This window comes from Alteromonas sp. MMG017 (assembly GCF_018100795.1).
Taxonomy (GTDB): domain Bacteria; phylum Pseudomonadota; class Gammaproteobacteria; order Enterobacterales; family Alteromonadaceae; genus Alteromonas.
On the sequence record NZ_JAGJDY010000005.1, the window covers coordinates 230,685 to 288,355 of the forward strand.

48 protein-coding genes and 5 tRNA genes (2 of these 53 cut by a window edge) are annotated in these 57,671 nt (G+C 44.1%); 41 read left to right on the forward strand and 12 right to left on the reverse strand.

Annotated features, from left to right (window positions below):
* The 16 genes from sufB to der form a co-directional block, all read left to right on the forward strand.
* Positions 1-1,170, forward strand: the 3' portion of a protein-coding gene (gene sufB / locus J8L84_RS09890; protein ID WP_057790577.1) for a Fe-S cluster assembly protein SufB. Its footprint begins 267 nt before the window's first position; only the last 1,170 of its 1,437 coding nucleotides appear in the window; its start codon lies beyond the left edge, outside the window; it ends in the stop codon at positions 1,168-1,170.
* Positions 1,171-1,173: 3 nt separating this feature from the next.
* Entirely contained in the window at positions 1,174-1,935 is a 762-nt protein-coding gene (gene sufC / locus J8L84_RS09895; RefSeq protein ID WP_211070551.1) for a Fe-S cluster assembly ATPase SufC, read from the forward strand.
* Positions 1,932-3,188 (forward strand): Fe-S cluster assembly protein SufD, encoded by a 1,257-nt coding sequence (gene sufD / locus J8L84_RS09900; protein ID WP_057790581.1) that lies wholly within the window; start codon positions 1,932-1,934, stop codon positions 3,186-3,188. The genes sufC and sufD overlap by 4 nt, the downstream gene beginning before the upstream one ends.
* Positions 3,185-4,402 (forward strand): cysteine desulfurase, encoded by a 1,218-nt coding sequence (locus J8L84_RS09905; RefSeq protein ID WP_211070552.1) that lies wholly within the window; start codon positions 3,185-3,187, stop codon positions 4,400-4,402. Before sufD ends, J8L84_RS09905 begins: the two co-directional genes overlap by 4 nt.
* 9 nt (positions 4,403-4,411) lie before the next feature.
* The gene (locus tag J8L84_RS09910) at positions 4,412-4,768 is read left to right on the forward strand and encodes an iron-sulfur cluster assembly accessory protein (RefSeq protein WP_057790584.1); all 357 of its coding nucleotides are present in this window, start codon (positions 4,412-4,414) and stop codon (positions 4,766-4,768) included.
* 23 nt (positions 4,769-4,791) lie between these two features.
* Positions 4,792-5,325 (forward strand): putative Fe-S cluster assembly protein SufT, encoded by a 534-nt coding sequence (gene sufT, locus J8L84_RS09915; protein WP_211070553.1) that lies wholly within the window; start codon positions 4,792-4,794, stop codon positions 5,323-5,325.
* A gap of 16 nt (positions 5,326-5,341) precedes the next feature.
* Positions 5,342-5,752 (forward strand): SufE family protein, encoded by a 411-nt coding sequence (locus tag J8L84_RS09920; protein ID WP_211070554.1) that lies wholly within the window; start codon positions 5,342-5,344, stop codon positions 5,750-5,752.
* Between the two features lie 212 nt (positions 5,753-5,964).
* Entirely contained in the window at positions 5,965-6,396 is a 432-nt protein-coding gene (gene ndk, locus J8L84_RS09925) for a nucleoside-diphosphate kinase (protein WP_211070555.1), read from the forward strand.
* Between the two features lie 482 nt (positions 6,397-6,878).
* Positions 6,879-7,997 (forward strand): bifunctional tRNA (adenosine(37)-C2)-methyltransferase TrmG/ribosomal RNA large subunit methyltransferase RlmN, encoded by a 1,119-nt coding sequence (locus tag J8L84_RS09930; protein WP_211070556.1) that lies wholly within the window; start codon positions 6,879-6,881, stop codon positions 7,995-7,997.
* A gap of 24 nt (positions 7,998-8,021) precedes the next feature.
* On the forward strand, positions 8,022-9,050 hold the full coding sequence (pilW, locus tag J8L84_RS09935) for a type IV pilus biogenesis/stability protein PilW (protein WP_211070557.1): 1,029 nt from the start codon (positions 8,022-8,024) through the stop codon (positions 9,048-9,050).
* A gap of 8 nt (positions 9,051-9,058) precedes the next feature.
* Positions 9,059-10,114: a RodZ domain-containing protein gene (locus tag J8L84_RS09940; protein ID WP_211070558.1), complete on the forward strand. Its 1,056-nt coding sequence runs from the start codon at positions 9,059-9,061 to the stop codon at positions 10,112-10,114.
* Positions 10,115-10,122: 8 nt separating this feature from the next.
* The gene (gene ispG, locus J8L84_RS09945; RefSeq protein WP_013783286.1) at positions 10,123-11,241 is read left to right on the forward strand and encodes a flavodoxin-dependent (E)-4-hydroxy-3-methylbut-2-enyl-diphosphate synthase; all 1,119 of its coding nucleotides are present in this window, start codon (positions 10,123-10,125) and stop codon (positions 11,239-11,241) included.
* A gap of 77 nt (positions 11,242-11,318) precedes the next feature.
* Complete coding sequence (gene hisS, locus J8L84_RS09950; RefSeq protein ID WP_211070559.1) at positions 11,319-12,599, forward strand: histidine--tRNA ligase; 1,281 nt, start codon at positions 11,319-11,321, stop codon at positions 12,597-12,599.
* Between the two features lie 12 nt (positions 12,600-12,611).
* On the forward strand, positions 12,612-13,232 hold the full coding sequence (locus tag J8L84_RS09955; RefSeq protein WP_211070560.1) for a tetratricopeptide repeat protein: 621 nt from the start codon (positions 12,612-12,614) through the stop codon (positions 13,230-13,232).
* 31 nt (positions 13,233-13,263) lie between these two features.
* Positions 13,264-14,520: an outer membrane protein assembly factor BamB gene (gene bamB / locus J8L84_RS09960; protein ID WP_211070561.1), complete on the forward strand. Its 1,257-nt coding sequence runs from the start codon at positions 13,264-13,266 to the stop codon at positions 14,518-14,520.
* 163 nt (positions 14,521-14,683) lie between these two features.
* Positions 14,684-16,129 carry a ribosome biogenesis GTPase Der gene (der, locus tag J8L84_RS09965; protein ID WP_211070562.1) on the forward strand — a complete coding sequence of 482 codons (1,446 nt, stop codon included), beginning with the start codon at positions 14,684-14,686 and terminating at the stop codon, positions 16,127-16,129.
* A gap of 344 nt (positions 16,130-16,473) precedes the next feature.
* On the opposite strand, the gene J8L84_RS09970 is transcribed toward der, so the two are convergent.
* Positions 16,474-17,637, reverse strand: coding sequence for a hypothetical protein (locus J8L84_RS09970; RefSeq protein WP_211070563.1), 1,164 nt, complete (start codon positions 17,635-17,637; stop codon positions 16,474-16,476).
* 10 nt (positions 17,638-17,647) lie between these two features.
* Positions 17,648-19,003 (reverse strand): exodeoxyribonuclease VII large subunit, encoded by a 1,356-nt coding sequence (xseA, locus tag J8L84_RS09975; protein ID WP_211070564.1) that lies wholly within the window; start codon positions 19,001-19,003, stop codon positions 17,648-17,650.
* 100 nt (positions 19,004-19,103) lie between these two features.
* Here xseA and guaB point away from each other — a divergent pair, with 100 nt between their 5' ends.
* The 4 genes from guaB to J8L84_RS09995 all read left to right on the forward strand — a co-directional run bounded on the left by guaB (position 19,104) and on the right by J8L84_RS09995 (position 25,041).
* A complete protein-coding gene (gene guaB, locus J8L84_RS09980) occupies positions 19,104-20,573 on the forward strand; it encodes an IMP dehydrogenase (RefSeq protein WP_062087657.1) in 1,470 nt (489 codons plus the stop codon).
* Between the two features lie 95 nt (positions 20,574-20,668).
* The gene (gene guaA / locus J8L84_RS09985; RefSeq protein ID WP_211070565.1) at positions 20,669-22,246 is read left to right on the forward strand and encodes a glutamine-hydrolyzing GMP synthase; all 1,578 of its coding nucleotides are present in this window, start codon (positions 20,669-20,671) and stop codon (positions 22,244-22,246) included.
* Positions 22,247-22,412: 166 nt separating this feature from the next.
* Entirely contained in the window at positions 22,413-24,035 is a 1,623-nt protein-coding gene (locus J8L84_RS09990) for a methyl-accepting chemotaxis protein (protein ID WP_211070566.1), read from the forward strand.
* Positions 24,036-24,144: 109 nt separating this feature from the next.
* Positions 24,145-25,041: a histone deacetylase gene (locus J8L84_RS09995; protein ID WP_211070567.1), complete on the forward strand. Its 897-nt coding sequence runs from the start codon at positions 24,145-24,147 to the stop codon at positions 25,039-25,041.
* 41 nt (positions 25,042-25,082) lie between these two features.
* Here the strand turns inward: J8L84_RS09995 and J8L84_RS10000 are convergent, their stop codons facing one another.
* The 6 genes from J8L84_RS10000 to folD all read right to left on the reverse strand — a co-directional run bounded on the left by J8L84_RS10000 (position 25,083) and on the right by folD (position 31,078).
* Positions 25,083-26,027, reverse strand: coding sequence for a phospholipase A (locus J8L84_RS10000; protein WP_211070568.1), 945 nt, complete (start codon positions 26,025-26,027; stop codon positions 25,083-25,085).
* A 47-nt stretch (positions 26,028-26,074) separates the two neighbouring features.
* Complete coding sequence (locus J8L84_RS10005; protein WP_211070569.1) at positions 26,075-26,920, reverse strand: MBL fold metallo-hydrolase; 846 nt, start codon at positions 26,918-26,920, stop codon at positions 26,075-26,077.
* 100 nt (positions 26,921-27,020) lie between these two features.
* On the reverse strand, positions 27,021-28,685 hold the full coding sequence (locus tag J8L84_RS10010; protein WP_211070570.1) for a proline--tRNA ligase: 1,665 nt from the start codon (positions 28,683-28,685) through the stop codon (positions 27,021-27,023).
* An 85-nt stretch (positions 28,686-28,770) separates the two neighbouring features.
* A complete protein-coding gene (gene tsaA, locus J8L84_RS10015; RefSeq protein ID WP_211070571.1) occupies positions 28,771-29,493 on the reverse strand; it encodes a tRNA (N6-threonylcarbamoyladenosine(37)-N6)-methyltransferase TrmO in 723 nt (240 codons plus the stop codon).
* A gap of 157 nt (positions 29,494-29,650) precedes the next feature.
* Positions 29,651-30,214: a DUF1415 domain-containing protein gene (locus J8L84_RS10020; RefSeq protein ID WP_211070572.1), complete on the reverse strand. Its 564-nt coding sequence runs from the start codon at positions 30,212-30,214 to the stop codon at positions 29,651-29,653.
* Positions 30,215-30,223: 9 nt separating this feature from the next.
* Positions 30,224-31,078 carry a bifunctional methylenetetrahydrofolate dehydrogenase/methenyltetrahydrofolate cyclohydrolase FolD gene (gene folD, locus J8L84_RS10025; protein WP_211070573.1) on the reverse strand — a complete coding sequence of 285 codons (855 nt, stop codon included), beginning with the start codon at positions 31,076-31,078 and terminating at the stop codon, positions 30,224-30,226.
* Between the two features lie 387 nt (positions 31,079-31,465).
* Between folD and J8L84_RS10030 the strand changes: the two genes are divergently transcribed.
* From J8L84_RS10030 to dapE, 12 genes are all read left to right on the forward strand, one after another.
* A tRNA-Pro gene (locus tag J8L84_RS10030) sits at positions 31,466-31,542 on the forward strand.
* 25 nt (positions 31,543-31,567) lie between these two features.
* Positions 31,568-31,644: transfer RNA gene (locus J8L84_RS10035), tRNA-Arg, on the forward strand.
* 97 nt (positions 31,645-31,741) lie between these two features.
* Positions 31,742-31,817, forward strand: a tRNA-His gene (locus tag J8L84_RS10040).
* Positions 31,818-31,824: 7 nt separating this feature from the next.
* A tRNA-Leu gene (locus J8L84_RS10045) sits at positions 31,825-31,909 on the forward strand.
* 41 nt (positions 31,910-31,950) lie between these two features.
* Positions 31,951-32,027 (forward strand) — tRNA-Pro (locus J8L84_RS10050).
* A gap of 310 nt (positions 32,028-32,337) precedes the next feature.
* The gene (gene tig / locus J8L84_RS10055) at positions 32,338-33,642 is read left to right on the forward strand and encodes a trigger factor (protein ID WP_013783303.1); all 1,305 of its coding nucleotides are present in this window, start codon (positions 32,338-32,340) and stop codon (positions 33,640-33,642) included.
* Positions 33,643-33,740: 98 nt separating this feature from the next.
* The gene (gene clpP, locus J8L84_RS10060) at positions 33,741-34,370 is read left to right on the forward strand and encodes an ATP-dependent Clp endopeptidase proteolytic subunit ClpP (protein ID WP_013783304.1); all 630 of its coding nucleotides are present in this window, start codon (positions 33,741-33,743) and stop codon (positions 34,368-34,370) included.
* A gap of 78 nt (positions 34,371-34,448) precedes the next feature.
* Entirely contained in the window at positions 34,449-35,726 is a 1,278-nt protein-coding gene (gene clpX / locus J8L84_RS10065) for an ATP-dependent protease ATP-binding subunit ClpX (protein ID WP_211070574.1), read from the forward strand.
* 439 nt (positions 35,727-36,165) lie between these two features.
* Positions 36,166-38,520 (forward strand): endopeptidase La, encoded by a 2,355-nt coding sequence (gene lon, locus J8L84_RS10070; protein WP_211070575.1) that lies wholly within the window; start codon positions 36,166-36,168, stop codon positions 38,518-38,520.
* A gap of 303 nt (positions 38,521-38,823) precedes the next feature.
* A complete protein-coding gene (gene hupB / locus J8L84_RS10075; RefSeq protein ID WP_012518978.1) occupies positions 38,824-39,096 on the forward strand; it encodes a nucleoid-associated protein HU-beta in 273 nt (90 codons plus the stop codon).
* Positions 39,097-39,381: 285 nt separating this feature from the next.
* Complete coding sequence (locus J8L84_RS10080) at positions 39,382-41,274, forward strand: SurA N-terminal domain-containing protein (protein ID WP_211070576.1); 1,893 nt, start codon at positions 39,382-39,384, stop codon at positions 41,272-41,274.
* Positions 41,275-42,078: 804 nt separating this feature from the next.
* Positions 42,079-43,242, forward strand: a complete 1,164-nt coding sequence (gene dapE / locus J8L84_RS10085; protein WP_211070577.1) for a succinyl-diaminopimelate desuccinylase — start codon at positions 42,079-42,081, stop codon at positions 43,240-43,242.
* Positions 43,243-43,244: 2 nt separating this feature from the next.
* Here dapE and J8L84_RS10090 read toward each other — a convergent pair whose 3' ends face one another.
* From J8L84_RS10090 to J8L84_RS10100, 3 genes are all read right to left on the reverse strand, one after another.
* A complete protein-coding gene (locus J8L84_RS10090) occupies positions 43,245-44,999 on the reverse strand; it encodes a lysophospholipid acyltransferase family protein (RefSeq protein WP_211070578.1) in 1,755 nt (584 codons plus the stop codon).
* Positions 45,000-45,127: 128 nt separating this feature from the next.
* On the reverse strand, positions 45,128-45,928 hold the full coding sequence (locus J8L84_RS10095; protein ID WP_211070579.1) for a UDP-2,3-diacylglucosamine diphosphatase: 801 nt from the start codon (positions 45,926-45,928) through the stop codon (positions 45,128-45,130).
* A 114-nt stretch (positions 45,929-46,042) separates the two neighbouring features.
* Complete coding sequence (locus J8L84_RS10100) at positions 46,043-46,948, reverse strand: LysR family transcriptional regulator (protein ID WP_211070580.1); 906 nt, start codon at positions 46,946-46,948, stop codon at positions 46,043-46,045.
* Positions 46,949-47,034: 86 nt separating this feature from the next.
* Between J8L84_RS10100 and J8L84_RS10105 the strand changes: the two genes are divergently transcribed.
* The 5 genes from J8L84_RS10105 (at position 47,035) to J8L84_RS10125 (ending at position 51,679) form a co-directional block, all read left to right on the forward strand.
* Positions 47,035-47,865, forward strand: a complete 831-nt coding sequence (locus J8L84_RS10105) for a class II aldolase/adducin family protein (protein WP_348771830.1) — start codon at positions 47,035-47,037, stop codon at positions 47,863-47,865.
* 174 nt (positions 47,866-48,039) lie between these two features.
* Positions 48,040-48,951 (forward strand): bile acid:sodium symporter family protein, encoded by a 912-nt coding sequence (locus tag J8L84_RS10110; RefSeq protein ID WP_211070581.1) that lies wholly within the window; start codon positions 48,040-48,042, stop codon positions 48,949-48,951.
* 29 nt (positions 48,952-48,980) lie between these two features.
* Positions 48,981-49,850, forward strand: coding sequence for an SDR family oxidoreductase (locus J8L84_RS10115; protein ID WP_211070582.1), 870 nt, complete (start codon positions 48,981-48,983; stop codon positions 49,848-49,850).
* A gap of 3 nt (positions 49,851-49,853) precedes the next feature.
* On the forward strand, positions 49,854-50,930 hold the full coding sequence (locus tag J8L84_RS10120) for a phosphotransferase family protein (protein WP_211070583.1): 1,077 nt from the start codon (positions 49,854-49,856) through the stop codon (positions 50,928-50,930).
* Entirely contained in the window at positions 50,927-51,679 is a 753-nt protein-coding gene (locus J8L84_RS10125; RefSeq protein WP_211070584.1) for an SDR family oxidoreductase, read from the forward strand. Before J8L84_RS10120 ends, J8L84_RS10125 begins: the two co-directional genes overlap by 4 nt.
* A gap of 159 nt (positions 51,680-51,838) precedes the next feature.
* Here J8L84_RS10125 and rpsT read toward each other — a convergent pair whose 3' ends face one another.
* Positions 51,839-52,102: a 30S ribosomal protein S20 gene (gene rpsT / locus J8L84_RS10130; protein WP_013783316.1), complete on the reverse strand. Its 264-nt coding sequence runs from the start codon at positions 52,100-52,102 to the stop codon at positions 51,839-51,841.
* A gap of 129 nt (positions 52,103-52,231) precedes the next feature.
* On the opposite strand from rpsT, the gene J8L84_RS20585 reads away from it, so the two are divergent.
* The 4 genes from J8L84_RS20585 to ileS form a co-directional block, all read left to right on the forward strand.
* Positions 52,232-52,366: a hypothetical protein gene (locus J8L84_RS20585; RefSeq protein WP_282100424.1), complete on the forward strand. Its 135-nt coding sequence runs from the start codon at positions 52,232-52,234 to the stop codon at positions 52,364-52,366.
* 98 nt (positions 52,367-52,464) lie between these two features.
* Positions 52,465-54,021 carry a murein biosynthesis integral membrane protein MurJ gene (murJ, locus tag J8L84_RS10135; protein ID WP_211070585.1) on the forward strand — a complete coding sequence of 519 codons (1,557 nt, stop codon included), beginning with the start codon at positions 52,465-52,467 and terminating at the stop codon, positions 54,019-54,021.
* Positions 54,022-54,097: 76 nt separating this feature from the next.
* Positions 54,098-55,018, forward strand: coding sequence for a bifunctional riboflavin kinase/FAD synthetase (ribF, locus tag J8L84_RS10140; protein WP_211070586.1), 921 nt, complete (start codon positions 54,098-54,100; stop codon positions 55,016-55,018).
* 109 nt (positions 55,019-55,127) lie between these two features.
* Positions 55,128-57,671: the 5' portion of an isoleucine--tRNA ligase gene (gene ileS, locus J8L84_RS10145; RefSeq protein WP_211070587.1), read on the forward strand. The gene runs 276 nt beyond the window's last position; 2,544 of the gene's 2,820 nt are visible here — the first part of the coding sequence; its start codon is at positions 55,128-55,130; its stop codon lies off the right edge, out of view.

A 57,671-nucleotide genomic window follows, 5' to 3' on the forward strand; every position in this document is an offset into this window, starting at 1 on the left:
AAAGATAAGCCTCAGTCACTTGATGAAGTTGACCCTGAACTACTGCGCACCTACGAAAAGCTAGGTATTCCGTTGCATGAACAAGAAATGCTAGCGGGCGTTGCAGTAGATGCGGTATTCGACTCAGTATCAGTAGTGACCACTTTTCGCAGCAAGTTAGAAGAAGCGGGCGTTATCTTTTGCCCTATTTCAGAAGCGCTTGTGAAATACCCAGATTTAGTGAAAAAGTATATTGGCTCGGTAGTACCGCGCACCGATAACTACTTTGCTGCTTTGAACAGTGCCGTATTTACCGATGGGTCATTCGTTTATATTCCAAAAGGCACTCGTTGCCCCATGGAGCTTTCTACCTATTTCCGTATAAATGAAATGAACACAGGTCAGTTTGAGCGTACGTTAATTGTTGCCGAAGAAGGCAGTTATGTAAGCTACCTAGAAGGCTGTACTGCACCTCAGCGTGACGAAAATCAATTACACGCTGCTGTAGTTGAATTAGTTGCTATGGACGATGCCACTATTAAGTACTCAACCGTACAGAACTGGTACCCAGGTGATGAAAACGGTAAAGGCGGTATTTACAACTTTGTGACCAAGCGTGGTATTTGCCATAAAAACGCAAAAATATCTTGGACTCAGGTTGAAACGGGTTCAGCGGTGACGTGGAAATACCCAAGCTGCGTACTTAAAGGCGATAACAGTGTAGGTGAGTTTTACTCAGTGGCGTTAACCCGTGGTAGGCAGCAAGCCGACACAGGTACTAAGATGATTCATCTTGGAAAGAACACGCGCTCTACCATTATCTCTAAAGGTATTTCAGCGGGTAACAGTAACAACGCATATCGTGGTTTAGTGCAAATGGGCCCACGTGCCGATGGCGCACGTAATTTCACAGAATGTGACTCGCTATTAATTGGCGATAAATGTGGCGCACACACGTTCCCGTATATAGAAAGTAGAAATCCAAGTGCCATTGTTGAGCATGAAGCAACAACGTCGAAAGTTAGCGACGAGCAGTTGTTCTTGTGTAAACAACGTGGTTTAGACACAGAAAAAGCCGTATCTATGATTGTTAACGGTTTCTGTAAAGAAGTATTCAAAGAGCTGCCGATGGAATTCGCCGTAGAAGCCGGCAAGCTGCTCGAAATTAGTCTTGAAGGTTCAGTGGGGTAATCAATGCTTAGTATCAAGAATTTACATGCCAGCGTAGAAGAGAAAAACATCATTAAAGGGCTTAGCCTAGAAGTTAAGCCAGGTGAAGTACACGCTATCATGGGCCCTAACGGTGCCGGTAAGAGTACCCTTGGTTACGTACTTTCTGGCCGTGATGGCTACGAAGTGAGCGAAGGCGATGTAACACTGAACGGTAAAGACTTACTCGATTTAGAAGTTGAAGAACGTGCCCGCGAAGGTTTGTTCTTAGCGTTTCAATATCCAGTAGAAATTCCTGGTGTAAGCAATATGGAATTCATGAAAGAGTCTGTTAACGCTATGCGTGAACAACACGGCAAAGAGCCTCTTACTGCTGCTGAATTTCTAAAGAAAGCGAAAGAAGCCTGTAAGCAAGTTCAATTGCCGCTAGATTTCTTAAAGCGTGGTGTTAACGAAGGCTTCTCTGGTGGTGAGAAAAAGCGTAACGAAATCATGCAAATGATTTTGTTAGAGCCAAAGCTTTGTATTCTAGATGAGTCTGACTCAGGTCTAGACGTTGATGCACTTCAAGTGGTTGCCGATGGTGTTAACAGCCAACGTGACGGTGAGCGCAGCTTTATTGTAGTGACTCACTACCAGCGTTTGCTTGATTACATCAAACCTGACTTTGTACACATTCTTGCCGACGGTAAAATTGTGAAAAGTGGTGATGCATCACTGGCGCTAGAAGTAGAGAAAAGTGGTTATGCTTTCTTAGGTAAAGCATACGAGGAGGCTGAAGCATGAGTCAATGGCTAGAACAGGTCATTGATGGGGCAGCGCTAGATGATTATCTGGCGCCCGTGCGTCAGCAGGCCTTAACACAGTTAAAAAACGATGGATGGCCGAAACGCCGAAACGAAAGCTGGATCAATACACCACTTACGCCAGTTGAAAAGCGTAACGTTGCTATTGCTACTCAGGCTGATAGCGTACCTGTACCAAACATCGATAACCTAAACGCACTTGATATCGTGTTTGTTGATGGTGTGTTAGTGACGCAAATTAACACGCTAGACGTGCCAGAAGGCATGACAATTACATCGCTTAACGTTGACGATGCAAGCACGCAAGCAGCTATTGCCAGTGTATTCGGTCAAGTGAAGCCTACGCGCCATTTATTTGGCCGTGTTAACGATGCACTTTGCCAGCACGGTGTTTTCATCAATGTAGTAGACGGCGCAAAAGTTACCAAGCCTATTCGCATTGTGAACTTAGCCACTAAAAACGTGGATGCCCATACTCGCGTATTGGTTAAGCTAGGCAACGCATCAAGCGCGGTTATCATTGAACAAGGTTCAGGTGATACCGATAGCCTTACAACCGCATTCGCTGAATATGATATTGCCGATGATGCGCACTTAGAGCATTACCGTTTTGCCATGTTCACAGGCAGCGCTAAGCAACTAGGTGGTAGCCACTTTATGTTGCATAACCGCTCAACGCTAAATAGCACCCTAGTGGGCTATGGTAGTGAGTTGTCGCGCTTAGATGTGGATATGCATCATGCAGGTGAATTTGCGAACGCCAAAATGAACGCGATTTACTTATTGGCGGAAGGTGAGTTATTCGACTTACATTCAACCATTGAGCACGCTATGCCTAACGGTACTACGGAAGAAAACGCTCGGGGAATTGTGGGTGATAAAGCTCGTGCGGTATTCAATGGTCGTATTCACATTCACCGTGATGCACAGAAAACCTTGGCAGAGCTTAACAACCGTAACTTGTTGTTGTCTCGTCGTGGTGTTATCAACACAAAACCTGAACTAGAAATTTATGCCGACGACGTGCGCTGTGCGCATGGTGCAACAGTGGCAGAAATTGAAGGTGAAGCGCTTTATTATATGCTGACTCGCGGCGTACCGCGCAGCAAAGCTTTGGTGATGCTGAACTTTGGTTTCATTCAAGAGTTAATTAACGATATGCCAAACGCGGCTATTCGCGACTGGTTACTTCCCGTGCTAAGCGAACGCTTTGCACACATGGAGGTTAAATGAGCTTAGACGTTGCTGCGCTTCGCGCCCAGTTTCCAATCCTTGCTAAAACGGTAGATGGTAAGCCTTTGGTTTACTTAGACAATGCGGCCTCAACGCAAAAGCCGCAAGTGGTAATTGATGCCATTGTCGATTTCTATACGAACACCAATGCAAACGTGCATCGCGGTGCTCATCATTTGTCTGATGAAGCAACCCGTCGTTACGAAAACGCGCGCACTAGTGTAGCGGGCTTCATTAACGCCAGTGCGCGAGAAGAAGTGATTTGGACTAGCGGTACCACAGAAGCCATTAATATAGTGGCTAATGGGGTAGGGCAGTTACTTCGCGACGGCGACCAAGTCATGGTGACGGAATTAGAGCACCACGCGAACTTGGTTACTTGGCAGCAAGCGTGTCGACGTTCAGGCGCAACATTAAACATTGTGCCTGTATTCGACAACGGTGAGCTTGATATCGATGCATTCGATAGACTGCTAACACCCAACACTAAAATGGTAGCGTTTCCGCATGTATCTAATGCATTAGGTACGGTTAACCCCATTAAATTGCTGACTGAAAAAGCAAAAGCTGTAGGTGCCTGGGTATTAGTTGACGGCGCGCAGGGCATAGCCCATGGCGGTGTTGACGTGCAAGACATAGGCTGTGACTTTTACGCTTTTTCTGGGCACAAGCTGTTTGGGCCAACGGGTATTGGTGTTTTATGGGGCCGTAAGTCGGTGCTAGAAGCCTGGCCCGTGTGGCAAACCGGCGGCGAAATGATTAAAGACGTGTCTTATCATGAAGCGACATGGGGCGAATTACCAAATCGCCTAGAAGCGGGTACGCCTAATATTGCAGGCGCTATTGGTTTAGGTGCAGCAGTTGATTGGTTTAAAAACCTGGATATGGCCGCATTACATAACCATGAACAAGCATTATTAAGCTACGCCACTGAACAAGCACTTGCTCTAGACGGAATGCGTTTAATTGGCACAGCGCCTAACAAAGTCGGTGTATTAAGCTTTTTATTAGACGGCGCTCACCCTGCCGATGTTGGGTTTATTCTTGACAGACAAGGCGTAGCAATAAGAACGGGCGATAACTGTGCTCAGCCGCTGATGAAGCGCTTTGGTATTCCAGGCACTGCGCGTGCATCGTTCTCGATTTACAACACGCTTGAAGAAGTGGACAGCTTATTTGCTGCACTTAAAAAAGCGAAAATGATGTTGGCCTAAGGAGGCACTATGAGTGTTGAAACATTTGTTCCTAGCACAAAGCTTATTACCTTGAGCGACAGCGCCATTAAGCACTTTGAAAGCAAGCTCAAAGATAAACCGGGTCAGTTAATCCGCTTGTCTACTCGTGTAAGCGGCTGTACCGGTTATGCATACGAACTTGATTTTGCTGATAGCGCGAAAGACAGTGACGAAATTGTAGAAATTTCGCCTACTCTTCGTGTTGCGGTTTCAGAAGATGCTGCCGACCTAGTACGTAGTACAGAAATTGACTACGTGACTGAAGGCGTGAACGGCATTATTAAGTACAACAACCCAAATGTGGTTGATGAGTGTGGTTGTGGCGAAAGCTTCAACGTTGGCTAACTGCAATATTAAGAAGTTATAGCATGAAGCAGAAGATGGTGGTGACAGAACGAGAGTGTAAAGCACGTCTTGTTCCTGCAGGAAACCCTGCAACCATACCAGAAGGTGAGTTTGTTACGATCACGCAAGATTTAGGTGGAAACTACACCGTTACGTGGCGTGGCAATATGTACCGTATTGACGGTACCGATGCCGATGCTATTGGTCGGAAAGCCCAAGTGCTTAACTTCGCTGAGCCTGACGACGGTAAAGTGAGCGAACAGCAAGTATGGGATGCGCTTGAAACTATCTTCGACCCTGAAATACCCATTAACTTGGTGTCGCTGGGGCTTATCTATAAGGTTAGCGTTAATCAAGATAACGGTGAAGTTGATATAGATATGACCTTAACTGCGCCAGGTTGCGGCATGGGCCCGGTATTGGTGGGCGATGTTGAATATCGTGTAGCATTGGTTCCTTTCGTTACCGCTGTGAATGTAGAGTTAGTCTTTGACCCTGCATGGTCAAGAGAAATGATGAGCGAAGAAGCGCAGCTAGAAGCTGGCCTTTTCTTTTAATAACACAGGATTATCCATGGCATTACCCTCTACTGAAGAAATTATTGATGATTTAGCGTTTTTCGATGATTGGGAACAGCGCTATCAATATATTATCGATTTAGGTAAATCTGTACCTGGCTTGCCAGAAGAGAAGCGCACGCCAGATAGACTTGTAAAAGGTTGCCAAAGCAGTGTGTGGCTAGTTGAGTCGTACGACAATAATCAAATTACATTCGAAGTAGACAGTGACGCCGTGATTGTTCAAGGCTTATTAGCGTTAGTTTTGGCGGCTTACAATAATAAATCGCCGAAAGACATTCTTGAATTTGATATCAATGGCTATTTCGAAGCACTAGATTTGGAACGCCATATTACGCCTACTCGCGGTAATGGCCTTCGTGCAATAGTGGCGAAAATTCAGCATCTTGCTAAAGAAAACAGCTAGTTATATATAAATTGGCGTGGAGCGTTAGCACTAAATTAAGTGCTACAACTACTCCTTGCCTGACACGCGGTAATCGCTGTCATAATAGTGTCATCGTTATCACGTGTAGTAGAACGCCATGGGGTGTTGAAATCGCCGCTGGTCAAGCCGTTAATAATTGCCTATAATTCGCGGCCAAAAATTCATAAGACTTAATTTGTTTGGAGAGAACAATGGCTCTAGAGCGTACTTTTTCGATTATCAAGCCTGATGCGGTAGCTAAAAACGTTATCGGTGCAATTTACAACCGTTTCGAATCTGCAGGTCTTCGCATCGTGGCATCTAAGATGATCCACATGAGCAAAGAACAAGCTGAAGGTTTTTACGCAGAACATAAAGAACGTCCTTTTTTCGGCGCTCTAGTTGGTTTCATGACATCTGGCCCAGTTATGGTTCAGGTTCTTGAAGGCGAAAACGCTGTTGTTAAAAACCGTGAAATCATGGGTGCAACTAACCCAGCTGATGCTGCTGCCGGAACACTTCGTTCTGACTACGCTGCTTCAATTGATGAAAATGCATGTCACGGTTCTGATGCACCAGAATCAGCTGCACGTGAAATTGCTTACTTCTTCTCTGAAGAAGAGATTTGTCCTCGTACGCGTTAATCGCAAACGACCGAATCTAAAAAACGAGGCTTCGGCCTCGTTTTTTGTTTCTGTAAGTCTATTTTTTTAGCTTTATTGTCTGGCGTCTGGCATTGGTTCACTTCGTCAGGTAACAGCAACAATATAGCTTGTTACACCCTGTATTTAGTCTGTGGGTTACGCTTTTTCTAGTTGAACAAGTATGGTAAAATCCGCGCAAATTTTGAACGGCTTTGGTCTATGACTTTTGACCGTTTTGGGCGTAACGTTTTTCTTAGCAGCATATCTTCTGCTTACGTCCTACAAGTGAACGGCTTTTCACTACTTACTTTTTAAGTGTAATCCATTATTTAGGGGGCACCTGATAAAGGCTTCCGAGGCTTCATCTTAATAACGCAAGTAGATTTAGAGCAACATGGATTCGAACCTCCAAATGTCCGTTCGCGTCATCATATTAGCAGTACAAGGCAATAGCCTTGAATAGGTAAAAGGGTCATCATTTTATGGCAAAGACAAATTTGTTAAATCTTAATCGCGAAGGCTTGCGTAATTTCTTCAAAGAAAAAGGAGAAAAACCATTTCGTGCCGATCAGGTAATGAAGTGGATTTATCAGCAGGGTGAAAGCGATTTCGAGAAAATGAGCAACCTGAATAAAAACCTGCGCGCGATGTTAATAGAACACTGTGAAGTGAAAGCGCCAGAGATTGCCTATTTCCAAGAAGCCAGCGATGGCACCATTAAGTTCGCATTAGCCCTTGAAGGTGGTCAGGAAGTGGAAACGGTATGGATCCCAGAAGCCGACCGTGCAACGCTTTGTGTATCGTCACAAGTAGGCTGTGCCCTAGAATGTACATTCTGTTCTACTGCTCAACAAGGCTTTAACCGTAATTTGAGTGTCAGTGAAATTATCGGTCAAGTATGGCGTGTCGCTACCTTCCTTGGTTTATCAAAAGATACCAGCAAACGACCTATCACTAACGTAGTGATGATGGGTATGGGTGAGCCTTTGCTTAACCTTAAAAACGTAGTGCCAGCCATGAACATCATGCTAGATGACTTCGGGTTTGGCTTATCTAAGCGCCGCGTGACATTAAGTACCTCGGGTGTTGTACCTGCACTTGATATGCTTGGTGACCAAATCGATGTGGCCTTAGCGATTTCATTGCATGCGCCAAACGACGAGCTGCGTAATGAAATTGTACCGGTGAATAAAAAATACAACATTGAAGCCTTTTTGGCTGGCGTACGTCGTTATCTTGAAAAGTCGAAAGCTAACCAAGGCCGAGTGACGGTTGAATACGTTATGCTTTCGCACATTAACGACAGTACCGACCAAGCCCATGAATTAGCGAAAGTATTGAAAGATACACCGTGTAAAATAAACTTAATTCCGTTTAACCCTTATCCGGGTTCACCGTATCTTTGTTCAAGCAATTCTCGTATCGATAGATTCTCAAAAGTGCTTATGGATTATGGGTTTACCACCGTTGTACGTAAAACACGAGGCGACGATATCGATGCTGCTTGTGGGCAATTAGTGGGTGATGTAGTAGACAGAACTAAACGATTGTTAAAAAAACAGGTGAAGGGCGAAGCGATTTCGGTAAAAATAGCCCAATAATCATTAAGATATTAGGGTAATAACATGCGAATAGGATTGATAGCAGCTGTAGTCTTTTTAGCGGGGTGCGTAAGCAACTCGCAACCTGGAAGTTACAATAGTAACTTTGACCGCCAGGAAGCTGCTAAAACTCGTATGTCTTTAGGGTTAACCTACCTTAAAAACAATAATTATAAACAAGCTAAAGTGAACTTAGACCAAGCGCTAGAGTACGATCCACGTTCAGCTGAAGTCAATTACGCTATTGCGTACTATTACCAACTGGTAGGGGACGTGAAGCGAGCCGATGATCTCTATCAAACGGCAATGTCGTTAGCACCATACAACGGTGATATCGCAAACAGTTATGGTGCGTTCAAGTGCCAAGACGGTGATTACGATGGCGCTAAGGAGTACTTCCTTAAGGCCGTCAGTAATCAACAATATGCTAATTCCGCAGAAACTTATGAAAATCTGGCCTTATGTGCTCAAAGCCAAGGTAATACTGAAGATGCTATTACCTATTTTCAAAGTGCACTCAAACACCAGCCCTTACGTGCTAAAAGCTTATATTTACTGACAGAGCTTTATGTTGCCACCGAGCAGTGGACATCAGCGAAGTACATGTTAGACAAGTATCAACGTGTCGCTAAACCTTCTCCCGATTCTTTATGGCTGTCTTTTGAAATACACCAAGGAACAAACGACTGGGAAGGGGCAAAAGAAGTGGGGTATCAATTATCAACCTTATTTCCAGACAGCCCGTATACAGCTGACTATAAGAATATTCTTGCGCAGCATACTCCACAGGTTGAACGAAAAGTAAAAGGGGAAGATACTAGTGCTGATAAAGTATCTAACTCAGTACAGGCAGAAACAGAAACAAAAACGGGGTTGTCTTCCCAGCAAGCGCAATTCCACATAGTAAAGGCGAACGAAAACCTTTATCGTATTTCTCTAAAGCATAACATTAAAATTACCTCGCTGAAGGAGTGGAACAACATTGAAAATGCTGGCTCGATTTTTGCCGGTATGAAGCTTTGGTTAGTACCACACAACATGCAAGGGGAATAGGAAGTCGAATGGTGTCAGAACAACAAACGACTGAAGAAGCAGGTTTAGCACAAGAATCTACCGTGCCAAGCCCAGGTAAAATGCTTCGAGAGCGACGGGAATCGCTAGGGCTAACTCAGCAACAAATTGCTGATAAGCTTTTCTTGAAAGTCTCGCAAATCAACGCCTTAGAAGAAGATGCTGTGGATAAAACCACGTCCATTACTTTCACCAAAGGCTATGTAAGAAACTACGCAAAACAACTAGGGCTAAATGCCGAACAGGTTGTTGCCGCTTTTGAGCAATATCATACAAGTGTGGAACCACCGGCTAAACTGCAGAGTTTTTCTCGTCGTGTCGCTAAACAGACACACGATGATCGCTGGATGATGGTTACCTATATTATTTTGTTGCTGATAATCGGTGGCATTGTAGCGTGGTGGGTTCAACAACCTAGTGATGAAGCTATCGTTGAAGCGCCTAATCTTGATAAAATTAAAGAGGAAGCGGCAAACACCTCCATTCCTGAAGCAACTATTCGTACCAATTCGGGTGTGTTAAACAGCACAATTCCTGATTCGACTACTGAAACGGGAAGTTCCACGCTTCCTCAATCTAGCGATGGCAACTTCAACAGTAGTGGCAATAGCAGCTTTGCGCCTTCACCATCTAATAGTCAACGTAATAGCAGTAATGCAGACGATGAAAGCTTGCCACCATCTGCAGGTATTAACCAAAGTAATAATCTGACAGCATTAGTGAGCGACTCAGATTCCGGCGAAATCCGCTTAGGTAACCAGGTTGCGAGTAATTCATCAACCTCAGGTAATCAAAGTGGGGCAGTGCCTATATCGATGACATTTACCTTTGATGATGATTGTTGGGTGAACATAAAAGACGCAACCGGTGAGGCAATTGCTTACGGTGTTAAGCAATCTGGCCGCGTAATGGAAATTCAAGGTGTGCCTCCTGTTGCAGTTACACTCGGCAAACCGGATAATGTACGTATATCAGTTAATGGCGACCCCGTGGATATCACAGCCTTTCAAAATGGCCAGATTGCGCGATTCTCGCTTCCTATGTAGGTAATTAGATGTTTGCAGAAAGTCCTATCAAACGCAGAAAGTCCACGCGTATTAATGTAGGTAATATTCCTATTGGCGATGGCGCGCCCATTGCCGTTCAATCTATGACGAACACTCGTACCACTGACGTGGCTGCGACGGTTGATCAAATTAATCGTATTGTCGCCGTGGGTGGCGAGATTGTTCGCGTGTCCGTGCCTACCATGGACGCCGCTGAAGCATTCAAAGAAATTCGTAAGCAAGTTAGCACGCCTTTGGTCGCTGATATTCATTTCGATTATCGTATAGCGCTTAAAGTGGCCGAGTACGGTGTTGATTGTTTGCGAATTAACCCAGGAAATATCGGCAATATGGAGCGTGTACGTTCTGTTGTTGATTGTGCCAAAGACAAGAACATCCCCATTCGCATTGGCGTAAATGGTGGCTCTCTCGAAAAAGACTTACAAGAAAAGTATGGCGAACCTACGCCTGAAGCTTTGGTTGAATCGGCCATGCGACATGTAGACATACTCGATAAGCTCAACTTCGACCAGTTTAAAGTGAGTGTTAAAGCCTCTGATGTGTTTCTGGCGGTAGGTGCTTATCGACTATTAGCGCAACAAATCGATCAGCCACTTCATTTAGGTATTACTGAAGCTGGCGGTCAACGTGCAGGCGCAGTAAAAAGCTCTGTTGGTTTAGGTATGCTGTTGGCAGAGGGTATCGGCGATACTATTCGTATTTCACTGGCTGCCGATCCGGTTGAAGAAATTAAAGTGGGTTTCGACATTTTAAAGTCGCTGCGAATTCGCTCTCGTGGCATTAACTTTATCGCATGCCCAAGCTGTTCAAGACAAGAGTTCGACGTAATCGGTACGGTCAATGCGTTAGAACAACGTCTTGAAGATATTCTAACGCCTATGGACGTGTCTATTATCGGCTGTGTTGTAAATGGTCCCGGTGAAGCTGAAGTATCAGACTTAGGCTTAACGGGCGCCAGAAACATGAGTGGGTTATACGAAGATGGTAAACGCGTGAAAGAACGATTAGCCAACGATGACCTTATCGATAAGCTTGAGGCAAGAATTCGTGCCAAAGCAACCCGTATGAGCGAAGCCAACAAAATACAGGTATCGGTGAAAGACTAAGCCTGTACGATTGTTGTTTATCTTCAAAGCCCCTATAATGCGGGGCTTTTCACTATTTAGCAGTATGAGAATTTCACGTGGCTAAGACTATTCAGGCAATTCGCGGAATGAATGATTGCCTGCCGGAAGTATCCGGTACATGGCAGAAAGTAGAATCTGTACTCCGTCAAGTGGTGGCCAGTTATGGCTATCAAGAAATTCGCACGCCTATTGTAGAGAGCACTGACTTGTTCAAGCGCTCTATTGGCGAAGTGACCGACATTGTCGAAAAGGAAATGTATACCTTTGAAGACAGAAACGGTGACAGTTTAACCCTTCGCCCTGAAGGTACTGCCAGCACGGTGCGTGCTGGCAATGAGCATGGCTTGTTGTACAACCAACAGCAGCGCTTGTGGTACATGGGGCCAATGTTCCGCCATGAACGTCCCCAAAAAGGGCGTTATCGCCAGTTCCACCAGTTCGGTGTTGAAACCTACGGCCTTGATGGCCCAGATATCGATTTGGAAGTGATTTTATTAAGCGCTCGACTATGGAAAGCGTTTGGTATTGAAAAACACGTTACCTTGCAAATTAACTCTTTAGGTTCAAACGAAGCCCGTCAGGCCTATCGTGAAACCTTAATTGGTTATTTGAAAGAACGCGCAGATAAGCTAGATGAAGAATCGCTTCGCCGGTTAGAGTCAAACCCACTTCGCGTACTTGATAGCAAGAACCCCAATGTGCAAGCGGCCATTGCTGATGCACCCTCTTTGCTCGATCATTTAGATGAAGAGTCTAAAACCCATTTTGATAATTTATGCGAACGATTAACACAGGCAGGTATTGCCTTTGAAATTAACCCTCGCTTAGTGCGCGGGCTTGATTATTATAATCGCACTGTTTTTGAGTGGGTAACCGAAAGCTTAGGTTCACAAGGCACAGTTTGTGCGGGCGGCCGGTACGATGGATTGGTAGAACAGTTAGGCGGAAAAGCAACGCCTGCAGTAGGTTTTGCCATGGGTATGGAACGTTTAGTTCTTTTGCTTACCACGTTAAGTGAAGACGCACTAGATTCTAGCAGTGCTGATGTGTATGTTACCGCGATGGGTGATGATGCTCAGGCTTATGCCTTAGAAGTATCAGAACACCTTCGTGATACATTGCCGAATGTGCGGGTGATGATGCACTGTGGCGGCGGAAACTTTAAAAAACAACTAAAACGCGCTGACAAAACAGGGGCAAGTTTTGCCTTGTTGTTAGGGTCACAAGAAATGCAATCACGTGAAGTGGCGGTAAAGCCGTTACGTGATGGTCAAGAGCAACAGACAATCGCTTTTGATGCGTTGTCGAGCACTATTGCCGACCTGCTGAACGCATAATAAGAGGAAATCATGGAACAATTCGCAACAGAAGACCAACAAGTAGAAGCGATTAAACGCTTTTGGAAAGAGCACGGTACCGCCATTATTGTAGGTGCAGCATTGGGTTTAGGTGGCCTTTGGGGCTGGCGTTATTACTCTGATACGCAGATGGCAACCAAAGAAGCGGCATCAGTGGAATACCAAAATGCAGTTGAAACCTATGGCGAAGAAGGTAGTGCAGATAAAATTACCGCCTTTATTAATGCAAACGAAGATTCTGGCTACGCCAGTATTGCTAGCCTTTTGGCAGCAAAACAAGCGGTAGATGCTGGCGATTTTGACGCCGCGGCTTCACACCTAAACCGTGTGGTTACCTTTGCTGAAAATGAAGAATTAAAAGCGCTAGCTGCTATTCGGTTAACGCGAGTACAAATTGAAATGAACCAGCTAGACGCTGCGTTGTCTACGCTAGGCAATATTACGAACGAAGCATTTGCTGCTGAAGTATCTGAGCTGAAAGGCGATGTATATCAGCAACAAAGTAAATTTGATGATGCTCGTTTAGCCTACTCAGGTGCGCTTGAAAAAAATGCCAACAACCCGTTATTGCAAATGAAGTTAGACAACTTAGCCGTTGCTGCGGGCCAATAAGCTGGTACATAAAAATAAAGAGGTAAGCAATTTGTTTCACAATACGTGTGGCCGTAAGGGCCGATTTGCTCGCGTGATGGGCATGGCATTGGCCATCTCTGTAACGCTTTCTGGTTGTTCTACCGTCTCTGATTGGTTTGCAGATGAAGAAGAGCTTGAAATTCGCCGTTTGAAACCAATCGATGCGAAGTTTACGCCCTCAGTAAAATGGGACAGAGACATCGGCGATGGTGTTGATCATTACTTCTCTCGTCTTCGTCCAGTATATGCTTACGAAAATCTTTATGCCGCCGATCGCCATGGCAGCGTTGTTGCTATGAACCCAGAGAGCGGTGATGTTCTGTGGGAACGCAACTTCGCCGTATTTGAAGGTGACGGTTGGTGGGACTCAATTGCACGTCTTTGGCGTAGTGGAGCAAGTGCACGTATTGGCGGCATTTCGGTTGCTGACCGATTATTGTTTGTAGGTACAGAAAACGGTGTCGTAATGGCACTTGACTACGAAACTGGCGAAACCAAGTGGGAAGCATCAATTCCTGGTGAAGTCTTAGCGGCTCCTTCTGCAGACGAAGGAATTCTGGTAGTTAACACTGGCGCGGGTACCTTGTTTGGTTTTGATACGCGTACTGGTGAGCAATTATGGCGACATGAAGGCGATACTCCTCCATTAACCCTTCGTGGTATTTCTGGCCCAGTAGCGGCAAACGGCGGCGCCTTAATTGGAACGCCTACGGGTAAGTTACAAGTTAACTTACTTGAGTCAGGTATTCTTGCCTGGGAAACGGTTATTGCCACGCCAACGGGCGCCACAGAGTTAGAACGTATTGTTGACCTTGATACCACCCCTGTACTTTTTGGCGGTACGATTTATACGGTTTCTTATAATGGTACGCTGGCAGCAGTAGAACTGCGTAGTGGCCGTATTATTTGGAAGCGTGAGTACGGTTCATATCGCAACCTAAGTATTGAAGGGAACAGTATTTTTGTTGTAGATAACAACTCTAATATTTATGCCCTAGACAGACGAAACGGTGTAGAGCTGTGGTCACAAGGAGGCTTAAAGTCTCGCTCTGTTACTGCGGCAACGCCAGTTGGTGAGCATATTGTTGTGGGTGACAACTGGGGCTTCGTTCATTGGATCGAACAAGAAACCGGCCAAATTGTGGCTCGCGTTGATGTAGGTGGCGACGATGAAGACGATGCTATATACGATGCACCATTGAACGTTGACGGAGTGGTAGTAACCATGACCCGTAACGGCGTAGTGGCAGCTATCTCTACCTTATAGCCTGTTCAACAGCATAATTTGTTGGATTGTTAGCCTAATATCTTCTGTTAGGCTGACGCATCATACCTAAACAGGTATAATGCCCAATCACACTCTGACCGCAAGTAAGCTATGCTTACTTGCGGTTTGTGTTTTTTAGCTTTTTTCCTTTAGGATTTGATACATGTTGCCCGTTGTTGCTTTGGTAGGCCGCCCTAATGTGGGTAAGTCCACCTTGTTTAATCGTTTAACTAATACACGTGATGCGCTGGTCGCTGATTACCCAGGGCTTACCCGTGACCGTAAATATGGTCAGGCTAAGTTTGAACAGCGTCAATTCATCGTGGTGGATACCGGCGGTATCACGGGTGACGAAGAAGGTATTGATGCTGAAATGGCGCAGCAGTCTCTTTTAGCCATTGAAGAAGCCGATGTAGTATTACTACTTGTTGACGCCAGAGCGGGTTTATTGCCAGCAGACCAAGGTATTGCTGATCACATACGTCGCCTAAATAAACAGGTATTTGTCGTTGCTAATAAAGTAGACGGTATAGATGGTGATAGCGAAAGCGCCGACTTTTACGCGTTGGGTTTAGGTACGGTTAAGCAAATTGCTGCGGCCCACGGGCGTGGTGTAAGCCAATTACTTCAAGATGCACTTGTGCCACTTGAAGCGTCTTTTCCTGACATGCGTATTGTTGAGGAAACGCAAGAAGAAGAGCTTGATGCGGAAGCGCAACTCAAACGTCTTCAAGACCAGCCTATTAAATTGGCGATTGTTGGCAAGCCTAACGTGGGTAAATCTACGTTAACGAATCGTATTTTAGGTGAAGAACGGGTTGTCGTTTTTGACCTACCTGGTACTACCCGTGATAGCGTTTTCATTCCAATGGAGCGTGACGATCGTGAATATATTCTCATCGATACCGCTGGGGTTCGCAAACGCAGAAAAGTGAATGAGGCGGTTGAAAAGTTCTCTATCGTTAAAACCTTGCAAGCGATTGATGAAGCAAACGTAGTGTTGATGGTCATTGATGCCCGTGAAGGTATTACCGACCAAGACTTAAGCTTACTCGGCTTTGTGTTAAATTCCGGTCGCTCACTGGTAATTGCAGTGAACAAGTGGGATGGGCTTAGTACTGATATTAAAAACGATATAAAGCGTGAACTCGATCGCCGTCTCGGTTTTATTGATTTTGCGCGTTTGCATTTTATCTCTGCAATGCACGGTACAGGTGTAGGTAACTTATTTGAATCAGTACAAGAAGCTTACCTGAGCGCCACTAAGCGTATTAATACCTCTATGCTTACGCAGATTATGGAAATGGCGCAAGATGACCATCAGCCGCCACTAGTGCGCGGACGTCGGGTTAAAATGAAATATGCCCATGCTGGTGGTTATAATCCGCCTGTGATTGTTATTCACGGTAACCAAGTTGACGATTTACCTACGTCGTACAAACGCTTCTTGATGAACTACTTCCGTAAAGCGCTTCAGGTGATGGGAACGCCTATACGTATTGAATTTAGGGAAGGGGCGAACCCGTTTGAAGGCAAAAAGAATAAGCTTACCCTTACTCAAGAACGTAAGCGCAAGCGTTTACTGTCTTATCATAGTAAGAAAAAATAGCCGAGCATTAGCGCCAGCGCGATAACAAAGCGCTTTGCTGCAATAACGAAATGCGGGTTTTGAAACGTACTATTTCATATATATTTCAAACAAATAAAAAGGTCGACGCTATTACAAGCGTCGACCTTTTTTGTTTTAGTGAGCGTATTCTTCACGCGTTTATTTATTATTTACGAAGGGATTTCATGAGCTTTTCGCTAAGTTTTCTATCTAAAAGCTAGTCGCCCAAAGCTAGTCGCTAAAAGTTAATCGCCACAAACGCCTAACTTCGAACTATTCTCTATGAGCCTATAATAACTCGCTTTTCAAAAGCCCCCTTGGCAGGGGGCTATTGGCCGAACATTCTACTTAAGCATGGCGCGAACTTGCTGCATCAGCATAGATTCTTCTGGCACTGTGATATGAGCAATGAGTTCGTTGGCTAAATCGTCAGAAAAGTCGCTAGGGAAGGTGGTAGCCACTTTCACTATTTTATCATTACGGGTAAATACATAGGTAGTCGCGAAAATAGGATCGTCTACTGGCGAGTCTGCTTTAAGCACTAATCGCCACCCATTGGCAAAACCCTTTACATTAAACGCCGATATTGGCTGGGGTTGAGAAAGGGTTAAATTGCGCGCGTTAGCGACGTGATCAGCTTTATTCCAGTCCTCATCTAGTTGCTGATGAAGTAAAGCGTCAGTGCGGGCTGAGTTTTCAATGCTGGTGTTCGCCGTGTCCGCTGTATCACTTGATGCATTTGTGTCGAGTTTCGCCAAAATGGGAAAAACCGTTACGTCCACTAAAGCATCTTCAAAGGAAGGATGGGTGTAGCGTGTAATCGAGCCCTTGAATGGGTCTGGATACAGCTGAGTATCAAGTCTGGTGAAATCACCCAAAGACTCAGGAACGCTCAAATGGTTGCCATAATCGCTTGCGTTCAGTGCATGATATAAAAAGGTTGGGGTGAACAGCTCATTTTCAGTAGCATGCTTGTACCAAGAAACAAGCGGTTCTATGGCCTTCTCTGTTGAAGCTTCACTGTCATTCACTTGGCTGGCAATAACCAAAGAATCAATCTCTATACCTCGCCATTGCAGGGTTAATTCAGTGAAGTGCTTTTCTTTGCTTAGCTTTTTACTTGGATTTACGGTTTCACCTTGCTTAGCCACGTTAGCAATAAGCAATTCATAGTCTGAGTCATTACCGAAAGGTTTAATCTCAGTGAACCAAGACTTTGTTATCAGTGTGGAGATAAATGCTTCTGGGGCAATAGTATCCTCAATACACTCCTGCGTAGCCTCTGTATCGCCACAGGCATCTAAAAGGGTTTCACTGGGGTAAGTAGAAAACACCGCCAGTGAAATTGCTATAGCAGGGGCTTCAGGCACAGCCGTCGATGAAGATGACGGTTCAGGCAAAATCGGCAACTCAGATAATGCTGCCTGTTGCTGACCATAAACGGCTGGTGCGCATAAAGAAGCTAGGGCTACTAACAACCAGAGCGAACGCGAAAAAATAGGAAACAAAAGTCAACCTTTATTGATGACGACGAATTTCCACTATTTTACTGGTTATTTCTCCATCAGTCACTCGAGACTTAAGTATATCGTTCTCTTTAACAGTATCCACTGACGTAACTGCCGTACCGTTCGACATGGTAATACTGTAGCCTCGAGACAATGTAGAAAGGGGACTGACCGACTGTAACAAACCGACTTTTGCAGCAAATGCCTGTTGTTTAGTATTCATTAGTTGCTTCATGTTATTACAAAGGGTTTTATGGGATTGTGCTATGCGCGCTTTAGCTTGATTTACTCTTACCGCTGGGCTTTGTTGCGCCAAGCGATTATTGATATGCTCGAACCGATTATTTTCGATAGCGAGTTTATTATTGATAGCATGGCTTAAGCGTAATTGAAGCCTATCAAGGGCTTGCCACTGATTTTGTATTTTGCTTTGCGGATGCACTGACTGTAAACGTTGGTGCCCGAGTTTATGCTGTTGCGCTAAATGACTGAGTTTTTGCAGCATGACACGGGTTAAGCGTTGCTTATATTGCACTAGGCTCTCACTGAGCGCGTTAGTATCCTGGCTCAATATTTCAGCGGCCGCCGAAGGAGTAGGGGCGCGTAAATCGGCAACAAAATCAGCAATAGTAAAATCAACCTCATGACCAACGGCGCTAATTAACGGCAATTGTGACTCGGCAATTTCTCTAGCAAGGTTTTCATTGTTAAAACACCATAAGTCTTCTAACGAGCCTCCACCACGAGTTAGCAAAAGTGCATCGACTTCATTTCGTTGATTCGCAGTGCGTAAAGCATTAATAAGCTGAGCTGGCGCGGTCTCACCTTGCACCATAGAAGGGTAAACAATAACTTCCGTTTGTGGGCTACGGCGTTTTAACACACTAAGTACGTCATGCAGCGCTGCGCCCGTTGATGAGGTAATAACACCAATACGATTAATAACCTCAGGCATAGGGCGTTTACGTTCGATACTGAACAAGCCTTCAGCGTTGAGCTTTGCTTTTAAAGCTTCATAGGCTTGCTGTAGTGCGCCTTCGCCGTCGCTTTCCATGTGCTCAATGACAAGCTGGTAGTCGCCTCTTGCTTCGTAAATACCCACGGATGCACGTACAAGTACCTTATCGCCTTCTTTCGGGCGCTGTTTTACAGTGCGATTAGTATTTTTAAACATGGCAGCACGCACTTGTGCCTTATTATCTTTTAACGTGAAATACCAATGACCGGAAGCGGCACTTACAAAATTAGATATTTCAGCGGATAACCATATAAGTCCCACTTCGCTTTCAAGCACGGTTCGAGCAAGCCGATTTAGCTTAGTAACTGTTAAAATTTGTCGCGATGTAGAGGGTGAAGATGTAAACATAAGAAAAAATCGTCTGGTTTAATAAAATAGAGTTTACCTGAAATCTAAAAAACACTACAATTGCGCCGCAATTAACCCTCAACTGAATAGGTGTTGTTGCATGCTACGAATCATCCAAGAAGCCCTGACGTTCGACGATGTGTTGCTGGTTCCCGGCCACTCGACAGTTCTTCCACATACTGCCAAACTTCAAACTCGTCTAACTCGTGGTGTCACGTTAAATATCCCTATGGTCTCTGCGGCGATGGATACCGTCTCTGAAGCACGCCTAGCGATTGCACTTGCTCAAGAGGGCGGCATCGGTTTCATTCACAAAAACATGGAACCTGCGCAGCAGGCAAAACATGTTCGTGAAGTGAAAAAGTACGAAAGTGGCGTGGTATCAGACCCCGTTACGGTTGCTAAAGATGCCACAATCGGCGAAGTTATTAACCTTTCTAAGCGCCTTGGTTACTCTGGTTTCCCGGTAACCGACCATCAAAATAACCTCATTGGTATCGTTACTGGCCGTGATTTACGTTTTGAAAAACGTCTTGAGCTGCCTATTAGTAATGTTATGACAGGTAAAGACGACCTTGTTACTGTTAAAGAAGGTGCAAGTTCAGATCAAGTACTCGATCTTATGCATGAACACCGCATTGAAAAAATTCTTGTGGTAGATGATGCGTTCAAACTTACCGGTCTTATTACGGTTAAAGATTTTCAAAAAGCCGAAAACAAACCAAATGCCTGTAAAGATTCGTTGGGTCGATTACGCGTTGGTGCTGCGGTTAGCGTTGGGCCAGGTACTGATGAGCGCATTCAACTTTTAGTTGAAGCCGGTGTAGATGTTTTACTTATCGATACCTCTCATGGTCATTCGCAAGGCGTTATTGACCGCGTTAAGAAAGTACGTACCGATTATCCTGATGTACAAATTATTGCAGGTAACGTTGCAACCGGTGATGGTGCAAAAGCACTGGCCGATGCAGGCGTTGATGCGGTTAAAGTAGGTATAGGCCCAGGTTCTATTTGTACTACCCGAATCGTTACCGGTTGTGGTGTACCACAAATTACCGCGGTATCTGATGCGGTAGATGCACTTGCAGGTACAGACATTCCGGTTATTGCCGATGGCGGTATTCGTTTCTCTGGTGATATCGCGAAAGCCCTAGCCGCTGGCGCAAGCTGCGTAATGGTAGGTAGCATGTTAGCGGGAACGGAAGAAGCGCCAGGTGAAGTTGAACTTTATCAAGGTCGTTACTTCAAATCGTACCGCGGTATGGGCTCACTAGGCGCAATGAACCAAAATCACGGCTCATCTGACCGTTACTTCCAAGAATCAAACAATGCAGAAAAACTTGTGCCTGAAGGTATTGAAGGTCGCGTAGCTTATAAAGGGCCTATTGCGAATATCATCCATCAGCAAATGGGTGGGCTACGCTCAGCGATGGGGCTTACCGGCTGTGGCAGTATTGATGAACTTCGCACTAAAGCGCAGTTTGTTCGTGTTACCTCAGCAGGTATGGGCGAATCTCACGTTCATGATGTTAGCATTACTAAAGAAGCGCCGAACTACCGTCTAGGCTAGATTCGCGACAAGATATAACCATATACAGCGCATCGTGAGGCGGTTAACTTTCCGCCTCATTGCCGCCTTCGTTCTATTATAAAACGGGTAAAAACATGACCACAAATATCCATGACCAACGCATTCTTATTTTAGATTTTGGTTCACAGTACACGCAGCTAATAGCACGCCGTGTACGTGAAATAGGCGTTTATTGTGAGCTTTGGGCTTGGGATGTGACCGAAGAGCAAATTCGAGAATTTAATCCACAAGGTATTATTTTGTCGGGCGGCCCTGAATCGGTGACCGAAGAAAACTCTCCTCGCGCCCCAGAATACGTGTTCGAAGCTGGCGTGCCTGTTTTTGGTATCTGTTATGGCATGCAAACCATGGCGGCCCAACTGGGCGGCGGTGTTTTAGGCTCTGACAAGCGAGAATTTGGTTACGCACAGGTCGAAATTATTAAACCTACGTCTTTACTTAGCCACATTGAAGATAGCATTGGTGAAAATGGCAATGCACTGCTCGATGTATGGATGAGTCACGGTGATAAAGTTGCCGCAGTACCTGCTGGATTCGAAACTATCGCGCAAACGGCTTCTTGTCCGCACGCTGCTATGTATAACGAAGAAAAGCAATTTTACGGTGTTCAGTTTCACCCTGAGGTTACCCACACTAAGCAAGGCATGCGTTTGCTTAGCCACTTTGTCATGGATGTGTGTAAATGTGAGAAATTATGGACTGCCGATGCCATTATTGAAGATGCGATTGCGCGCATTCAACAAAAGGTTGGCGACGACCGCGTTATATTAGGTTTATCTGGCGGCGTAGATTCTTCTGTTACTGCCATGCTGCTTCACCGCGCTATTGGTGAGAACCTAACCTGTGTGTTCGTAGATAACGGCTTGCTTCGTTTGAACGAAGCAGATCAAGTAATGGAAATGTTTGGTGACCATTTCGGTCTCAATATTATTCGTATTGACGCGGAAGAGCGTTTCTTAGGCCGATTAAAAGATATCGAAGATCCAGAGCTTAAGCGCAAAGCGATTGGTAATGAATTCGTCCGTGTGTTCGATGAAGAAGCTGGAAAGCTTGCCAATGCGAAATGGTTAGCTCAGGGCACTATCTACCCAGATGTGATTGAATCAGCCGGTTCTGCAACAGGTAAGGCCCATGTGATTAAGTCTCACCACAATGTGGGTGGCTTGCCAGAAGATATGGCGCTAGGTTTAGTGGAGCCATTGCGAGAACTGTTTAAAGATGAAGTGCGTAAAATTGGTCTTGAGCTAGGTTTACCGTATGACATGCTTTATCGCCACCCATTCCCAGGGCCTGGTTTAGGTGTACGCGTTCTTGGTGAAGTGAAAAAAGAGTATTGCGATTTGCTACGACGCGCAGACGCTATTTTCATTGAAGAGTTGTACAACGCTGATTTATACCAAAAAGTCAGCCAAGCCTTTACTGTATTCTTACCTGTACGTTCTGTGGGCGTAATGGGTGATGCCCGTAAATACGATTGGGTTGTATCGCTGCGTGCGGTAGAAACAATCGACTTCATGACAGCGCATTGGGCGCATTTACCTTATGATTTCTTAGGTAAAGTATCGAATCGTATCATCAACGAAATTGATGGTATCTCCCGTGTTGTTTACGATATATCGGGTAAACCGCCAGCGACGATTGAATGGGAATAAGAAAAGGCCGAAAGGCCTTTTTTTTTGACTATAATATTTACGTATTAACGAATAGGTAAAGGTATTCAGCGTGATACCTTTTCTGTCACGTTTCTGTCATTAACATATCATTTAATGGCGGCGTTCCACGATTTTCGCATTTTTATTAGACTAAAGGTTTACCGCTGTGTTCAATTATACCAGTATCAGTCGATTGGTAATTACCCCTGTGCTTGCGAGCTTATGTTTATTGGTTTTTCTAAACGCCGCATCCATCTATAAATCTTTCTCGCTGTTAAGCAGTTTCGAATCACTAGAGCATACCCTTGTTCAGGCAGAGCGTGACGTTAACGCAACCTTAAATACCTTCAAAACCCAAGTTCAGGAGTGGAAAAATACATTGCTGAGAGGACACAACAACGACGATCGTGAAAAGTACTGGTCTCGCTTTCAAAAACGCGAAGCCGAGATAAAGCAACAATTTAGCCAAATGCTGGCAAACCCTGTAGTAAGCGACAAAGCCAAAGCGGATATTCGAAAATTCCAAACAGCGCACGCCTATATGGCCGAAAAGTATAGAGAAGGTTATGCAGCTTTTATCGCATCGAGCTTTGACCCGAAAGTAGGGGATAGCTATGTTCGTGGTATCGACCGAGAGCCAGCAAAACTACTTGAAAGTATTGCCGATGAAATAGCGAATCAATCTGCACTCGCCATCACCGACTTAAAGGACGGTACGCGCAGGATGTTATGGCTCATTTTGCTTGCTGCTATTGTGCTATCACTGCTATCTGTAGTTTATGTAATTAGTCGTCTTCGCTCCCAAGTGATTAATCCTACTCGTGAAGTAGCCGCGTGTATTTCTAACCTCGCTACTAGTCAATACGATTACCCGCTGACTTATTCAAGTGGACACGAGCTAGGCATTTTGGCTGATTCTGCCAGAGCATTACAAAGCAAATTAAAAAGCTCGGTTACACAGTTGCATCAAACTGAATTAGAAATGGAACGGGCTTTCGTTGCCCTTGGCGATGTGGGGCAATCAATCATGGATGGCGCGGTAGAGCAGCGCGATGCTTCACTTTCGTTAGATGCCACCACTGATAAATTAAAAGGCATAGTGCAGAACTTGGTTGCGATTACCGACCAAGTGGCTGTGGCTACCAAAAATTCAGAAGAGAACGTAGCGAGTTGCTATTCAACTTTTGAGCGAGCGAATGCAGGGTTTAAGCAACTAGCAAAAACAGTAACAGAGTCGAGCGATATTGTAAGCGACCTACAAAGCCGCAGTAAAAATATTCTCAAAGTGGTTAATGTGATTAACGAAATTGCCGATCAAACCAACTTATTAGCCCTGAATGCTGCCATTGAAGCCGCTCGGGCAGGCGAGCATGGCAGAGGCTTTGCCGTGGTAGCAGATGAAGTGCGGGCGTTGGCAGCGAAAACACAGCAATCGACGAAAGAGATAAACGATATTCTTAGTAGTTTTGAAGCCGAAGCCCGTGGAGCCGTGTTGGCCATGGAAGAAGGTAAGCAGCTCTCAGACAGCAATGCGGCTGAAGCTGCTATTGCATTACAAACCCTGAATAATGTGGTTGATGATATTAAGGAAACGGCAAGCGTTGTGGTTGCCCTTAATGAAGCAGCTGACGAGCAAGAGGCAGTGTTATCGCAGGTGGAAAGTATTATTGCGAATGTGGTGGCATCGTCTGACCGCTATCATAAATTGGCGCAACGTGATGACATGGCTGAGTCGATGAAGAGTATGTCGGTCAATGTGGAAAAAGTGGTGAACAGTTTAACCCGCTAATACATGATATTGCGTATAATGAAATGAAGTTAGTTTAAGTGCATGCTTCGTTTTCACAAACTCACTGGGGTTTTCGCCGCAAATAAAACAAGGTAGTGACTGAGACGTTATGATCCCACTGGTATTCCATCCTATTTATAGCCAACTCAGCTTACCTGAACGCCATCGCTTCCCCATTGATAAATACCAAGGTATTCGAAATGCGTTATCGGCTCATGGTGTCGCTGATAATGTATTTCACACACCTTCGCCGTTTGCGGTATCAGAGTTGGAGTCTCACTTTGACAAAGACTATGTTCAGCAGTTAACAAGCGGCACATTAGATAAAAAAGCCATGCGTCGTATTGGCTTTCCTTGGTCTGATCAACTTATCGAACGTACGCTGACTGCAGTGGCTGGCACCTGTTTAACTGCCCAATTGGCTATAAAGCATGGTAAGGCGTTGAATTTGACCGGCGGCTACCATCATGCTTTCTCAGACTTTGGATCAGGGTTTTGCTTATTTAACGATTTATTTCTTGCCGCTAAAGCGATGCAAAAATGTGATGGTATAGATAATGTGTTAATTATCGACTTTGACGTCCATCAGGGTGACGGTACCGCTAAGCTTGCTCAATACGATAATAGTATTTTCACTGTGTCAGTTCATGGTGAGAAAAACTTCCCTTATCGAAAGCAGCATTCAAATATCGATATAGGTATGGTGAAGGGCTGTGAAGACGACGAATATTTAAATGCGGTACAAGAAACCCTCGCCATGGTGGCCATGCAATTTCAAGCAGATGCCATTATTTATGACGCTGGCGTAGATATTCATATTAATGACGATTTGGGTTTATTAAATATCACAACCGAAGGCGTTAGTGCTCGAGATGATATGGTTTTTGCGTTTGCTGAACGCATGGGAGTACCCATTGCGGCGGTTATTGGTGGTGGTTATCAGCGCGATATAGAAGCGTTAGTGGATGTTCATTTGCAATTGTATAAAGCTGCTGGTGTTATTTAAATAAGAGGCCCATCAAATAAGGCCTCTTATTGATTTAATGCTTATAGGAAAAGTAGCTGGAAGCCTAAACCCACACGCTCTTGAGAGCGGTTATAATCAATCAGTGAGTCGCCATAGCCGTTAAAGTACTGAAACAGTAATTCATAACGGTCGGTAAGCGGATAGGTTAAATCAACTTGAATACTACCTCGGTTATTCCCTAAGTTAAGGTTATTGCGAAGCAATGCCATTACTTTGAAATTACCAAGCTTTCGCCCGTAACCAAATTCCATACGGCCATAATAGTTTTCGATATCAGGATTATCATCACCGGTAGGGTCAAGGGGGTCTTCTTTGTCGTCTTCAGGAATACGATACCAAGTTTTTAAATAATAAATATCATCTTGGTCACTAAACACAACAGAGGCGAAAATACGGTTCCAGCTTCTAGAGCTAAGGCCACTCTGTCCGTTAGACATATGGTTGAACCCTACTTGAAAGGTATTAAATTTATACCCTAAAACGGAATAGTCTGCCGTTTCTTGCCAAAATATTTCTGGCTCATAATTGGTTTCTCTGAAAGGTTTAGACACTTCGCTGTTGTATAACTGCCAAAACGAAGTAAGGGTAAAGCCAAGGTAAACGCCGTCAAACCCAGTGTCTTCCAAATAAAGAGGCAGCTTTACGCTAACCTGAAATTTGGCTTCTTTTTTATCGACATTTTCTTCTGTGAGTTCGTCATTACCGTTTGAATTTGGATTGGTAATGTAAGTCATAGGAAGTAAATAGTTTTGTCTATGCTGTGTGATAGCAAAAACGTTATCAATGGCTTCCTTGTCACCTTCCAAGCGGTTATCGAGCGCACTTTCAGTTGTGGTATCTCGTTTAATGATATCAATGACTTCAATATCACTTTCTTGTTCGTCTTGCGTATTTTCTTGGGCAAGGACATTTATGCTGCACAGACTGACTGCAGCCAATATTAAAAATGGCTTAAACACTGACACTGGTGGTGTTCTCCGTTAGGTAAGTCGTTATTATTTGCTGAGTTATCTTAATCAGCGAAGTCCAATGTTTGGCCTTCCGCTGATGCAAATATTTTAAGGTTCGATTCTGCAATAGTGATGTAATCTATACAGTGTTCAACCACCATATCAATATCCTCATCTGTGCGATCTGGATCATGGCTATACAGCGCTAATTGTTTTGAATTGCTTGCCATGGCGAGTTTTACCGCTTCTTCAGCAACTGAATGACCCCAACCTGTTTTAGCAGGCATATCTGACATCATATATTGTGCATCGTGAATAATAACGTCTGCATTTCTAGCAAAATCGACAAATGTTAGAAAGTCAGTTTCTTTTTTATACGGCGGGTAGAGTTCGTTGTCAGTAATGTAGGCTATTTTAGTGCCTTTTTCTTCAATACTATAGGCGCTACCCTTGCCAGGGTGATTAATTGGTATTCGGCGAATGGTCGCAGAACCAATTTCCCAAATATCTTGCTCAGGCGGAATAATGGTTAGATGGAGCTTCGATTGTAACGCACTGACAGGAACAGGAAACGTTGAGCCTTCCATTTGTTTTAAAATTTGATCGTGTTCGGGCAAGGTCGTTTGCCCTGGATAAATATAGATATCTCTGTCTTTTTGAAAGATAGGGCTAAAGAATGGAAAACCTTGTATGTGATCCCAGTGATTATGGCTGAGCAACAAGTGAATAGGGGTATCTTTGCTGCGAAGTTTATTTCCCAACAGCCTGATACCCGTTCCCGAATCAAGCACAATATCTGTACCATCGGCTAATTCAATATGAACGCATGCGGTATTACCACCATAGCGAGCATAGGCTTTTCCAGGAGTAGGAATAGAGCCTCTCACGCCGTAAAATGTTAACCGCATATGTTCACCGTTTTTATTTTTTTAGCTAACCGCTATTGCAAAGCTATATACAAAATTAAATGCAAGATTACTAATATTTATCTTTCAATAATAGACAATGTTAAAGACTAACAACAAAGTCTTTAGCCGAATCTAAATCTAGTAATTGCTTTTCACCTGTACGGCGGTTTTTGTACTCAATTTGTTGATTGTCGAGGTTTCTCTCACCGATAACAATACTATGAGGTATGCCAATTAATTCCATATCATTAAACATCACACCTGGGCGTTCTTTACGATCGTCAAATAATACGTCTATACCCAACGCAATCAGTTGTTCATAAAGTGCCTCAGCCGCTTCTTTAATGCGGTGAGATTTGTGCATATTCATTGGAATTAATGCAATTTTAAAAGGCGCAATTGGATCAGGCCACATAATGCCGTATTTATCATGGTTTTGTTCAATAGCTGCCGCAACAATACGTGAAACGCCAATTCCATAGCATCCCATGGTTAGGGTTTGATGCTTGCCAGTTTCGCTTAGTACACCACAATTCATCGCTTCTGAGTATTTGCTACCCAGTTGGAAAATGTGGCCCACTTCAATACCGCGCTTTATTTCAATAGTACCATTGCCGTCTGGTGAAGCGTCACCAGCTACAATGTTACGTAAATCAGCTGTTTGTAAATCGACAGTCCAGTTTGCATTTTTCATGATTTGGCCATTTTCGCCGGCACCACATATGAAATCGGCAAGTGCAGCGGCACTAAAATCGACATGCATTGGCAATGTAATATCATTAGGGTTAACGAAAGCTGGGTGAGCGCCTAAAATTTCAGTGGCTTTTTCTTCACTAGCTATAACAAGCGGACTGGCTACGCCAGCTACTTTTTCTGCCTTAACATCGTTAAGCGCGTGTTCTGCGCGCAACACTAATACTACCCATTGTTCGGTTGTATTTTCTTCCTCTGTTTCGCCTTTAACAACATAAATGCTAAGCGCGCTATCAGAATCTTTGCCACTTACTACTTCAGCTGCTGCGCCTGAAGCTTGTTGTTTTTCTGGCATTGCTGTTGCGGCCATTTCAACGTTTGCGGCATAGTCACTGTCACTCGCAAAGGCAATTGCATCTTCACCAGACTCGGCAAGTACGTGGAACTCATGGGAATGGTTTCCACCAATTGAACCCGAGTCGGCAATAACAGCACGGTAGTCTAAGCCCATGCGGTTAAAGATATTGCCATAGGCTTCATACATTGTTTGGTACGTTTTATCTAAACACGTATCGTCTAAGTGAAAGCTATAGGCGTCTTTCATGGTGAATTCACGTCCACGCATAATGCCAAAACGAGGGCGTACTTCATCACGGAATTTAGTTTGAATTTGATAAAGATTGATAGGCAGTTGTTTGTAACTACTGATTTCGTTTCTGACTAACGATGTGATCACTTCTTCATGTGTAGGACCTAACACAAAGTCTCGCTGGTGGCGGTCTTTAATGCGCAGTAATTCTGGGCCGTACTCTTCCCATCGTCCAGACTCTTCCCACAAATCAGCAGGTTGAACCACGGGCATTAACACTTCTACACCGCCTGCTTTGTTCATCTCTTCACGAACGATGTTTGCCACTTTATTCAGCACGCGAAGCCCGGAAGGCAACCATGTGTAAAGGCCTGAAGCCAGTTTTCTTATCATACCAGCACGTAACATTAACTGGTGGCTGATAACCTCAGCATCGGCCGGAGTTTCTTTCTGCGTGGCAAGTAAATATTGACTAGTGCGCATTCGAAGCGGTCTTCCTATAACTATGAAAAATACAATTGAGCGTATTCTAATTAACTGTGAGCAATAGTGCTACAACCACGTGCGTCTAAAGCGTGTTAATCCCAACGACGTCGACTACACCATTTTTTACCGTGAAGGCAAAATCATAGTTATACAGTGCAGTATGGTAAGTTTTTTCATCATTGCTTAGTTTATGACGATAAGCGGGACGGGGGTCTTGAGCTAGCACCGCGGTTAGTAATGTGGGCAGGTCGGGATGCTGTGCCGCGGCTTCTTGCAACAAGTCTTGCACGAGCGGGTTAATTGTCACATCTAAGTTAGGGATAGGTGCGGCATGTGTCAGTTCTGCCATGCTGTCAGTAGCATGGGGAAGCGCATCGGCATAGGGCAAATAAGGCTTAATATCGATAATGGGCGTGCCATCTAACAAGTCTACCCCTTCAACATTTAAGGTAAGCTTTCCATCCACAGTTTCAGAACCTAAATTTTTCACGGCCGACATGCCTATACCGTTCGGGCGATGTGTACTTCTTGAGGCAAACACTCCAAGCGTTGCGTTTCCACCTAAACGAGGGGCTTTAACTGAAGGTTTCCAGCCTTTGTCTAAATTTTCATGGAATAGAAAAAGTAGCCATACATGACTAAATACTTCTAAACCTTTAAAGACACGAGGGTCATCAAAGTCCGGTGCTAACACGACTTGTCCCTTAGCCTTGGCTAAATTGGGCTGTCGGGGAATAGCAAACTTTTGTTTAAACGGTGTTTGTATATGGCCGATGGCACAAAGGGGGAACTGATTGGGAGTCATTACCGTAAAATCCTATTTGCATAGCGCACTGTCATAAAATTCTCACATAGTTTACGTAGAGTACGGGTTCAAGTTTAAAACCTTGAACCAATTACGGACATCTGGGGCGGCCGTATTTGGCATCCCTGGACCCAATCAAACCCTTTGGCCTGTGATTTTACAGGCCGTTTTTATTTTTAGCGCTTCGCATCTCATTCAATGCTTTTTCAAAATAAGGGCAGCCTAGTTCATTAGCTTTGGCAATATTGTGAGTGTAAATTTTCTCTGCATCATCTTCGTTTTTCATATAGCGGGCAATATCACGCTCGCGAATTAAATGAAGTAAAGGGTAGGGAGAGCGGTTGGTATAATTTGCTACGCTGTCTATCGCTTCGCCATCGAACTGATAGTTAGGATGAAAACTAGCAAGTTGATACACGCCCGTATACCCCCAATCAGATAGCATGCGGTCACATATCGCCAATACATCTAGGTAGTCATCAAAGGAAGCTGTAGACGATGAGGGCACAATAACAAGGGTAGTGGCAATATCGTCTTGTTCGTCTAAGCGTTTACACTCATCGAAAAGCGAGGCAATAACATCGCCTGCATCCCCATTAACCACGACACAGTGAATTTGGCCCGGTTGACGGACGAAACCTGCAAAGGGGCAAAAGTTGTGGTTGATGACAATGTCATCAACCCAACGCATAGTGGCTTCAATAAGATGGGTATCGTTCACGATTTCAACTTAAGAGTGGTATTTAACGTAAGCTTCTAAGGTATTTTCTATTAAGCTAGCAACTGTCATGGGACCCACACCACCAGGTACCGGGGTGATCCATCCTGCACGTTGTTTGGCTGGCTCAAAGTCCACGTCACCCACTAATGAACCGTCACTCACACGGTTAATACCTACATCGATAACAATAGCGCCGGGCTTAATCCAGTCGCCAGGAATAAAGTTTGGTTTACCTACCGCAACCACAAGAAGGTCTGCACGACTTACGTGGGCTTTTAAATCTTGTGTAAATTTATGACAAGTAGTGACCGTACAACCCGCAAGCAATAATTCTAAGCTCATTGGGCGACCCACAATATTAGAGGCTCCCACAATCACAGCGTCTAGTCCTTTCACTGGACGCTTAGTGGCCTCAATCATCGTCATGATACCTTTCGGAGTGCATGGGCGAAGCGCTGGGATACGTTGTGCCAATCTACCTATATTATAAGGATGGAAGCCATCTACATCTTTATGGGGGTGAATACGCTCTAATACTTTTTCTGCATTCAAACCGGCAGGTAAGGGCAACTGCACTAAAATGCCGTCTATTTCCTTGTCGTCATTTAATTGGTCAACAAGTGCTAACAGTTCGCTTTCTGTGGTATCGGCGGGTAAATCAAAAGAGCGAGATACAAATCCCACTTCATCACACGCTTTTCGTTTGTTAGAAACATAGACTTGTGAGGCGGCATCGCTACCGACTAACACAACGGCTAATCCAGGTTGACGTTTCTTTGCGTTAATAAGTGAATCTACATAAGAAGCAACATGCTGGCGAACTTGTTTGGCAATTAATTTGCCGTCAATTAAATGAGCTGTCATAGAAGTGATTATAATGTGTGGTCATTAAGTGCTAATTATTGTTTCATAAAACAGCATGTGGCGACCAGTAGAAACACACAAATACTGTAAATCGCAAAAAGTTTAAAAAGATTTGCGCTTATATAAGGTAAATTTCGATAAATAATGAAAATGTCTATCATAGGTAAACACGTGTCGAACCTTCAGGTTCGCATTTAATTATCGGTTTTTAGGTTTTAATTAGTTTGAAAAATGCTCAAAGTGCTCAAAAAAGCACATTTATGGGCGCTTTATGAGCGGTTGAATATTTTATTTAAAAAAGTGTTTGACGAGGTGGGGTCTTGTCAGTAATATTCGCACCCCGTAACGGCACAGACGCAAATTGCTTCAAACGTATCGTTACGCAGTCGGTGAGTGGCGCAGCTTGGTAGCGCACTTGTTTTGGGTACAAGGGGTCGTAGGTTCAAATCCTATCTCACCGACCATTTTTTGCAAGCGAAGATTCGCCGAGCGTCCGTAGCTCAGCTGGATAGAGCAACGGCCTTCTAAGCCGTGGGTCGCAGGTTCGAATCCTGCCGGACGCGCCATGCGAGTCAGGTAGGACCTGATTCGGATTGGTCGAATCTTTAAAGGTAAACATGTACTATCAATTCAACATGTTTATTTATTGCAAGCACCTCAGTGGTGGGCGTAGCTCAGTTGGTAGAGCCCCGGATTGTGATTCCGGTTGTCGTGGGTTCGAGCCCCATCGTCCACCCCACTTTTTCGCGGGAGTGGTGGAATTGGTAGACACGCTGGATTTAGGTTCCAGTGCTTCACGGCGTGAGAGTTCAAGTCTCTCCTTCCGCACCATGTTTTAAGCTTTTTTTACAAAAGCTGTTGTAAGTAACTGTCGGTGAGTGGCGCAGCTTGGTAGCGCACTTGTTTTGGGTACAAGGGGTCGTAGGTTCAAATCCTATCTCACCGACCATTTACTCTATCCTCTTTATATTTTCCTTATTAAATTCCTTATTTCTATCCGTTTGCACACTTATCATTCAAAAGCGTGTTACAAACTTGTGTTTCCCTCTCGACTCTCGTTCTCTGCGACTGTATACTACGGCGTCTTTTTTTAACTCGTATGTTTGTAACAAATACGCGATTAACACAGTATTGTGTGGTGTTTTGTTAGTGCAAACGTCGGAAACGACCTCTACCCCGGTGTGATATGCCATATAGGCATGACGGGAGAGGGGATTGAGAACAAAGCGCTTAAATAGGCGTAAAGTTGAGGTAATATAATGCAAGTTTCAGTCGAGACGACCCAGGGTTTAGAACGCCGTCTTACTATCACCGTTCCAGCTGACGCTATTGATTCAGCTGTTAAATCTCGCCTACAGCAATTGGCGAAAACGCAACGAATCAACGGTTTCCGCCCAGGCAAGGTACCAGTAAGCGTAATCAAAAAGCGTTTCGGCCAAGCAGTGCGTCAAGAAATTGCTGGTGATGTAATGCAGCAAAACTTCTACCAGGCTATCGTTCAAGAAAAAATTCAACCAGCTGGTATGCCTAATTTCGAACTGACTAAAGATGAAGATGGTCAGGATTTGGAATTTGTTGCTTCTTTTGAAGTGTATCCAGAAGTAGAAGTTAAAGGCATCAACGATATCGAAATCGAAAAGCCAGTAGTAGAAATTACTGACGAAGATCTTGATAACATGATGGTAACGCTACAGAAGCAACACGCTTCTTGGAAAGAAGTTAAACGTAAAGCGAAGAAAGACGATAAAGTTGTTATCGATTTCGTTGGCTCTATCGACGGTGAAGAATTTGAAGGCGGAAAAGCTGAAGATTTCGAACTTGAACTAGGTCAAGATCGCATGATCCCAGGTTTCGAAAAGCCACTTGTTGGCGCGAAAGCGGGCGAAGAAGTAACAGTAGAAGTCGCTTTCCCTGAAGATTACCACGCTGAAAACCTTAAAGGTAAAGACGCGGTATTCCAAGTAACAGTGAAAAAAGTAGAAGGCCAGTCACTTCCTAAAGTTGACGAAGAGTTTGCTACCTTGTTCGGTGTTCAGGAAGGTGGTGTTGACGCGCTTAAAGCTGAAGTTCGTAAGAACATGCAACGCGAGTTAGATCAAACACTTAAAACTCAGGTTAAAGAAGACGTTATTGCTAAATTGGTTGACGCTAACGAGCTTGATATTCCTCAAGCACTTATCGACCAAGAAGTTAACGCTTTACGTGAACAAGCTAAACAGCGTTTCAGCCAACAGGGCGGTGGTCAAAACCTTCCAGAGTTGCCAGCTGAATTATTTACCGATAATGCCAAGCGTCGTGTTTCAATTGGCCTATTATTAGGTGAAGTAATTAAGCAAAACGAACTTAAAGCTGACGAAGCAAAAGTAAACGAGATGATCGAAACTGCTGCTTCTGCGTATGAAGACCCTCAAGAAGTTGTAGAATACTACAACAACAACCAAGAGCTTATGCAGCAAATGCAAAACGTTGCACTAGAAGAGCAGGCGGTTGAGTGGGTACTTGAGCAAGCTAAAGTTACCGAAGTAACTAAAGCTTTTGACGAGGTTATGAACAAACAGGCGTAATTTTTTACTGTCTGATTGACTTCACCTGTCAGCAACTGCTTAAATGCTCGGAGCCTTCCGAGCATTTTTGTTTTTAACGCTAGATAATCAAGGTAGCTATGACTAATACCCCATTTGATCCAATGAATGCACTTGTTCCTATGGTAGTTGAACAGACTTCCAAAGGTGAACGTTCGTACGACATCTATTCTCGTCTACTAAAAGAAAATGTTATTTTCTTAGTAGGGCAGGTAGAAGACCACATGGCCAACCTGATTGTGGCTCAAATGCTATTTTTGGAAGCTGAAAATCCAGAAAAAGACATTTTCCTTTATATCAATTCACCTGGCGGTTCTGTAACTGCGGGTATGGCAATTTACGACACCATGAATTTCATCAAGCCAGACGTAAGCACAGTATGTGTGGGTCAAGCGGCTAGCATGGGTGCGTTCCTGCTATCTGGTGGCGCTAAAGGTAAGCGTTACTGTTTACCAAATTCTCGCGTGATGATTCACCAACCTTTAGGTGGTTTCCAAGGTCAAGCATCAGATTTTGAAATTCATGCGAAAGAAATCCTGTCTATTAAAGAGAAGTTGAACCGCTTAATGGCGCAACACACTGGACAAGATTACGAAAAAGTTGCCCACGACACCGATCGTGACAACTTCCTTAGTGCAACTGAAGCCAAAGAATACGGCTTGATCGACCAAGTTATGACAAATCGATCTGACGCGGCTGCAACTAAGTAGTATAGTTATATATAGTAGACCTGAACTAGTGCTTGGCACGATTTGGTTTTCGGTTCAGGCAAGGCAGAGGCAATAGTAATGAGTGATAAACAAAGCGGTGACGGTGATAACAAGTTACTGTACTGCTCGTTTTGTGGCAAAAGCCAACACGAAGTAAGAAAGTTAATAGCAGGCCCGTCGGTATTTATTTGCGATGAGTGTGTTGAGTTATGTAACGATATCATTCGCGAAGAAATCAAGGAAATCGCGCCTAAGCAAAAGCAGGATGCTTTACCAAAGCCAAATGAAATCCATGCACACTTAGATGACTACGTTATCGGTCAAGAGCACGCCAAAAAAGTATTGTCTGTAGCGGTGTATAACCATTACAAACGTTTGCGTAACGGTGATGTGCACGATGGTGTGGAGCTTGGTAAGAGTAATATCCTACTTATCGGGCCAACGGGTAGTGGTAAAACATTACTGGCAGAAACCCTTGCACGTTTGCTTGACGTTCCGTTCACAATGGCAGATGCAACGACATTAACCGAAGCCGGTTATGTGGGTGAAGATGTTGAAAACATCATTCAAAAGCTTCTGCAAAAATGTGATTACGATGTAGAAAAAGCCCAACGCGGCATTGTCTACATTGATGAAATTGATAAAATTTCGCGTAAATCAGATAACCCATCTATTACTCGTGATGTATCGGGTGAAGGTGTACAGCAAGCATTGCTTAAGCTTATTGAAGGTACTGTTGCTTCAGTGCCTCCACAAGGCGGCCGTAAGCATCCACAGCAAGAGTTTTTGCAGGTAGATACCTCTAAGATTCTGTTTATTTGTGGTGGTGCGTTCGCTGGCCTAGATAAGGTTATTGAACAACGTGCACAAAAGGGCACGGGTATTGGATTCGGTGCGGCTGTTAAGTCTAAATCTCAAAACACCGCGAAAATAAGCGAGTTGTTCAAGCAAGTAGAACCACAAGACTTGGTCAAATACGGGTTAATTCCTGAATTTATCGGTCGTCTACCTGTGGTAACTAGCCTTGAAGAATTGAATGAAGAAGCCTTGATTCAAATTCTTAAAGAGCCTAAGAATGCGATTACGAAGCAGTACTCAGCATTATTTGATATGGAAGATGTGGAACTTGAGTTCCGTGACGACGCATTGCACGCTATCGCTAAAAAGGCGATGGATCGTAAAACCGGTGCCCGTGGTCTTCGTTCAATTGTTGAAGCTGTTTTGCTTGATACCATGTACGAATTACCGTCTGCGGTAGACGTAAGTAAAGTAGTTATTGATGAAACCGTCATTCGTGGCGAATCAAAACCTATTTTAATTTACGACAATACAGATAAGAAAGCGGCTTCTGAGTAAGCCTGTTTACTTTCAAAAAAAGGTCCTTCGGGGCCTTTTTTGTTTTCGAGAGGCGTAAAAAATGCGCCTGCATTAGGTAGTGCTAATCTCGCCTTACAACCCAACCCAACCCAACCCAACTTCAAATTCAAATTCAATATTCAGAGTTTTTATCTCAAATGTGTAACGTGATGCTAAAATTTTACGCTTTCCAATATAGCGTGAACCAGCTTTTCTCTGCCTTTTAAAAAACAACTTGCTGGTTATTTAAGCAAACAAACTCGTTTAACCTATCCTTTCTGATAGATTCGGCAACAAACTGTTGCCATACGGTCTAAAATCGATAATGGTAAAGAAAAGCAGGGAAAGCAGCGAATTTACGTACATTAAGAATGTTTTATTTGAACTTTGCCCTAGCATCCCCATATCAATCGACAATGCTAACTAATAGAGAACACGTATGACAGTTGAGCGAGAAAATCGCATTGAAATTCCTGTGCTTGCCTTAAGGGACGTGGTTGTTTATCCGCATATGGTCATACCCTTATTTGTCGGGCGAGAAAAATCGATCCGTTGTCTTGAAGCGGCAATGGAAAACGAGAAACAGATTTTCTTAGTGGCCCAGAAAGATGCCGGTGTAGACGAACCTGATGCCGATGACATTTATACCGTTGGTACTATTGCTACCATTCTTCAACTTTTGAAACTACCTGACGGCACCGTAAAAGTGTTAGTAGAAGGGAGTGTGCGTGGTGAAGTTGAAGGTTATGAGCAATCAGAGCCTTTCTTTGTTGCTAAGGTAAATAAAATTGAAGACGGTGCTATCGATGAGAGCGAGCAAGAAGTGCTTATTCGCTCTGCGGTATCGCAGTTTGAAGGTTACGTTAAGCTAAACAAAAAAATACCGCCTGAGGTACTTACGTCGCTAAATGGTATTGAAGATGCTGCACGCTTAGCAGACACCATGGCCGCGCACATGCCACTTAAACTCACCGAAAAACAGAAAGTGCTAGAAATGAAAGGGGTGAACGAACGCCTTGAGTATTTAATGGCCTTGATGGAAGGTGAAATCGATTTGCTACAGGTTGAGAAGAAAATTCGCACCCGTGTTAAAAAGCAAATGGAAAAAAGCCAGCGTGAGTACTACTTGAATGAGCAAATGAAAGCCATTCAAAAAGAACTCGGTGAGCTTGATGATGCACCAGACGAATTTGAAGCGTTAGCGAAGAAAATCGAAGACGCTAAAATGCCGCAAGAAGCGTTAGACAAAGCAAAGTCTGAGCTACAAAAGCTTAAGATGATGTCGCCTATGTCGGCAGAAGCTACTGTGTTACGCAGCTATATCGAGTGGCTAACCAATGTACCGTGGAATAAACGCTCCCCGGTGAAGAAAGATTTATCTCGCGCTGAAGTGGTTTTAAATGAAGACCATTACGGTTTAGAGAAAGTCAAAGAACGCATTTTAGAATATCTTGCGGTACAACAGCGTGTTAAGAAGCTTAAAGGACCCATTTTGTGTCTTGTAGGGCCTCCTGGCGTAGGTAAAACCTCTCTAGGCCAATCTGTTGCGAAAGCGACAGGGCGCAAGTATGTACGTATGGCATTGGGCGGCGTGCGTGATGAAGCTGAAATTCGTGGGCACAGACGTACCTACATTGGCTCATTGCCCGGTAAGCTAGTGCAAAAGATGGCAAAGGTAGGGGTGAAAAACCCACTTTTCCTATTAGATGAAATTGATAAGATGTCGTCTGATATGCGCGGTGACCCAGCGTCTGCCTTACTAGAAGTGCTTGACCCAGAGCAGAATAATAGTTTCAGTGACCACTATTTAGAAGTGGATTACGACTTATCTGATGTAATGTTTGTGGCTACCTCGAATAGCATGAATATTCCGGGCCCGTTACTTGATCGTATGGAAGTTATTCGTCTTTCTGGTTATACCGAAGACGAAAAACTCAATATTGCAACACGTCACTTAATCAGCAAGCAAATGGAACGTAATGGGCTTAAGTCTAAAGAGCTTGAGATTACCGAATCGGCCATTATCGGCATGATTCGTTATTACACCCGTGAAGCTGGTGTACGTAGCTTAGAGCGTGAAATTTCTAAGGTATGTCGTAAAGCCGTAAAAGATATCCTGCTGACTAAGAGCAAAGATAAAGTGTCAGTGACCCAAGATAATCTTAAGGATTACTTAGGCGTACAACGCTTCGATTACGGTAAAGCTGATAAAGACAATCAAATTGGCCAAGTTACCGGGTTAGCATGGACACAAGTAGGTGGTGATTTACTGACTATTGAAACCACGTCCGTGCCGGGTAAAGGCAAAATGACATCAACCGGTTCGCTTGGTGATGTTATGCAGGAATCTATTAAAGCTGCAATGACGGTTGTGCGCAGTCGCGCTGAAAAGCTTCGTATTAACGAAGATTTTTATGAAAAACGCGATATTCACGTGCACGTGCCTGAAGGTGCTACACCAAAAGATGGCCCAAGTGCGGGTATCGCAATGTGTACTGCTTTAGTGTCATCGTTAACAGGTAACCCTGTTAAATGCGATGTGGCCATGACCGGTGAAATCACACTACGTGGTGAAGTATTAGCCATTGGTGGTTTGAAAGAAAAGCTACTGGCCGCACACCGTGGTGGAATTAAAACGGTGGTTATTCCAGCAGAAAATGAACGTGATCTGGAAGAAATTCCAGAAAATGTGAAAAAAGATTTATCAATTCACCCTGTAAAGTGGATTGATGATGTGCTTGATATTGCACTTCAAGAGCCAGTAGAGTCTTTTGAGGTTGCAACGAAAAGCTAAAATGGTTGGCTGCATGTCCTAATTTTAAAGGCTTGCAGCCTTAAATTTGCAATAATTGATTAAAAAGTGTGCATACCTTCGCCAATTCGCCTATTTTTTTCAAAATAGGGCTTTCTTGTCGCAAGAGTTGTGTTACCTTTAATTTGTATTCGCTTGAAGCCTTGCCACAAAAGGGATTGCAGCGATTCAATAAAAGTTAATTAATTGTGACAGATGCTTGATGTTCAGAATCAAGCTTGCTATAACGTTCAATCAAATCGTTTTGGACAAACAGTATAATAACAATCGAAGGGGATCATAATAGTGAACAAGTCTCAACTTATCGACCAAATTGCTGCTGGCGCAGATATTTCAAAAGCAGCTGCCGGCCGCGCTCTAGATGCATTCACTGACTCAGTAACTGCAGCACTTAAAGACGGTGACCAAGTGGCACTAGTCGGTTTCGGTACTTTCTCAGTACGTGAGCGCTCTGCTCGTAGTGGTCGTAATCCACAAACTGGTGAGACTATTCAGATTTCAGCGGCGAAAGTTCCTTCTTTCAAAGCTGGTAAAGCTCTGAAAGACGCTTGTAACTAAGCAAAACTTGCAAGAAAAAGGCGATGGCTTATGCCATCGCCTTTTTTATTTGTAACGCCGAATTTATCATTTCCCACTATTTTCTTTATCTCACCTATAGCGCGACAGTGCATTGCGCACCACGCTGCGGTTTTATTGAACAATAGAAGGATTAGTTTTTGTTAAGCCGTTTATCTTCACAGGTATTAGGTTATAATCACCGCTTATTTTTTGCCATGATGTTAGCGTAGGCATTATCCAACGCTAAAGGGCAAGTGTAGTAAGCAACGGAGTTGAAGAACAATCATGCTAGAAAGAATCAGAGAAGGTTCTCAAGGCCCATGGGCAATGGCAATTATTGCCCTTATCGTATTGAGTTTCGTGTTTGCTGGTGTAGGAAGCTACCTGACGTCTTCAGGTACTACGGCAGTAGCAACAGTTAATGGCGAAGAAATTTCTGCTCAGGAATTAGAACGCGGTTATCAGAACCAACGGGCACAAATGGAATCACAATTTGGCGAAAGCATTGCCCAGTTGTTTTCAAGCGAACAGTATTTAAGTGACTTTCGTCGTAACGTACTAGATAGACTTATTGCTGAAAAACTAATTCAGCAACAAGCACAGGAAATGGGCTTGCGCGTTAGCGATGCGCAAATTCGTGAAACTATCGTACAAATGCCAGAGTTTCAGTTCGGTGGTCAATTTGACAACGACCGTTTCCAAACTATCTTGCGTCAAAACGGTTTTCAGGTTGCTGACTTCCGTGACTACTTACGAATTCAAATGACACAAAATCAATTGGCTGCTGCGTTAACAAATTCTGAGTTTACGTTACCTAGTGAAGCTGAACGTGCAAATGCATTGCAACTTCAAACTCGTGACGCTAAGTACGTGATGATTGATTCTGCTTCATTCGCCGAGTCGGTGGAAGTAACAGAAGATGACATTGCTGAATATTACAACGCTAACATCACTGCATTTGATACCGAAGAGCAAATTAAGCTTGCCTATGTATCACTTACAGTAGAAGACGTTAAAAGCCGCGTAAGCGTAGATGACGACGCCGTTCGCACTTACTATGACAATAACCTAAGCGGTTATGGCAAAGAAGAAGAGCGTCGTGTGTCACATATTCTTATTGAAGCTGGCGATGACGCTGAAGCAGCGAAAGCGAAAACTCAAGCGCTTTTAGAACAACTGAACGACGGTGCTGATTTTGCAGAGTTAGCTGAAAGCAGTTCAGATGACACCTTTTCTGCTGAAAATGGCGGTGATCTAGATTTCATTACGCCTGGAATGATGGACGATGCGTTTGATGAAGCGGTATTTAGTTTAGCCAATGTGGGTGACTATACCGACGTTGTTGAAACTGAGTTCGGTTTTCACATCATTAAATTAACTGAACTTAAAGAAGCGCAAGTTCAAGCATTTGAAGATGTAGAAGCAGAAATCCGCGAAACATTGCTAACCGACAAAGCATTAGAAGAATTCTTTGAGTTGCAGAACACCATGGCTGAAATTGCATTTGAAGTGCCAGATACACTAGAAGATGTCGCTAATGCAGTTGATTTACCTGTGCAAGAAACTGGCTTGTTTAGTCGTAACACTGCGCCAGTAGATATGAGCTCACCAGCACTGACTGAAGTCGCGTTTTCTTCTGAACTTATTGATGAAGGCGTTAACAGTGACATTATCGAGTTAGATGATGAAACGGTAGTTGTAGTGCGTGTTGTAGAACATTTGCCACAGCGTACTCAAGCGCTAGACGAAGTTCGTGAAGGTATTGTAGCAACAGTGAAAGCACAGAAGGCGCAAGAAGCGGCTGAGAGCTGGGCTACAGGTATTGTTGATTCGCTGAAACAAGGTGAAAGTGTAGCGTCTACATTAGCGGAAAAATCACTAAGCTGGGAAACTGCTGAAGCTGTAGCGAGAAGTGGTAGTACATTAAACCGCAGTATCGTAGATAAACTGTTTACCTTATCTAGTGAAGCTGAAAAGCGCGTAGATGTGATTGCAACCGTGAACGGTGACGTTGCCATTGTCGAGCTTGTTAAAGTGAATAGTGCGCCTACGCTAAGTGCTGAGATGTCAGAAAGTCTGAAACCTCGTTTAGCACAGATGCAAGGTCAACGTGTTTACCAACAGTTTATTGAAGCATTACGTGCTGATGCCGATGTGACGGTGTCTGAAAGCCTTTAGTATTATTGAGCTTACTGTTTAGGGGCTGGCGAGAATATAAGCGGGCTGAAACGTAAAACTATTATGTTTTAGTCCTAGCGCTCGTTTTATTTATTCTTAACGGTAAGCCAAAAATACGAAAAAAAGCCAGTGTTGAACAAGCGATGTTGTTATCGCTTCGCCAACACTGGCTTTTTTTGTGGGCGTTTGTCTTTAATAAGTAAAAGTACTAATGGGTGAGAAAAAGCATGAGAGCGTAAAAAGCCGCAATAACACTCGACAATACCAGTATGTAAGTAAAACCTTGTTTACCCTGCGCTAGGGAATAGCTATTCAGCCTTAAGTAGCCAAACCACAATAACGACAAGATAAGTGGTATCAGTACAATAATCTTTAGCAAAACTCGACCTCGCGTTGTATCGGTAAAGGGGCATCACATTATGTGTAGTGCAGTAGCTTTCAGTAGTAAGTCAATCCCACTGCATGATTATAAGTTTAACGATAAACCATAACTCTAACTATATATGAGTACAGTCTAGAAAGGGAATACAGTTTAGCCTGCGGGTTATTTTAATTTTCGGGGGCATTGATACCTGTAATAGTCATTAATGCGCTAGTAACTAATAAGCTAGTAATGAATGAGGTAGTAAATAACAAACTAGAAGCTAAGCGGTTAGACTGTCCTTGCTGTATTAACCTCGTTTTACTTACTTCGGTTTGTTTATCCTTTTCTTTGTCATTTTCTTGTCTTAATTTTGTTATCCCCGTGTCATCTTTACTTTGTGTAATAACGGGTAAGCAAACTAATAGACTTCATTTACCCTTATGAACACTACAGCACTGTCCTTAGTTCACCACGCTAGAAGCATTTATTTTGCTGAGGTGCTTATGGCACGGGAATCCATCACCCCAGTTGATGCAGGGTGTCAAAGCTATCTTATGCATCGTTTGGAAAAGCTAGGCTTTGTATGTGAAAAGCACAAAGTAAAAGGGGTGACTAATTTAATTGCTAAATGGGGTAATGGGCCTACCCACTTTGCTTTTTCTGGCCACACCGATGTGGTGCCACCAGGGCCGCCGGAAAAATGGAAATCTAACCCTTTTTGCCCAGCGATAAGCCAAAATAAACTTTATGGTCGTGGCGCTGCCGACATGAAAACGGGTGTTGCTGCTATGCTAGCAGCCACAGAAAGAGCGCTCCCATCAATGGACTCGAACCAATTTACCTATTGGTGGTTGATTACCAGTGATGAAGAAGGCGAGGCTGAATATGGTTCTAAATGGATAAAGGCCTATTTAGATGCTAAACAAATTACCCTTGATATGTGCTTAGTGGGCGAGCCTACTGCTACGCATTCTACTGGCGATACCATAAAGGTAGGACGTAGAGGTTCCTTATCAGGCTCTATTGTCGTATCGGGTAAACAGGGGCACGTAGCCTACCCACATACCTGCGATAACGCTATTCACAAAGCAAGCAGAATTATACAGGCGTTATCCTCTTATGAATTTGAACAAGGTAGCCTAGACTTTCCAGGTACATCCCTGCAAGTCACTCACGTTGATACGGGCGCTTTTACTGATAATTTAGCGCCGGGAAGTACACGTATTGAATTTAATGTGCGCTATGCATGGCAATTTAACCGCGACAGCCTAGTTAAGTTGCTAGCAAGTATTATTGGCGAGGTAGATGGCGGCGCGTGGGTAAGCTGGTCTAGACCTTGTGAATCCTATATGAGTAGCACCAATACGCAAAAGCGCTGCTTAATTACTATTGCAGAAAAAGCCATTGTGCAAGCCACAGGCAGATACCCCCTAGTCAGCACCTCTGGAGGAACATCAGACGGACGGTTTTTCGCATCAGACACAACCCAAGTGGTAGAACTGGGTGTGCCAAATGCTACTATTCATCAAGTTAACGAGCATGTGCATTTATCGGATATAGTAACGTTAGAAGATATCTTCACCGATATTCTGCTAAGCCTATAAATTTACGCCGACTTCTTCAATTCAGGCTTTAATTGAGTTGCTCCTAAATAACGTTCCTTTTTCTTTGGCGTTAGCGCTTCTAAATCGACCACTACCAAGCCATCTATGCAGTCGTTAAAATCAGGATCTACATTGAAATCGAGGAAGGCCACTCCACCCGTTTTCGAGAGTTCACTGTATTGCTTGTATAAAGTAGGTACATTAACCCCCATATTAGCGAGTAGATGCTTTAACTGGGTAAACTCAGATTTGTAGTCTTTACCTGTAAAGGTATACAAGGCATCTTGCGACATTTGATAAGGGCGTTTCGATTTAGCTTGGCCAAATTTAGCCGGAAAGTAAATTGAGTAAAACTGTACGATCAAATCTTTAGCTGGCTGAGGATAAGCGTTACTTAACGACACGGCCCCAAACATATATCGGTATTTCGGGTAACGATTTAAAAACGCGCCAATGCCTACCCATAAATAATCTAGGCTACGTTTACCCCAATAGCAGGGTTGTACAAAGCTTCTGCCCAGTTCTAACCCTGCACCAAACATGGTGGCATTAGCACTAGCATCGGTATTAGTCTTGCCGGTGCCATAATCGAACAAGGTGGCTGAATATAACCCCGTAGGGTGGTCTTGTTGACTCAGTATTTCTGCATCTCCAAATCGATAAGCGCCTACGATTTCTAAATTACTTTCATCCCACAAAATCAAATGATAATAATGAGTATCGTATTGGTCTATATCACGGCGTTTGTTCGTGCCTTCGCCCACTGCCCGAAATGCAATTTCTCTCAAGCGACCAATTTCACGCATAATTGGTGAGCAATTTTTATGTTGGTATAAATATATCGACTGACCATCACTGGTATGGCCTAAGTGTTCACATTGCTTCATTGCACGGGAAAGCTCTTTTCTGTCTTCCGGCATGGCCACTGGGGCTTGGGTGTCGAAAATACCTTTCTTGTTGCTGCCAATTCGATATAAGTGGCGTTTAAATAGTTTCACCTGATCTTTAAGCGCTATGCTGGTTTGTTGGTAAGACTCAAAGGGAATAAGCTCGCCTATTCGCATAGGAAGGTGTTTCTTGCGTTGCTTAAACATTTCTTTTACTAGCAGCGCAGTGGCTAAGGGTTTGTATACCATAGACACCCCATAAAACAGCGGGCTATTTTTGGCATCAATATAAACCGGAAGAATAGGGGATTTGGCTTGTCGGGCGATGCGCAAAAAACCGGAATGCCAAAGCGTATCTCTTACACCTTGAGGTCGTAGTCGTGACACTTCCCCAGCGGGAAAGATTAAAATGGCGCCGTCTGAACGCAAGTGTTCTTGTATAGCGCTTAAATGCTGTTTCGGCGTACCGCCTTGCATGTTGTTTACTGGCAGTAACATATCGTGCAAAGGCTCAATGGCCATGAGCATTTGGTTCGCCACGACTTTTAAATCGTGACGAACTTCACTCACCAACTTAATTAACGCAAGGGCGTCTAGTGAGCCGATAGGGTGATTGGCAATAATCACCACGCGTCCTTGTGATGGAATACGCTCTTTCTCTACGTCACGGGTAGAGTAGCTAATATTGAAGTATTCGAGCACTTGCTCAACAAAGTCGATATCTTCGTAGTGGGGGTAGGTTTCGCCGAACTCTATTATTTCTCGTTCATGCAAAAGGTGGCGCAGCACAAACGATAAAGACCTAAACAACAAGGGGTTGTTAGCCACTTGGGGATAGTGTTTATTTAGTACTTCATCAACTGTAAACATAGTCTTTCTCGGTTTTTGCGAACAATAGCAGGGGAATGTGACGTTTTTCACACAGTTTGATGTCAGTTATCTGACAATGCAGAGACCCGCGTTCCGTGCATTATGAAACGCGGGTTTAAGTGGTATGCTTATGCTGCTTTTGATGGTGAATTTTTCACTTTCAATGGGGTAACGTTATCTGCGTTGTTCATGGTCTCAAGGGAGTAAATCAGGGATAGGTTTCCATTTTCGTCTTCACCCAACGCAGTACAGTTTTCCATCCAATCACCGTCGTTAATGTAGTGGATGCCATTTTCCATTGTGCTTTCAGGGTGATGAATATGACCACAAATTACGCCATCAAGCCCCATTTCTGCGGCACGAGAACAACAAGCCTCTCGGTAGCGAGCAATTGCTTCATTTGCGCCTTTGATGTGCTTTTTAATGTAACCTGCAAGTGACCAGTACTCACGTTTACGCCAACTACGAAAACGATTGAACTCGCGATTTAAAAACAGCAGTAGGTCGTAACCTTTATCACCAATCCACGCATGGAATTTACCCATGGTGACATCGCCATCAAATTGATCGCCATGTAACACAAGGTAGCGTTTGCCTTGGGCAGTGGTATGCACAAGTTGACGTTCAATTTCGATATCACCAAATGCCATGCCTGAATATGACTGAATGGGTTCGTCATGATTACCTGGGAGATAAACAACGCGAGTGCCATCTTGGCTCATCGCCATTAGCTTATGCATAACTTGATTGTGCGCTTGCGGCCAACGAAATTGTTTTGTCATTTGCCACATATCGACAATGTCGCCAACCAAATATAGGGTATCGACAGTGACACTGTTTAAAAATGAAAGTAGGTACTCAGCTTTGCAATCACGATTGCCAAGATGAATGTCAGAAAGCCAAAGTGTGCGGTAATGTGTTTTTTTCATAGCAAGGTCCCAAAGCGATTGCCTTGGAACGCCACTATATGGAGGTTAATTGACAAAATAGTGACGCTTGTTTGACGATAGTGTTACAGCTAGCTTTTCTACAGACTCTGGTTCTTATAGAAGCTCATCGGCTAATGCCAGTAACTTCTCTCGCATCCACTTATTCACTAAATCCTCATCAGCTTGCTTATGCCAATACATGTGAATGGGCATAAGTGGTACGTCAAAGGGCAGTGCGGTAACGGCAACTGGCAGGCTGCTAGTAATCTGCTGTGCATAACGACTTGGTACGGTAAGTAATAAATCTGATTTACTGACTACGCTTGCCGCAGCGAAGTAATGTTCGCACTGTAGCGCAAATTGTCGCGTGGCGTTTTGTTTCGCAAGCGCTAAGTCTACCGTATCTAATCGAGAGTCTTTCAAGGTAACCAGAACGTGGGATGCTGCTACATAATTGGCTAGTGTTTTATCTTTTAAAATGGGGTGTTCTTTCGAACAGATAAGCACGAAATGCTCGTCGCATACCAGTGTTGACCGAATATCAGGGCCTGTAGGCACCAACGCATCGATAACAATATCCAGTTCTTTATTGGCAAGGGCGGTTTCAAGTTCAGGGCGGGTAACCCGCCTGCTAGTTACGGTAATATTTGCTGCATTTTGCAAAAGCTCGGGAATAAGTGTGGGTAGAAAGGTCGACTCAAGAATGTCTCTTAACCCTAACCTTATTTCTCTTTTATAGCGGCTGATATCAAAGTCGATAGGATCTGACAGCGTAGACTCTAAGTGAGAGAGAGCTTCTTTTACCGGTTGAATGATAGATTGGCACAACGGGGTTGGTACCATTCGCCGGCTATGGCGCACGAATAGCTCATCATCAAATTTTTCTCGTAAACGTGACATTGCATGACTCACGGCCGGTTGCGTTAAATGCAATGCTTTGGCAGCCGCAGTAATACTCTCTTCTTCATACACAGCTTTAAGTACAAAAAACAAATTGAGGTCTATTTTTCCATGCATCATATTTATGAAATTCCATAAAGAAGTATCATTTTTATTTATTTTTATCGAGGTTACACTGGCTTGAATGTTAATGGAAGGATATATTTGTGAGTGAAACGTTAAGATCCACCTCGAGTGATTCATTAAAAGAGCAAGCGCAGAAGATGACATTGGGAAGTGATAAATTTGCTATCCCTATGCCGCCATCGTTTGATAACAAAAGTGCACAACAAGCGTATGAAAAACAGCGTCTAGCCTCGGCATTTCGCGCGTTCGCTATGCATGGATTTGATGAAGGCCTTGCGGGGCATATTACTTTGCGGGATTGTATCGACCCCGAAACATTTTGGGTTAACCCATTGGCCGTGCATTTTTCTAAAATTAAAGCATCGGACTTAGTTAGGGTAGATCACAACGGCAACATTGTGGAAGGTAAAGCCGTTATTAACTTGGCCGCATTTGCTATTCATTCTCGCATTCATGCAGCTAGAGACGATATCAACGCTGTTGCCCATGCACATACCACTTACGGGCGAGCGTTTGCGTCTTTAGGGGAAAAACTGCTACCTATTTCACAAGATGCTTGTGTGTTTTATGAAAATCATGGGTTATTTAATACCTTCACTGGCGTAGTGGCCGAACGTGAAGAAGGCGACTTAATTGCCCAAGCACTAGGTGAGGGCATTGGCGTGATATTGCAGAATCATGGTCTATTAACCGTAGGGTCTTCGGTAGACGCTGCTACTGCTAACTTTATTATGATGGATAGTTGTTGTCATAGTCAGTTACTTGCGCAAGCGGCTGGCGAACCTAAACTAATTGACCATGACACGGCAGTAAAGACACGCAAAGCAAATGGCAACGAGTTAGTCACGTGGGGCAACTATCAGCCGCTATACCAAGTGATTGAGTCACAAGATATGAGCTTTAAGGATTAACCTAGCGTTTTTTAAAACTTGGTAGACAAACTAGGTAAATGAAACCAGGTAGAACGAGCTGACGGATGAAGCTCATTTCATTTATGTAATACTAATTCAGCGTTACTCTGAGCATTAGGTCAAGGACGATACGTGTTTATCACCATTAAAAACTTACAATAACAAAGGGCATATATGCAGGCCTCGATTTTTACCGAAATACTTCTTCCACTGGCTTTGGCTTTCGTGATGTTTGGTATGGGTCTTACGTTAACGGTAGCCGATTTCACCCGTTTACTTAAAGCGCCTAAAGCCATCGTAGTGGGGCTGGTGGGGCAAACCGTATTGCTACCCTTATTGGCGTTTGGCTTGTGCATGGCATTTTCCCTCCATCCAGCAATGGCCATAGGTATTATGATTTTATCAGCGTGTCCTGGTGGCACGATGAGTAACTTAATAAGTCATATTGGGCGAGCGAACCTGGCGTTATCTGTAAGCTTAACAGCGCTATCTACCTTTATTTGCGTATTCTCAACGCCTTTTATAATCCACTATTCCATGGACTATTTCGCTGGTGAGAACGCACCTTCATTTTCCATTGTTACTACCGTCGTCGGCTTGGTTTGCGTGTCTATCGTGCCTGTCATCATTGGTATGGCAATACGACACTTCAAACCCACCTTTTCTATTAAGGTAGAGGGATTTTTTAGAACGTTTTCATTATGGTTCATGATTGCCATGATCATTGGCATATTAATTAGTGAGCGGGCGAATTTAATGGCGTCATTAGAAGAGGCCTTGCTAGTGTGTTTAGCCCTGAATATTTCAGCCGTGGTATTGGGCCTTATTTTAGCGTTTGCCTTTAAGTTGTCGAAAATTGACGGTATTACACTGGCTATTGAAGTGGGGGTGCAAAACGCAGCGCTGGCCATGTTAATTTGTATTACCTTCTTAAATTCTCCTGAATTTGCCGTGGCGGCTGGGGTTTACGGGTTAACCATGTATGCAGGCCCTGGGCTTTTAGCTGTATGGTCGAAGCGCCTGAAAAATGCCACTAAAAGCGCTGATGAAGGTAAGGACAAACCACTTGATACTCAAAAGGCCTAAGCTGAGCGCTAACAATAAGAGCAAAACACATGAGTACTAAAACAAGTCATAAAAAAATAAACGATAAAGAAAAACGCATTCTCATTACCGGTGGCGCCACGGGACTAGGGCAAGCCATAGCACTTGCGTTAAGTAACGAGCACAGTAAAAGCGGCGAACAATTGAAAATTTGTATCGCTGACATCCATGAGGAGCGAGGGCTAGAAACGCTTGCCCTACTAACAGAAAAAGGTACAGAGGCTTTCTATCAACCCTGTGACATTACCCAAGATGATGATGTCGCCAATTTGGTTAGCGCTATAGAAGCACGATGGGGCGGTGTTGATATCGTGTTCAACAACGCAGGTGTCGCGTCTGGCGGTAGTTTAAGTGATGAAAGTATTGCCCAGTGGAAATGGATTTTCGATATTAACCTGCTAGGCATGGTGCGTGTCAGCAAGGCTATATTGCCATTATTCAAAGCGCAGGGGGCGGGCTATTTTGTGAATATAGCGTCGCAAGCAGGGCTAACGCCTATTCCCTACATGAACAGTTACAACGCAGTAAAGGCGGCGGTAGTCTCACTGTCTGAAACCATGAAGCTAGAGCTTGCTCCCGATAATATCGATGTGAGTGTGGTGTGCCCTAGTTTTTTCAAAACCAACCTTGATGAGTCGATGCGAAGCGATAACCCCGCCATGCATAAAATGATGGCGCGGTTTTTTAAAAAAGCAGATATGACCAAAGAAGAGGTGGCGCAAAGTATTTGTGATCAGGTTTCCCAAAAGCGGTTTCTAATCCTTACCCATAAACTAGGTAAGCGGGCATTTTTGATGAAAAAACTACTACCCACTCAAACCTATATTAATAACATGCTAAAACAAACCAAAGCGATGAAACGTGCAATGGAAAGACGGTAACCCATGACGAATACAGTATTAGATAAAGCAGTATCAGTAAGAGAAGGCGAAGAACTAGACGTTAATGTCGTCGATGGGTGGCTGAAAAACCATATTCAAAACCTTATCGGCACACCTAAAGTGACACAATATTCAGGCGGTGCGTCTAACTGGACCTACTGTCTTGAATACGAAAATACGTCGTTAATATTACGCCGTGCACCCGCGGGCACTAAAGCGAAAGGTGCCCATGATATGGGGCGTGAATATCGTCTTCAAGCCGCGCTGAAGCCGGTTTATAGTTATGTGCCTGACATGCTCGCGTATTGCGATGATGAAGCCGTGATTGGCGCAGAGTTCTATATCATGGAAAAGCTGACTGGCGTTATTCCCCGTAAGAATCTTCCTCGCGATTTAAAGACCTCTCCAGAACAGACACATCAGCTGTGCAAAAATGTACTTGATAGCTTAATAGAGCTGCACAAAGTTGACTATAAGGCGGCAGGTTTAGACACCATTGGCAAAGGTAGCGGTTATATAGAGCGCCAAATTACAGGCTGGAGTGAGCGTTACACAAAAGCAAAAACCTGGAATGTCCCCTCTGGCAAAGGCGTTATGCGCTGGCTTAAAGCTAATATGCCAAGTGAAGAGCGTATTTGCATTACTCACAACGATTTTAGATTCGACAATGTGGTGTTAGATCCTAACGACTACACCAACATTTTAGGTGTGCTTGATTGGGAGTTGGCCACCCTTGGCGATCCCTTGATGGACTTGGGCAATACGTTGGCCTATTGGGTTAATGCTGACGATGATTTTCTCGCCCAATCTACACGTAGGCAGCCCACTCATCTAAAAGGCATGATGACACGAGATCAAGTGGTGGCTTATTACTGCAAGCAAATGGATGTTAACGTTGATGATTTCACTTTCTATGAAGTGTATGGCTTGTTTCGTTTAGCGGGTATTGCACAGCAAATCTACTACCGCTATCACCATGGACAAACCAATAACCCAGCGTTTAAAAATTTTTGGATATTCATTCATTATTTAATGTGGCGTTGTAAAAAGGCCATTCGTAAATCAGGAAAAAGAAAATGACAACAAGACAAAATATTCTGATCACGGGCGCAAGCTCAGGCCTTGGTAAAGGAATGGCGACGGAGTTCGCAAAGCAAGGTAGCAACTTAGCATTGTGCGCAAGGCGTTTAGACCGCTTAGAAGAGCTTAGAAGTGAGCTACTAGCAGTAAATCCTAACATCAAGGTGCTAATTAAGTCGCTTGACGTGAACGACCACAACGCGGTTTTTGAAGTCTTTGACGGGTTTAAACAAGAGATGGGGCAACTCGATAGAGTTATCATTAACGCGGGAATGGGTAAAGGAGCTTCTATTGGCACGGGGTTTTTTAATGCCAATAAGCAAACCGCAGAGACTAATTTTGTGGCAGCACTAGCGCAAGCCGAAGCGGCCATGACTATTTTCAGGGCCCAAAATTCTGGCCACCTAGTCACTATATCATCAATAAGTGCCGTAAGAGGGTTCAGGCGCGCTCTAACCGTTTATGCGGCTACTAAAGCGGGGCTTACGTCAATGACAGAGGGGATTCGCTTGGATGTGATGAATACGCCAATTAAGGTGAGCTGTGTGCATCCAGGATTTATTCGTACTGAAATTAATGAAACTGTAGAGAAAGTACCGTTCATTGTAGATATCGAAACCGGCTGTAAAGCGTTGGTGAAAGCGATTAATAAGGAAAAGGCAGTGTCTTATGTGCCAAGTTGGCCGTGGGCATTATTGCATTGGGTACTACGTGTTGCGCCTGCTAGCACCATTCGCAAAATGAGTTAGTGCCAAAGCTCTGATAAAAGCCTCTGACAAACGCATCTAACAAAAGCGCTATATAAAATGCGCCGAACAAAAGATACAAGCAGAAGAGGCTCAAAAAAAGATATCAAAAAAAAGACACAAAAAAAGCGCCAATAGGCGCTTTTTTACTAACTGTAAAATTTAAGCTAAAGCTTTAATTTGTGCAGCTAGGCGGCTCTTGTGACGAGCAGCTTTATTCTTGTGAATCAAACCTTTAGTAGCCATTCTGTCAAGAATCGGAGTTGCAGCAGCAAATGCAGTTTGTGCACCTTCTTTATCACCACTAGCGATAGCAGCTACTACTTTCTTCAAGCTTGTACGAGTCATGGAGCGACGGCTAGCGTTATGCTGGCGACGCTTTTCGGCTTGGATTGCACGTTTCTTAGCAGACTTGATGTTAGCCAAGGTGTAACTCCCAAATAAATTCATGTCAAAAACGAGGGTGCGGATTTTGCCTATCATCCAGCCAAAAGTCAAACGATTTAACCCAATAAGTAGAAAGTTAATTTCTACTTTAATTAAGGTGTTGATCGAATGTTTTGGTTTTTCGCCCTGTTCTTAGTAAAAGAGCTAATAAAGCGCTTAACAGAAAGTACAGAACAAAAAAGCGATGCACAGCACGAAACCATACCCACAACGGGCGCGGATTATAGCAAAAAAATTTCATGAGATGCACTTATATTTTGAATAATACGTTTCGCCCTTTACGGGGTTTCGTTATGATTGAGCGCTTAACTGAATGAAATGTATTTATTGGAATAGTCTTAGTGTCACGGAAGTTATTAAAATCAGGCCTTATTGTCAGTGTAATGACATTGATATCCCGCGTGTTAGGGCTAGTGCGAGATGTGGTAGTCGCAAGGCTAATGGGGGATGGCGCCGCCGCCGACGTGTTTTTCTTTGCAAATAAAATTCCTAACTTCCTGCGCCGCTTATTTGCCGAAGGTGCATTCGCGCAAGCATTTATTCCGGTATTAACCGAAGTACACCAAAATCACGAGAAAGCAGAACTTAAAGCGTTTGTTGCTAAAATTTCCGGTACGCTCGGGGCCATTGTATTTATTGTTTCCCTTATTGGCGTAATAGCATCACCGGTTTTGGCCGCGTTATTTGGCACAGGCTGGTTCATTGCGTGGGTGCAGGGCGATGAAGCGGGCGATAAATTTTTACTCGCCTCTACCATGTTAAAAATTACCTTTCCGTATCTTGCCTTTGTATCATTAACTGGGTTGGCTGGGGCTATATTAAATACCCTGAATAAATTTGCAGTCGCGGCGTTTACGCCTGTGCTACTTAACGTATGTATTATTGCTTGTGCAGTATTTTTAGCCCCTGATATGGAACAGCCCGCCTTTGCATTGGCGTGGGGCGTCTTTTTAGGCGGCATAGTACAACTTGCCTTTCAATTGCCGTTTTTGTATCGGGCAGGTCTATTAGTTAAGCCTAAATGGGGCTGGCGAGACGAAAACGTTGTTAAGGTGCGTACCTTAATGATCCCGGCTTTATTCGGCGTATCAGTGGGGCAAATCAACTTATTATTCGATACTTTCATTGCCAGCTTCCTTATGACGGGCTCTATTAGCTGGCTGTACTACTCTGACCGCTTACTGGAATTTCCGTTAGGTCTGTTTGGTATCGCCATCGCCACCGTAATATTGCCCGCGCTGTCGCGTAATCATGTGAGTAAAGATCCGAAAGCCTTTTCTGCCAATATAGATTGGGCATTTCGCATGGTGTGTTTACTGGGCATTCCAGCCGCCGTAGGGTTAGCTACCATGGCGCGTCCAATTTTAACGGTGATATTTCAGCGGGGCGCCTTTACGGCTGAAACCGCTACTATGGCGTCTTATTCATTAACCGCGTATGCATTTGGTTTACTCAGCTTTATGTTAGTGAAAGTGCTGGCGCCCGGGTTTTACTCGCGGCAAGACACTAAAACCCCGGTTAAATTTGGTATTTGGTGCATGGTGGCAAACATGGTGTTTAATCTATTAGCGATATGGTTCGGCTACGTAGGGCTTGCTGTTGCTACCAGTATGTCAGCCACACTCAACGCTGCGTTGCTTTACTTCACTTTACACAAGCAAGGTGTGTTTGTACTTAGTCGCACCTCTGTGATGTTCATACTTCGCGTGCTTATTGCCAGTACGGTAATGGGGGCGGTGATTTTTTATCGTGATAAGGGCGTGGCGTTTTTCGACCTTGAATGGACAGTACAAGTGGTGGATGTTGCTATTACTATCACCTTATCTGCCGCGGCTTTCTTCTCATGCATGATTTTATTGGGTGCAAGACGTCGTCATTTCAAAAGTGGGGGCGGCTAATATTGGTATTCCGTGCAGGGTCGTTTATAATCGCGAGCTTTGAATTTTCAGTAGTAACTAAAGGCAGTGGCTAATAGTGGAATTTATCCGCGGGCTTAACAATGTAAAACCGCAGCACAGCGGGTGTGTACTTACCATAGGGAAGTTCGATGGCGTACATTTGGGCCATCAGGCAGTACTGGGTAATGTGCTTCAAAAAGCCAAAGCACTTGGGTTGCCGGCTACGGTGATGGTGTTTGAACCTCAACCTGAGGAAGTCTTTACGCCTGATAAAGCGCCTGCACGCATCAGTCCATTGCGTGAAAAGTACGAATTGCTGAAACAGCAGGGCGTCGATCGTTTATTGGCAGTGCGTTTCAACAGAGCCTTTGCTAGTCAAAGTGCCGATACCTTCGTGCATGATTTGCTGGTGGATAAGTTAGGCGTTAAATTTCTTGTGGTAGGCGATGACTTTCGCTTTGGACAAGGTCGTCAGGGCGACTTTGCTATGCTGCAAGCCGCTGGGCAAAAGTACGGCTTTGAAGTGGTTAGCACACAAAGCTTTATGATGCATGCGCATCGCATTAGCTCTACTGCAGTACGCGAAGCTCTCGCTGATTCTGATTTTACGCTTGCCGAAGAAATGTTAGGTAGGCCTTTTGCTGTGTATGGCCGCGTGGTACATGGTGAGAAGAAAGGGCGGACCATAGGGTTTCCTACCGCGAATGTCATGCTGAAACGTTGCAGGGCGCCTATTCACGGTGTATTTGCAGTGCACGTTGCCGTAGATGGAAAAAAATTCAATGGCGTAGCAAACATTGGTACTCGCCCCACGTTAAATGGTGTGCGAAACCAGTTAGAAGTACATATCTTTGATATGTCAGCCGACCTGTACGGGAAACCAATGACCGTGTTTCCTGTTGCAAAAATACGAGATGAACAAAAATTTGACTCGTTTGAGATACTAAAAGCACAAATTCAGGCCGATGCCGCTAAGGCGCGCCTGTTATTAGAATAGTGAAACGTGATAAAGTCACCACGCTTAACATAGCGTCGACCAATGCAAGCCTATACAGCGCCTAACGAGGCGTTGGGTATTATTAAAGGTAACCGGATAATACAATTATATGAGTGATTATAAAGCCACATTAAACCTACCTGAAACCGCCTTTCCAATGCGCGGTAACCTTGCTCAGCGTGAGCCTAAAATGCTGAAAGACTGGCAAGAAAAAGGGGTATACACAAAGATTAGAGAAGCGAAGAAAGGTAAGAAGCCTTTCATTCTTCATGATGGCCCTCCGTACGCAAACGGCGATATTCATATTGGTCACGCAGTAAATAAAATTCTTAAAGACATTATTGTTAAGTCTAAAACCTTGTCTGATTTCGACTCGCCTTATGTGCCGGGTTGGGACTGTCACGGTTTGCCTATCGAATTAATGGTAGAAAAGAAAGTGGGTAAGCCTGGCAAAAAAGTGACGGCTGCTGAGTTTCGCCAAAAGTGCCGTGAATACGCACAACGTCAAATTGACGGCCAAATGGCTGACTTCAAACGCCTTGGCGTGTTTGGTACGTGGGATAATCCTTATAAAACCATGGATTTTCGCTCAGAAGCCGACATTATTCGCGCACTGGGTAAAGTGGTTAAATCAGGCCATTTAGAAAAAGGCTTTAAGCCTGTTCACTGGTGTACTGACTGTGGTTCTGCGTTGGCAGAAGCAGAAGTAGAATACCAAGACAAAATTTCACCTGCTATCGATGTGAAATTCCCTGTTGCTGATGTAGACGCTATCGCGGCTGCGTTTGGTGTAAGTAGTGAAGACTTAACGGCGCATAAAACGGGCGTGGTTATCTGGACAACTACCCCGTGGACCTTGCCTGCAAACCGCGCAATTAGCTTGCACCCAGAATTAACCTACGCGATTGTTGAAATTACGTCGACCAGCGAATGGTTAGTAGTCGCACAAGACTTACTTGAAAGCTGCATGACGCGCTACGGTATTGAAGAATATCGTGAAGTGGCGACCTGTGTAGGTTCAAGCCTAGAGCGATTATTGGTTAATCATCCGTTCTTGGATTTAAAAGTACCGCTTATTTTAGGCGAGCACGTTACCACTGAATCAGGTACTGGTTGTGTTCATACTGCCCCAGCTCACGGTGTTGACGATTTCAATGTAGGTAAACAATACGACATTGAAGTGTACAACCCAGTAGGTAATAACGGCGTGTATTTAGAAAACACCCCTTTGTTTGCCGGTCAGTTCGTATTTAAAGCCAACGATACCATTGTTGAAACGGTAAAAGAGCACGGTAACCTAGTACTTAACGTGAAATACGAGCATAGCTACCCGCATTGCTGGCGCCATAAAACGCCTATTATTTTCCGTGCTACGCCGCAGTGGTTCATCAGCATGGACAAAAAGGGCCTACGTGCTGAGTCAATCGAACAAATTAAGCAAACTAAGTGGATCCCAGAGTGGGGCGAAAACCGCATCCAGAAAATGGTAGAAGGTCGCCCAGATTGGTGTATTTCTCGCCAACGTACATGGGGTGTGCCAATTCCATTATACGTGCACAAACTTACCGGTGAACTTCACCCTGAGTCGGTTGCACTTATGGAAAAAGTGGCCGCTGAAGTTGAAACCAAAGGCATTCAAGCTTGGTGGGATATCGACGATGCTGCACTATTAGGTAGCGAAGCCGATAACTACGATAAAGTGACCGATACCCTAGACGTATGGTTCGACTCAGGTGTAACGCATTACTTTGTGGTTGATCAACGTGAAGACATTCCAGCTAGCGCCGATTTGTACCTTGAAGGGTCAGACCAACACCGTGGTTGGTTTATGTCATCACTTATGACATCTACTGCTATGCATGGCCATGCGCCTTACAAAGAAGTATTAACCCACGGCTTTACCGTTGATGCCCACGGCAGAAAGATGTCGAAGTCGGTTGGTAACGTGGTTGCGCCGCAAGAAGTAACGAACAAACTAGGCGCAGACATTCTTCGTCTATGGGTTGCTTCTACCGATTACCGCGGTGAAATTGCGGTATCTGATGAAATTCTAAAACGTGCTGCTGATGCATATCGTCGCCTACGTAATACTTCACGTTTCTTATTGGCAAACCTTAATGGCTTTGTGCCAGAAGATGCTTTGCCAGAAGAAGATATGGTGGCACTGGATCGCTGGATTGTAGCCCGTGCTAAAGCGCTACAGGAAGAACTTGTTGAAGCGTTTGAAAAGTATGACTTGCTAGTAGTAACGCAAAAGCTAATGCACTTCTGCTCAATCGAGTTGGGTTCTTTCTACCTAGACGTGATTAAAGACAGACAGTACACGGCGAAATCAGACGGCAATGCACGTCGTTCTTGCCAAACTGCGCTTTACCATATTATGGAAGCGTTAGTTCGCTGGATGGCACCAATCACAAGCTTTACAGCGCAAGAGATTTGGGAAGCTTTACCGGGCGAGCGTAGTGAATTTGTGTTTACCGAAACCTGGTACCAAGGCTTTAACAGCTTCACCCAAAGCGACGTATTTAACGATGAACTTTGGCATCAGGTATTAAACGTGAAAGACGCAGCTAACCAAGCCATGGAGCAAGCTCGTAAAGACGGTCAGCTAGGTGGCTCGTTAGAAGCGAAGATTGACTTGTATGCTACAGAG

Bases quoted from the DNA above. Each gene is read 5' to 3' on its own strand.
- J8L84_RS09910 (WP_057790584.1), top strand. From the start codon at position 4,412: ATGAGTGTTGAAACATTTGTTCCTAGCACAAAGCTTATTACCTTGAGC.
- xseA (WP_211070564.1), bottom strand. From the start codon at position 19,003: ATGTTTACATCTTCACCCTCTACATCGCGACAAATTTTAACAGTTACT.
- clpX (WP_211070574.1), top strand. From the start codon at position 34,449: ATGAGTGATAAACAAAGCGGTGACGGTGATAACAAGTTACTGTACTGC.
- dapE (WP_211070577.1), top strand. From the start codon at position 42,079: ATGAACACTACAGCACTGTCCTTAGTTCACCACGCTAGAAGCATTTAT.
- folD (WP_211070573.1), bottom strand. From the start codon at position 31,078: ATGACAGCTCATTTAATTGACGGCAAATTAATTGCCAAACAAGTTCGC.
- ndk (WP_211070555.1), top strand. From the start codon at position 5,965: ATGGCTCTAGAGCGTACTTTTTCGATTATCAAGCCTGATGCGGTAGCT.
- J8L84_RS10120 (WP_211070583.1), top strand. From the start codon at position 49,854: ATGACGAATACAGTATTAGATAAAGCAGTATCAGTAAGAGAAGGCGAA.
- J8L84_RS10080 (WP_211070576.1), top strand. From the start codon at position 39,382: ATGCTAGAAAGAATCAGAGAAGGTTCTCAAGGCCCATGGGCAATGGCA.
- der (WP_211070562.1), top strand. From the start codon at position 14,684: ATGTTGCCCGTTGTTGCTTTGGTAGGCCGCCCTAATGTGGGTAAGTCC.
- J8L84_RS09905 (WP_211070552.1), top strand. From the start codon at position 3,185: ATGAGCTTAGACGTTGCTGCGCTTCGCGCCCAGTTTCCAATCCTTGCT.
- J8L84_RS10090 (WP_211070578.1), bottom strand. From the start codon at position 44,999: ATGTTTACAGTTGATGAAGTACTAAATAAACACTATCCCCAAGTGGCT.
- clpP (WP_013783304.1), top strand. From the start codon at position 33,741: ATGACTAATACCCCATTTGATCCAATGAATGCACTTGTTCCTATGGTA.
- lon (WP_211070575.1), top strand. From the start codon at position 36,166: ATGACAGTTGAGCGAGAAAATCGCATTGAAATTCCTGTGCTTGCCTTA.
- pilW (WP_211070557.1), top strand. From the start codon at position 8,022: ATGCGAATAGGATTGATAGCAGCTGTAGTCTTTTTAGCGGGGTGCGTA.
- ispG (WP_013783286.1), top strand. From the start codon at position 10,123: ATGTTTGCAGAAAGTCCTATCAAACGCAGAAAGTCCACGCGTATTAAT.
- J8L84_RS10100 (WP_211070580.1), bottom strand. From the start codon at position 46,948: ATGATGCATGGAAAAATAGACCTCAATTTGTTTTTTGTACTTAAAGCT.
- J8L84_RS10110 (WP_211070581.1), top strand. From the start codon at position 48,040: ATGCAGGCCTCGATTTTTACCGAAATACTTCTTCCACTGGCTTTGGCT.
- sufT (WP_211070553.1), top strand. From the start codon at position 4,792: ATGAAGCAGAAGATGGTGGTGACAGAACGAGAGTGTAAAGCACGTCTT.
- J8L84_RS09930 (WP_211070556.1), top strand. From the start codon at position 6,879: ATGGCAAAGACAAATTTGTTAAATCTTAATCGCGAAGGCTTGCGTAAT.
- J8L84_RS10125 (WP_211070584.1), top strand. From the start codon at position 50,927: ATGACAACAAGACAAAATATTCTGATCACGGGCGCAAGCTCAGGCCTT.
- tig (WP_013783303.1), top strand. From the start codon at position 32,338: ATGCAAGTTTCAGTCGAGACGACCCAGGGTTTAGAACGCCGTCTTACT.
- J8L84_RS09940 (WP_211070558.1), top strand. From the start codon at position 9,059: ATGGTGTCAGAACAACAAACGACTGAAGAAGCAGGTTTAGCACAAGAA.
- J8L84_RS10095 (WP_211070579.1), bottom strand. From the start codon at position 45,928: ATGAAAAAAACACATTACCGCACACTTTGGCTTTCTGACATTCATCTT.
- J8L84_RS09920 (WP_211070554.1), top strand. From the start codon at position 5,342: ATGGCATTACCCTCTACTGAAGAAATTATTGATGATTTAGCGTTTTTC.
- guaA (WP_211070565.1), top strand. From the start codon at position 20,669: ATGACCACAAATATCCATGACCAACGCATTCTTATTTTAGATTTTGGT.
- J8L84_RS09955 (WP_211070560.1), top strand. From the start codon at position 12,612: ATGGAACAATTCGCAACAGAAGACCAACAAGTAGAAGCGATTAAACGC.
- J8L84_RS10115 (WP_211070582.1), top strand. From the start codon at position 48,981: ATGAGTACTAAAACAAGTCATAAAAAAATAAACGATAAAGAAAAACGC.
- tsaA (WP_211070571.1), bottom strand. From the start codon at position 29,493: ATGACTCCCAATCAGTTCCCCCTTTGTGCCATCGGCCATATACAAACA.
- guaB (WP_062087657.1), top strand. From the start codon at position 19,104: ATGCTACGAATCATCCAAGAAGCCCTGACGTTCGACGATGTGTTGCTG.
- J8L84_RS09995 (WP_211070567.1), top strand. From the start codon at position 24,145: ATGATCCCACTGGTATTCCATCCTATTTATAGCCAACTCAGCTTACCT.
- J8L84_RS10010 (WP_211070570.1), bottom strand. From the start codon at position 28,685: ATGCGCACTAGTCAATATTTACTTGCCACGCAGAAAGAAACTCCGGCC.
- sufC (WP_211070551.1), top strand. From the start codon at position 1,174: ATGCTTAGTATCAAGAATTTACATGCCAGCGTAGAAGAGAAAAACATC.
- J8L84_RS10005 (WP_211070569.1), bottom strand. From the start codon at position 26,920: ATGCGGTTAACATTTTACGGCGTGAGAGGCTCTATTCCTACTCCTGGA.
- J8L84_RS20585 (WP_282100424.1), top strand. From the start codon at position 52,232: ATGTTTTGGTTTTTCGCCCTGTTCTTAGTAAAAGAGCTAATAAAGCGC.
- sufD (WP_057790581.1), top strand. From the start codon at position 1,932: ATGAGTCAATGGCTAGAACAGGTCATTGATGGGGCAGCGCTAGATGAT.